The 57,671-nt window shown below is 41.2% G+C and carries 35 protein-coding genes and 1 pseudogene; 23 read left to right on the top strand and 13 right to left on the bottom strand.

Going from position 1 to position 57,671, the window contains the following annotated elements:
* The first annotated feature begins 146 nt into the window (after positions 1-146).
* The 11 genes from NSP_RS06140 to NSP_RS06090 all read left to right on the top strand — a co-directional run bounded on the left by NSP_RS06140 (position 147) and on the right by NSP_RS06090 (position 20,907).
* Positions 147-7,139 (top strand): type I polyketide synthase, encoded by a 6,993-nt coding sequence (locus tag NSP_RS06140; protein ID WP_006195114.1) that lies wholly within the window; start codon positions 147-149, stop codon positions 7,137-7,139.
* Positions 7,140-7,310: 171 nt separating this feature from the next.
* Positions 7,311-10,568: a PfaB family protein gene (locus tag NSP_RS06135; RefSeq protein ID WP_006195112.1), complete on the top strand. Its 3,258-nt coding sequence runs from the start codon at positions 7,311-7,313 to the stop codon at positions 10,566-10,568.
* A 187-nt stretch (positions 10,569-10,755) separates the two neighbouring features.
* Positions 10,756-12,420, top strand: a complete 1,665-nt coding sequence (locus NSP_RS06130) for a PfaD family polyunsaturated fatty acid/polyketide biosynthesis protein (protein ID WP_006195110.1) — start codon at positions 10,756-10,758, stop codon at positions 12,418-12,420.
* Between the two features lie 14 nt (positions 12,421-12,434).
* Positions 12,435-13,733, top strand: coding sequence for a hypothetical protein (locus NSP_RS06125; protein ID WP_006195108.1), 1,299 nt, complete (start codon positions 12,435-12,437; stop codon positions 13,731-13,733).
* Positions 13,734-13,782: 49 nt separating this feature from the next.
* Complete coding sequence (locus tag NSP_RS06120; RefSeq protein WP_006195106.1) at positions 13,783-14,070, top strand: 2Fe-2S iron-sulfur cluster-binding protein; 288 nt, start codon at positions 13,783-13,785, stop codon at positions 14,068-14,070.
* A 179-nt stretch (positions 14,071-14,249) separates the two neighbouring features.
* On the top strand, positions 14,250-15,545 hold the full coding sequence (locus NSP_RS06115) for a phthiocerol/phthiodiolone dimycocerosyl transferase family protein (RefSeq protein ID WP_410175079.1): 1,296 nt from the start codon (positions 14,250-14,252) through the stop codon (positions 15,543-15,545).
* A gap of 232 nt (positions 15,546-15,777) precedes the next feature.
* The gene (locus NSP_RS06110; protein ID WP_006195104.1) at positions 15,778-16,083 is read left to right on the top strand and encodes a phosphopantetheine-binding protein; all 306 of its coding nucleotides are present in this window, start codon (positions 15,778-15,780) and stop codon (positions 16,081-16,083) included.
* A 142-nt stretch (positions 16,084-16,225) separates the two neighbouring features.
* Positions 16,226-18,097 (top strand): TubC N-terminal docking domain-related protein, encoded by a 1,872-nt coding sequence (locus tag NSP_RS06105; protein WP_042201815.1) that lies wholly within the window; start codon positions 16,226-16,228, stop codon positions 18,095-18,097.
* A gap of 632 nt (positions 18,098-18,729) precedes the next feature.
* Positions 18,730-19,098, top strand: coding sequence for an SRPBCC family protein (locus tag NSP_RS06100; RefSeq protein ID WP_006195102.1), 369 nt, complete (start codon positions 18,730-18,732; stop codon positions 19,096-19,098).
* Positions 19,095-20,141, top strand: coding sequence for a type 2 isopentenyl-diphosphate Delta-isomerase (gene fni / locus NSP_RS06095; RefSeq protein WP_006195101.1), 1,047 nt, complete (start codon positions 19,095-19,097; stop codon positions 20,139-20,141). Before NSP_RS06100 ends, fni begins: the two co-directional genes overlap by 4 nt.
* A gap of 4 nt (positions 20,142-20,145) precedes the next feature.
* Complete coding sequence (locus tag NSP_RS06090) at positions 20,146-20,907, top strand: condensation domain-containing protein (protein WP_006195100.1); 762 nt, start codon at positions 20,146-20,148, stop codon at positions 20,905-20,907.
* Between the two features lie 42 nt (positions 20,908-20,949).
* Here the strand turns inward: NSP_RS06090 and NSP_RS06085 are convergent, their stop codons facing one another.
* From NSP_RS06085 to NSP_RS06075, 3 genes are all read right to left on the bottom strand, one after another.
* A complete protein-coding gene (locus tag NSP_RS06085) occupies positions 20,950-21,288 on the bottom strand; it encodes a cupin domain-containing protein (RefSeq protein ID WP_006195099.1) in 339 nt (112 codons plus the stop codon).
* A 178-nt stretch (positions 21,289-21,466) separates the two neighbouring features.
* Entirely contained in the window at positions 21,467-22,564 is a 1,098-nt protein-coding gene (locus NSP_RS06080) for a DJ-1/PfpI/YhbO family deglycase/protease (RefSeq protein ID WP_006195098.1), read from the bottom strand.
* A gap of 108 nt (positions 22,565-22,672) precedes the next feature.
* The gene (locus NSP_RS06075) at positions 22,673-23,077 is read right to left on the bottom strand and encodes a DUF2267 domain-containing protein (protein ID WP_006195097.1); all 405 of its coding nucleotides are present in this window, start codon (positions 23,075-23,077) and stop codon (positions 22,673-22,675) included.
* A gap of 317 nt (positions 23,078-23,394) precedes the next feature.
* On the opposite strand from NSP_RS06075, the gene NSP_RS06070 reads away from it, so the two are divergent.
* Complete coding sequence (locus NSP_RS06070) at positions 23,395-23,793, top strand: DUF6335 family protein (RefSeq protein ID WP_006195096.1); 399 nt, start codon at positions 23,395-23,397, stop codon at positions 23,791-23,793.
* A 330-nt stretch (positions 23,794-24,123) separates the two neighbouring features.
* Here the strand turns inward: NSP_RS06070 and NSP_RS06065 are convergent, their stop codons facing one another.
* Entirely contained in the window at positions 24,124-26,520 is a 2,397-nt protein-coding gene (locus tag NSP_RS06065; protein ID WP_006195095.1) for a WD40 repeat domain-containing protein, read from the bottom strand.
* A 252-nt stretch (positions 26,521-26,772) separates the two neighbouring features.
* A complete protein-coding gene (locus tag NSP_RS06060; RefSeq protein ID WP_006195094.1) occupies positions 26,773-27,162 on the bottom strand; it encodes a hypothetical protein in 390 nt (129 codons plus the stop codon).
* A gap of 205 nt (positions 27,163-27,367) precedes the next feature.
* Here NSP_RS06060 and NSP_RS06055 point away from each other — a divergent pair, with 205 nt between their 5' ends.
* From NSP_RS06055 to NSP_RS06040, 4 genes are all read left to right on the top strand, one after another.
* On the top strand, positions 27,368-27,754 hold the full coding sequence (locus NSP_RS06055; RefSeq protein ID WP_006195092.1) for a nuclear transport factor 2 family protein: 387 nt from the start codon (positions 27,368-27,370) through the stop codon (positions 27,752-27,754).
* A 347-nt stretch (positions 27,755-28,101) separates the two neighbouring features.
* A complete protein-coding gene (locus tag NSP_RS06050) occupies positions 28,102-29,394 on the top strand; it encodes an AAA family ATPase (protein WP_071839276.1) in 1,293 nt (430 codons plus the stop codon).
* Positions 29,395-29,398: 4 nt separating this feature from the next.
* A complete protein-coding gene (locus NSP_RS06045; RefSeq protein ID WP_173403264.1) occupies positions 29,399-30,046 on the top strand; it encodes a hypothetical protein in 648 nt (215 codons plus the stop codon).
* Between the two features lie 81 nt (positions 30,047-30,127).
* Positions 30,128-30,907, top strand: a complete 780-nt coding sequence (locus tag NSP_RS06040; protein WP_006195087.1) for an MBL fold metallo-hydrolase — start codon at positions 30,128-30,130, stop codon at positions 30,905-30,907.
* A gap of 49 nt (positions 30,908-30,956) precedes the next feature.
* On the opposite strand, the gene NSP_RS26225 is transcribed toward NSP_RS06040, so the two are convergent.
* From NSP_RS26225 to glyS, 3 genes are all read right to left on the bottom strand, one after another.
* On the bottom strand, positions 30,957-31,121 hold the full coding sequence (locus NSP_RS26225) for a hypothetical protein (RefSeq protein WP_017803896.1): 165 nt from the start codon (positions 31,119-31,121) through the stop codon (positions 30,957-30,959).
* A 78-nt stretch (positions 31,122-31,199) separates the two neighbouring features.
* Entirely contained in the window at positions 31,200-32,567 is a 1,368-nt protein-coding gene (gene murD, locus NSP_RS06035) for a UDP-N-acetylmuramoyl-L-alanine--D-glutamate ligase (RefSeq protein WP_006195085.1), read from the bottom strand.
* A gap of 83 nt (positions 32,568-32,650) precedes the next feature.
* Entirely contained in the window at positions 32,651-34,801 is a 2,151-nt protein-coding gene (gene glyS, locus NSP_RS06030) for a glycine--tRNA ligase subunit beta (RefSeq protein ID WP_006195084.1), read from the bottom strand.
* A 1,045-nt stretch (positions 34,802-35,846) separates the two neighbouring features.
* On the opposite strand from glyS, the gene NSP_RS06020 reads away from it, so the two are divergent.
* The 3 genes from NSP_RS06020 (at position 35,847) to NSP_RS06010 (ending at position 40,188) form a co-directional block, all read left to right on the top strand.
* The gene (locus tag NSP_RS06020; RefSeq protein WP_006195082.1) at positions 35,847-38,657 is read left to right on the top strand and encodes a HEAT repeat domain-containing protein; all 2,811 of its coding nucleotides are present in this window, start codon (positions 35,847-35,849) and stop codon (positions 38,655-38,657) included.
* Positions 38,658-39,484: 827 nt separating this feature from the next.
* Positions 39,485-39,760 carry a hypothetical protein gene (locus NSP_RS06015; RefSeq protein WP_006195080.1) on the top strand — a complete coding sequence of 92 codons (276 nt, stop codon included), beginning with the start codon at positions 39,485-39,487 and terminating at the stop codon, positions 39,758-39,760.
* Positions 39,748-40,188, top strand: coding sequence for an alpha/beta hydrolase (locus NSP_RS06010; RefSeq protein WP_006195078.1), 441 nt, complete (start codon positions 39,748-39,750; stop codon positions 40,186-40,188). The genes NSP_RS06015 and NSP_RS06010 overlap by 13 nt, the downstream gene beginning before the upstream one ends.
* Before the next feature lie 111 nt (positions 40,189-40,299).
* On the opposite strand, the gene NSP_RS06005 is transcribed toward NSP_RS06010, so the two are convergent.
* Positions 40,300-40,737 (bottom strand): DUF6918 family protein, encoded by a 438-nt coding sequence (locus NSP_RS06005; protein WP_006195076.1) that lies wholly within the window; start codon positions 40,735-40,737, stop codon positions 40,300-40,302.
* Positions 40,738-40,855: 118 nt separating this feature from the next.
* Positions 40,856-42,781 (bottom strand): heavy metal translocating P-type ATPase, encoded by a 1,926-nt coding sequence (locus NSP_RS06000; RefSeq protein ID WP_006195075.1) that lies wholly within the window; start codon positions 42,779-42,781, stop codon positions 40,856-40,858.
* A 303-nt stretch (positions 42,782-43,084) separates the two neighbouring features.
* Between NSP_RS06000 and NSP_RS05995 the strand changes: the two genes are divergently transcribed.
* From NSP_RS05995 to NSP_RS05985, 3 genes are all read left to right on the top strand, one after another.
* The gene (locus tag NSP_RS05995) at positions 43,085-44,629 is read left to right on the top strand and encodes a hypothetical protein (protein ID WP_006195074.1); all 1,545 of its coding nucleotides are present in this window, start codon (positions 43,085-43,087) and stop codon (positions 44,627-44,629) included.
* A gap of 35 nt (positions 44,630-44,664) precedes the next feature.
* Positions 44,665-45,786: a precorrin-8X methylmutase gene (locus NSP_RS05990; RefSeq protein ID WP_006195073.1), complete on the top strand. Its 1,122-nt coding sequence runs from the start codon at positions 44,665-44,667 to the stop codon at positions 45,784-45,786.
* Positions 45,787-46,310: 524 nt separating this feature from the next.
* Complete coding sequence (locus tag NSP_RS05985) at positions 46,311-49,394, top strand: DUF4912 domain-containing protein (RefSeq protein ID WP_231859543.1); 3,084 nt, start codon at positions 46,311-46,313, stop codon at positions 49,392-49,394.
* A gap of 290 nt (positions 49,395-49,684) precedes the next feature.
* On the opposite strand, the gene msrB is transcribed toward NSP_RS05985, so the two are convergent.
* The 3 genes and pseudogenes from msrB to NSP_RS05970 form a co-directional block, all read right to left on the bottom strand.
* Positions 49,685-50,179 (bottom strand): peptide-methionine (R)-S-oxide reductase MsrB, encoded by a 495-nt coding sequence (gene msrB, locus NSP_RS05980; RefSeq protein WP_017803894.1) that lies wholly within the window; start codon positions 50,177-50,179, stop codon positions 49,685-49,687.
* Between the two features lie 25 nt (positions 50,180-50,204).
* Positions 50,205-55,388 carry an nSTAND1 domain-containing NTPase gene (locus NSP_RS05975; RefSeq protein WP_006195070.1) on the bottom strand — a complete coding sequence of 1,728 codons (5,184 nt, stop codon included), beginning with the start codon at positions 55,386-55,388 and terminating at the stop codon, positions 50,205-50,207.
* 671 nt (positions 55,389-56,059) lie between these two features.
* Positions 56,060-56,389 (bottom strand): annotated as a pseudogene (locus NSP_RS05970) (alpha/beta hydrolase-fold protein); the annotation flags it as partial.
* A 205-nt stretch (positions 56,390-56,594) separates the two neighbouring features.
* On the opposite strand from NSP_RS05970, the gene iscB reads away from it, so the two are divergent.
* Positions 56,595-57,671, top strand: a 1,077-nt coding sequence (gene iscB, locus NSP_RS05965) for an RNA-guided endonuclease IscB (RefSeq protein WP_017803893.1), incomplete at its 3' end; no start/stop codon positions are given.

Genomic DNA, 57,671 nt, shown 5'->3' with positions numbered 1-57,671 from the left:
ATAGTCCATGCAACTTTCCATATAAAATCACAATTGATTTGCCAAGAGCTATTTTGTACCTCATAGATTATTTTCAATTCTCTGATTTATAGAGAGAAATTTTCAATGTATCTACATTTCACAAGCAAAATAATGAAATTGAAGTCATGGCTGCTTCTAAAATTGAAGCTGAATTAGAACAATTGCAAGATGAGATCAGCAATTGTGAAAATTCTCTGCTGAAGCTAATACAGGGGAAAAAAATTATGGTGAGAAATGTACCGCTAAAGACTAGCGAAATAAATACACAACTGCAAAAGACCAATATTGCCATAGTCGGCATGGCTTCTATATTTCCGCAAGCCAAAAACTTACAGGAATATTGGGAAAACATAATTCACAAAGTTGATTGCATTACTGATGTTCCGCCTTCGCGTTGGAGCATAGATGATTATTACGACGCTAACCCCAGAACACCTGACAAAACCTACTGTAAACGGGGCGGATTTATCCCAGATGTCGATTTCAATCCGATGGAATTTGGTTTACCACCTAATACCTTAGAAGTTACAGATATTTCTCAGTTGTTGGGTTTGCTGGTTGCCAAATCCGCCATTGAAGATGCTGGCTATGGTGAATCTCGGCAGTTTAACCGCGAACGCACTGGTGTAGTATTGGGTGTGGCTGTGGGTAGGCAATTGGCCTTACCACTCAGTTCCAGAATGCAGTATCCCGTTTGGGAAAAAGTTCTCAAAAGCAGTGGCTTATCTGATGAAGATACGCAAATCATAATTGAGAAAATCAAAAGCGCATATGTGCAGTGGAATGAGAACGCCTTCCCAGGGATGTTAGCTAATGTCATTACCGGACGAATTGCCAACCGCCTAGATTTGGGGGGAATGAACTGTGTAGTCGATGCGGCCTGTGCTAGTTCCTTGGGTGCGCTGAAAATCGCCATTAGTGAGCTTGTTGAGCATCGGTCTGATATGATGCTGACTGGCGGAGTTGACACAGATAACACCATTATGGCTTATATGTGTTTCAGCAAAACCCCGGCTGTTTCTCCCAGCGAGAATGTCAAACCATTTGATGCCGATTCTGATGGGATGATGTTGGGTGAAGGTGTGGGGATATTGGTACTGAAGCGCCTGGAAGATGCCGACCGAGACAATGACCGCATCTATGCAGTTATCAAAGGTATTGGCAGTTCCAGCGATGGTCGCTATAAAAGCATCTATGCACCTCGTTCAGAAGGTCAAATCAAAGCTTTAAATCGTGCTTATGAAGATGCAGAATGTTCGCCTGCAAGTGTGGGTTTAATTGAAGCACACGGTACTGGCACTCTAGCAGGAGATCCCACTGAATTTTCTTCCATCAAAGCAGTTTTTGGCGAAAACAATCCCAAGCAACAACATATTGCTCTAGGAAGTGTAAAATCACAGATTGGACATACAAAAGCGGCTGCGGGTGCGGCGAGTTTAATTAAAACTGCCTTGGCTCTGCATCATAAAGTATTACCACCCACCATTAACATTACTCAACCCCACCCTAAACTGAATATTGAAAGTTCTCCGTTTTATTTAAATACCCAAACCAGACCTTGGATTGCTACCGATGACGAACCCAGACGGGCTGGGGTCAGTGCTTTTGGCTTTGGGGGGACTAACTATCATGTGGTTTTGGAAGAATACAAACACGAACACAACCAGCCTTATCGCATACATAATAGTTTTCAGTCGATATTGATATCAGCTAAAACACCCGCAGAGTTGTTATCACGTTGTGAAGAAATCCAACAGCAACTACAATCTGATGCCAGAGAAAGGCATTATGCAGAATTAATTGCGGCTAGTAACGCTTTAGAAATACCAATTACAGATGCCAGAGTGGGGTTTGTGGCTAATTCTCTGACTCAAGCTGGGGAATTGTGGCAAAAAACCATTGATTTGCTGAAAAACAAGCTAGAAGCAGAATCTTGGGAGCATCCCCAAGGAATTTACTACCGTAAAACTGGCATCAGCACAGAACAGAAGGTTGTGGCTCTGTTTTCCGGTCAAGGCTCACAATACTTAGAAATGGGTCGGGAACTGGTAATTAACTTTCCTTGCCTCAGACAGACTTATGCTGAGATGGACAGGCTTTTATGCCAAGACGGTTTACAGCCTGTTTCCGAGGTTGTATTTCCGAAGCCTGTATTTAATGAGGAGCAAAAAGCAGCCCAGATGTCAGCTTTGCAACTGACAGAATACGCACAGCCAGCCATTGGGGCTTTTAGCGTGGGTTTGTACAAGATTCTACAACAAGCGGGCTTTAAAGCAGATATGGTCGCCGGACATAGTTTCGGAGAGCTTACCGCTTTATGGGCTGCGGGGGTTTTGAGTGAGGAGGATTATTGCTTCTTGGTGAAAGCTAGGGGTCAAGCTATGGCTACACCTCAAGATTCTCAGGTGGATAATGGAACCATGTTGGCGGTGAAAGGGGATGTGAGTCTGGTTAAAAAACTGATTGAAGATTTCCCTCTGGTGAATATTGCTAATTTGAATTCCCCTCAACAAATGGTGCTGGCGGGGACAAAGGCGGAAATTGCCAAAGTTGAAAAACTGCTGACGGCGAAAGGGTTCCATACGGTATTGCTGAAAGTTTCCGCAGCTTTTCATACATCCCTAGTGGCTTATGCTCTGAAACCTTTTGCTAACGCTATTGAAAGGGTGAGTCTGGAACAGCCACAAATCCCGGTTTACACCAATTTTACAGGGACTCCCTACCCCAATCAGGCAAGAGTTATTCAGAATATTCTTAAAGAACATCTGGGAAGTCAGGTGTTGTTTCAAGAGGAAATTGAAAACATTTATGCTGAAGGCGGTTATTGCTTTGTGGAATTTGGGCCGCGAAATACTCTGACTAATTTAGTTAAGGAGATTCTTGGCGATGCCTCCGGCGGGCGTAGCCATCGCTCTCATATAGCTGTAGCATTAAATACTAATCCTCAAAAAGATAGCGATCGCACTCTACGAGAAGCTGTTGTACAATTGCGTGTCGCTGGTTTACCTCTTTTCAACCTAGACCCCTACCAACAGTCCCGTCCAATTCCAGCAGATCCTCAAACTAAAGTCTTGAATGTTCGCTTAAATAGCACCAATTATGTTTCGGACAAGACGAAGCAATTGTTTGAAAACGCTCTACAAAATGGACATCAAGCAAAATTGCCCGTTAGCAACCCTAAGAAATCAGCAACACCAGACGTTTTCACTTCTGAGACTTTGGGTGGCGAAGCCATACCTACAGAAAAGGTAGCAGTCAATGGTGGGACTAAATTACCTACAGAAAAGGTAGCAGTCAATGGTGGGGCTAAATCTATGAAAAACAGGCAATTAGACGAACGGTATACCAAGTCTACACCAAGCAATCCCGAAGCATCTGTTAATTACCAAACAGCGATAGATAACTTAGAGTACACCCTAATCGAATTCAATCGCCATCAACGCCAGATTTTGCAGGTTCATGAACAGTCTTTGAAGCATCAAACAGAATATACCAAAACCTTCTTCGGGCTGATGCAACAACAGCATATCTTGTGGGGAAATGGTAAATTCATTAAGCAACAACCGCAAAGCCAGCAACTTGCTATCTCCAGTTCAGAGCGCAGCATCATGCGGTTTCATGAGCATCAAGCTGACAGCCTCCGCATTCATGAGCAGTATCTGAACTATCAGCAAGAATATACTAATAACTTTTTCCAATTAGTTCAGCAAAATCAACTGCCGACCTCTGATGATACCACTCAAAACAGTTTGATTCCGTCATTCAAATATGAAGATAGTTCTACTATTCCTGTATACCCAGAATATCAGCCTGTTGCAGTAGCCACAGCCGATGCAGTTGCTACTGAATCTGAGCCAGTTTCAACAAATGGTAACGGTAATGGTAACGGCGCACATCATCAACCAATACCAATTTTAGATATCACTGCGCCCCAGGAGAATCAAACTGCAACTCCAACCATAGTAGCTGCACCACCAGTAGAGCCAGTAGAAATTGATGCAGCTACCCTCAGCCAAACCCTGCTCACCATCGTCAGTGATAAGACAGGCTACCCCAGCGAAATGTTAGAGATGTCGATGGACATTGAAGCAGATTTGGGGATTGATTCTATCAAACGTGTCGAGATTTTAGGAGCATTATTAGAAATATACCCCGATTTACCCCAGCCAAATCCAGAGGAACTAGCACAGCTACGCACCCTCGCTGAGATAGCTGAGTATATCAAAACTTTAGCACCAGAAAACTCAGGAGCGCCTGCAACCATCAAGGAGGTATTAGAAGCAGAACATCCAGAAGAAGAGACAGCAATATCTCCTTCAGCCTCCCCAACTGTTTTACCCTCTGCAATTCCAGACAATCTCAGCGAAATACTGCTCACCATCGTGAGTGATAAAACAGGCTATCCCAGCGAAATGTTAGAGATGTCGATGGACATTGAAGCAGATTTGGGGATTGATTCCATCAAACGTGTCGAAATTCTGGGAGCATTATTAGAGCTATACCCCGATTTACCCCAGCCAAATCCTGAAGAAGTGGCTCCACTGCGTACCCTCCAAGAAATAGTTGATTACATAGAACAGACGGTAAAAAAAGCAGGGGAGCAGGGGGAAGAAGCAGGGGAGCAGGGAGCAGGGAGCAGGGGGGAAAGAGTAGGGAATAGTTCCTCTTCTCAGAGCCACTCGCTAATTCGCCGCAGTCCCGCCAAACTCAAATTTCTTCCAGAACCTGATGTTTTAGATTTCACCTTACCTGCACAGCATATTGCTTTGCTCACCGATGATGGTTCTGTCACTACTACGAAATTAGCTGAGGCTTTAAGCCAGCGTGGCTGGAAAACCGTTGTTTTAAGTTTTCCCGAAAGCCTGATTGGTAAACAATCGCCTTTACCTGACAGTATTAATCGGGTGGTGCTGACAGATTTGAGCGAGGAGCATTTGCAACAACAGTTAAATGCGATCGCCTCTGAATATGGTAAAATCGCCGCATTTATTCATCTCAATCCTTCAAGTCTGCAAAATACCAGTAACCATGTCTGCTATCTAGAAACAGAAAAATCTCTCCTGCGTCACGTCTTTCTCACCGCTAAATACCTCAAAGAATCGTTGAATCAAGCAGCCGAGTCAGGACGCAGTTGTTTCTTCACTGTGGCTCGTCTGGATGGCGAATTCGGACTAGGACAAAAAACTAACTTTGGCGCGATTAGTAGTGGATTGTTCGGATTGACCAAAACTGTCAACCAGGAATGGGAACCTGTATTTTGCCGAGCCTTAGATATCAGTCCTGATTTAGATGCTCAAACTGCGGTAGAGCATATCCTCGCTGAACTTCACGACTATAATCGATTGGTTGTGGAAGTGGGATATAGTTCACAAGGACGCACAACGTTAATCTGCGAACCAGAATCAAATGATATTTTTGATTCCCCAATCCCCAATCCCCAATCCCAAGTATTTCTTGTCAGTGGTGGTGCAAAGGGGATAACGGCTAAATGTGTGATTGAACTAGCACAGCGTTATCAATGCAAATTTATTCTCTTGGGTCGTTCTGCTGCTGAACCGGAACCTGTATGGGCGGAAGGCTACGTTGGCGAAGCGGAATTGAAAAAGCGGATTATGGAGGATTTCGTCGCTAAAGGGGATAAACCTACACCTGCAATGGTGCAGAAGAAATTTAAAACTATTGCATCCAGAAGGGAAATAGCCGCTACCTTAGAAGCCATTGAAAAGGCGGGTGGACAAGCAGAATATTTGAGTGTGGATGTTACTGATGCGATCGCCCTTTCTCTGGAAGTTGCTAATGCAGTTGAGCGTTTGGGTGCAGTCACAGGTATTATTCATGCAGCCGGTAATCTCGCTGATAAGCGAATTGAGAAGAAAACACTCCAAGATTTTGAAACAGTATACTCTGCTAAAGTTAAAGGTTTAGAAAACCTGCTGCGGTGTATACCAGCTAGCCAACTGCAATATTTAGTTTTGTTTTCCTCGGTGGTGGGCTTTTATGGCAATGTGGGACAATCTGATTATGCGATCGCTAATGAAATTCTCAACAAATCAGCCCATCTGTTCAAACGCAATCATCCTAATTGTCACGTGGTCGCAATTAATTGGGGTCCTTGGGATAGTGGGATGGTATCTCCAGAACTAAAAAAAGCCTTTGCTGAACGAAATATCGAAGTAATTCCCCTGAAAACTGGGGCGCAGATATTAGTTTCCGAACTGGAACAAAAAAATCACCCAACTACACAAGTCGTAATTGGTAGTCCCCTTGTCTACACCCCAGGCGCATTAAACCCAGAGTTAAAAAGCTTTCGTATCCAGAGGCAATTAACATTAGCAGCAAACCCATTTTTACATGACCACGTAATTGCCGGCAAACCAGTTCTTCCCGCCACTTGCGCCTTTTCCTGGATTGCTAATACCTGTGAACAACTCTATCCCGGATATAAATTCTTTAGTTGCCAAAACTTCAAAGTTTTGAAGGGAATTATCTTTGATGGTCAACAAGCAAATGAATACACTTTAGATTTAGTAGAAACTTCTAAATCTGATGACAATGAAATCGCATTTCAGGCTAAAGTATGGAGTAATCATTCCGGTAAAATCCGTTATAATTTCAGTGCCAATATCAAATTACGGCGGCAAATTCCAGTAGCTCCCACTTATGAGTTATTTAACCAGGAGCGAACCAACCCCGATATCAGCACATCATTCTATCAAAACGGAGCATCAAGTTTATTTCATGGTTCGGCTTTCCAGGGCGTAGAAAGTGTTTTAAATATTAGCCCTGAGACAATAACAATAGATTGCCTAGTGCCGAAAGTAGAAGAAACAAAACAAGGACAGTTTCTAGTCCAAACATTCAACCCTTATATTGTTGATGTTCAGATTCATGCCCTGTGGATTTGGTCTCAATATTATCACCAAGTAGGTTGTTTACCTTCAGAAATACATAACTTTGAGCAGTTCGCAGAACTCCCATTTGGTGAAAAATTGTACATTTCTTGCGAAGTTCAATCAAAGACCAACTCAGCAATAGTTACTAATGTCATAACACACGATGCCCAAGGGAAAATATATACCCGAATGATGGACGCTAGAGGCATTGTTTTACCCCAATAATTAGGAAATATTTAAGCCTAATTCTCTCAGAAAACTTCGGACTCAACACACAGCCGACAATGCGCCGAAATAACAACAAAAGGAATAAATTCGGCGCATTGATTCATCAAATAATCAGATTAAAACACATTTATAAATGCCGTTTTACACTAGAATTTTAGGGATAGGGTAATGGAAGAATTAACAGAAAATCAAATACCTAAAATAGCAATTGTCGGGATGGACTGCTATTTAGGTGGTGGCTGCCAAGGATTAGATACTTTTGAACAGAGCATTTATGAAGGAAGGCAACATTTTATTCCCCTGCCTGACCAACGATGGCAACGAATAGAAAAGCCAGAAGAACAACTGAGAAAATATGGTTTTGACAATGGAAAAGCACCATTAGGAGCATACATTCAAGATTGGCAAATTCCCGCAGAATCAGGGGATAAATTTAATCCTCAAAAACTTTTAATGCTTCAGGTAGCTGATAATGCTTTAAAAGATGCGGGTATTTATCCAGGGTCAAAAGTTGCAGTAGTAATCGTTAGGGCTACAGAGCTTGAACATCCAGAAATCGAGAATACCCTGGCTAATGATGTTTCTCAAAACTGGAATTTTACTGGAGCAGCATTAATATTAACTGCTGAACAAAGCTCTGTTTTTAAAGCCTTAAAAATGGCACAAAAACTACTCACTAAAAAAGAAGTAGATGCTGTTTTAGTCGGTGCGGTGGAGAAATCGGGAGATAGTGCGAGTGTTTTACTCCGCCATCAAACAACCGCAATTAATACAGGCGTAAATACTCTCAGCTACGACGAAAATGTTAATGGCTGGATAGTAGGTGAAGGTGCAGCCGCCATTGTCTTAAAGCTCCACGAAACCGCAAAACAAGATCATAGCCGCATATATGCAGTAATTGACGCGCTCAGTCTTCTAGAAAATGCCAAATCTCAAATTAACTCAATTCCTACTGTCATAGATGCAGAAACCATCACCCAAGCTTGTCAACAGGCTTTTCAGTTAGCAGATATTAAACCCACAGACATTGGCTATTTAGAAGTTATTGGTAGTGGTATTCCATCACAAGATGAGTCAGAAATTCGGGGTTTGCTGCAAGCTTATCGGACTTCTGACGCAAATCTTAGTTGTGCGCTGGGTAGTGCTAAAGCTAATATTGGTCATACCTATGCGGTATCGGGGCTGGTTAGTATACTTAAAACAGCACTTTGTTTATATCGCCGCTATATTCCCGTAGTTCCCCAGTGGTCTAGTCCCAAAATGCCAGAGATTTGGCAAGGTAGCCCCTTTTATGTGGCGGCGGAATCCAAACCCTGGTTTTCCGATACAAGAATAGCTGCTGTTAACGGTATGGAGGGAGATGGGAGTTATGCACATTTAATTTTATCAGAGGCAGTCGGTCAGCAAACGCATAGTAACAGCTATTTAGAGCAAATTCCTGATTATTTGTTTGCGATCGCAGCTGATGATCAAGCCAGTTTATTAGAGCAGATCCATACTCTACAACAAACTATCACTGATTGCTCCTCTCTTAAAGCAGCTGCTGGCGAAACTTTTAGAGCTTTTCAAAAGCATCAAAAACCAACTTACACACTATCTATTCTCGGACGCAATCAAGATGAATTGATGCGGGAAATTCAGCGCTCTTTCCAAGGAGTTAATATTGCCTTTGAAACAGGTAAAGACTGGCAAACTCCTGTAGGCAGCTATTTCACAGCCAAACCACTAGGCAAAGACAATGATATCGCTTTTGTTTACTCTGGTTCTTTCAATGCTTATGTTGGTATCGCCCGGTATCTCTTCCGCTTATTTCCCCAAATTTATGATGACTTGGTAAATAGAGGAATTTACAAGCGGGCTGCTAGTGTAGAGAAATTGTTTTATCCCAGAAGCTTGAAGAAAATCTCCAAAAGGCAATTGGAAACCATTGAACAAAAATGGATGGATGATCCCGTAACATTACTGGAATTTGAAGTATGCTTTACCGGATTCATGACTGCAATTCTCCAAGATTATTTTCAAATTAAGCCCCAAAGTGCATTTGGATATAGTCTGGGCGAAATTAGCATGATGTTTGCTCAGGGTGTCTGGACTAACTTTAACCAAGGTAGTCAAAAATTGACTTCATCATCTTTGTTTAAAACCAGGCTGGCTGGCCCCAAAGATGCCGTGCGTGAGTATTGGAAATTGCCTCAAAAGGATAATATTCCAGACGAAGATATTTGGCATAACTATGTTATTTTATGCCCAGTTTATCGGGTTAGAGAAGCCATAAAATCAGAAAAGCGCGTGTATTTATCTCTGATAAATACACCAGAAGAAGTTATCATTTCTGGGGAACTACAAGCCTGTCAGAGAGTTATTGAAGACCTTAAATGTGTTGCTTTTCCTACTCCTCTCAAGCACGTAATTCATTGTGAGCCAATGCGCTCTGAGTATGAGGAAATCGCCAAAATCAACACTTTGCCTGTTGAAAACGTCAAAAACACTGTTTTTTATTCCGCCGCAGAATACAAACCCATTCCTCTTGATAGTAATTCTATTGGTAACAATATTGCCCAAACTCTATGTCAAGAGCTTGATTTTCCTCGGCTAGTTAACCGTGTCTACGATGATGGTGCTAAAATCTTTATTGAAGTAGGAGTTGGTGGTAACTGTTCACGATGGATTAGTAAAACACTCCACGACAAAGAACACTTCACAGTTTCTCTGAATAGAAGAGGGATAGATGATCATATTTCTATTATCAGAGTATTAGCAAAGCTGTTGAGTCATCGAGTTGAGATGGATTTGTCGCCACTGTATTCTCTCTTACCGACAAGCTTTAATCAAAATCAATTAGCAATGGAAAGTATCACCTTCGATAGTCATCAAACTGATGACATATTTCTGAGGGAGAATAACCGGGAAAAATTCAAAGCAGAATTTTCCACCTCATCAGTTAATTCTTCTGTTCGGCAGTATGAACTATTGCAATTTAGTGAATTTGCACAACCCACATATTCTGAGAATAAAAATTTAATGGTAACTGAGCCAAAAGGTATTATGATTAACTTAATCGCTGAGGATTTTAGTAATAAAGCTTCTACGGTCTTGCTGCAAGATTTACCTCCACGCACACCCGCAGGCGATCGCAGTATTTTACTTGAAGACGAATCATCAGATGAACCTGTTTTCATCACAGAAGAAGAAAATTGCCAAAGCTTATTACCTAATGATTACATAACTGATAGCTTTGTTAGCAAAAACCAGCTACCTAATTTACGTAGTTCTCACTATCAAAAGCTGTTCCAGAACGCTTCCCGGATGACCGAAACCCACTCTATATTACTAGAATTCCGACAAGAATCACTACATCAAATCAGCGCCATAATACAGCAACAACTAGAGTTGTCCCAAAACTTATTTGACGAATCAAGCCATTGAATTTAGCAAAGCATTCCATCAAATTAGAACGAATCAATTTGGCAACCCTCCTCGGATATTTACGTCGCTAGCCTGTGGAAATGTCTAACGGCGAACGGGTTCAAAAACTAGGCAACCTTTTACTTGATAACTATAAATCCCCTGGGACTAAACACCGAAAAACTAAAAATTCAAAAACAAAAAATCGATGATTAATAATAATATTCGCGACCATAAGCGCGGCAATTCACTGTTAAAACTTTCCAATCTCTTTGTCAGCAACAATCAATATTGGCAAGGTTCTTTAAATACCATATCTTTTGATGGAAATGGCATAAAAGCTAAACTACTTAACTTAGATAAACCTTGTTATATTATTAGAGTTGAAGATAAAATTGGTGTCAGTAACGAAGGAGAATCGCTTCATTCCCATAATGGGAAAATAGGGCAAGCAGAACTGTTAATGTCTGTTCCAGCTATGCAGATTCAACAGTTAGGCGATCCAAATTTTCTAGATTTCCACAATGTAAAATATGCCTATACTGCTGGTGCAATGGCTCATGGTATTGCCTCAGAAGAATTAGTAATTGCTCTTGGCAAAGAGAAAATTTTAAGTTCATTTGGTGCTGGAGGTTTATCTCTTGACCGTGTTGAAGCAGCCATCAACCGTATTCAGCAAGCCCTACCCCAAGGCCCTTACGCTTTTAACTTACTCCACAGTCCTAGTGACCCTGTTGTTGAACGCGGTGTCATTGATTTATATCTGAAATATCAAGTCAGAACAATAGAAGCATCTGCCTTCTTAGATTTGACCGAGAACATTGTCTACTACCGGGTTGCGGGACTAGGTTTGAATGCCGCCAATCAAATCGAAATCAAAAATAAAGTCATTGCCAAAATTTCTCGCCGAGAGGTTGCCACAAAATTTTTACAACCTGCTCCTTTCAAAATTCTCAAAAACTTAGTACAGCAAGGTCTCATCAGTGAATTACAGGCAACTCTAGCTGCAAAAATTCCCATGGCTGATGATATTACCGTAGAAGCAGATTCTGGTGGTCACACAGATAATCGTCCTTTGGTTTGTCTATTACCATCCATTCTGGAATTAAGAGATCAAATTCAAGGCCAATATGGTTATGAAAGACCAGTCAGAATTGGAGTAGCCGGAGGAATTGCCACTCCACAATCAGCCTTAGCTGCCTTTATGATGGGCGCTGCTTATGTTGTTACTGGTTCCATTAACCAATCCTGTATTGAAGCTGGAACTTCTCAATATACCAAACAATTACTAGCTCAGGCAGAGATGGCTGACGTGATGATGGCTCCAGCCGCAGATATGTTTGAAATGGGAGTAAAACTGCAAGTTCTCAAAAGAGGAACTCTCTTTCCTCTACGAGCGCAAAAATTGTTTGACTTATACAAAAATTATGATTCAATTGAAGATATACCTTTTGCCGAAAGAGAAAAACTAGAAAAACAAGTTTTTAAAACTAATCTAGATGTGATTTGGCAGGAAACAGTTAATTACTTATCTCAGCGTAATCCTGATAAATTGCACAAAGCAGCCAACAACCCCAAGCTGAAAATGGCTCTGATTTTTCGCTGGTATCTGGGATTATCTTCTCGTTGGTCTAACTCTGGTGAAAAAGGTCGGGAAATTGATTATCAAATCTGGTGTGGCCCTGCTATGGGAAGCTTCAATAACTGGATAAAAGGTTCTTACTTGGCAGATTTAAATAATCGCCGAGTCCTTGATGTTGCTAACCAAATTATGACTGGCGTGGTATTTTTATACCGGATGCAAGTTTTAAAAATTCAGGGATTAGAAATGCCAACTTACTACAGTACATATCACCCAGTTCATTTTAACTAAAGGAGTAAAATTACATGAATATTGTCAAAATTAATGACCGAATTACCAGAATTCAAAATAGGCTTTTTGAGCAGGCACATACTCAATCCTTAGAGTTAAAACCTGTCGCTATAGCGCTGAATAAGCAGGGAATTAAAGAAGGAAAACTTTACTGTAATCCAGGAATGATTCCTTTACCTATGCCATTTTGTGAGTATTTACGTTCTCTAAATACCAGTCAAAAGTCAATTTTATCCGCAGCATTCCTTGCCAACTTCTATAAGTATGTTGCCAATAGCGAATCTCAAGCTATTCCATCTAATATGAGTGTGTCCGAAAAACTTTTTGCCCCATACTCAGACGAATATATGATTCTTCATCAGGAAACAAATGAAGAATTGGATCATATTTGGTCTTTCCGAACTATACATAGTATGGTTTGTCGAGAAATCGGAATTCAAGACTCGTTTGATGAGCCGGGCTTTTTTTATGGTAGTTTCCGCCCTATACCTCAATCTGATTGGGAAAACTTAGATACTAGTTTTAGTTTTGATGTAGACCTGAGCGAAACTTTATCTTATCTAATGAAAGGTAAAAGTTTTCTGAATAAGCTAGTAGAGCAGATGGAGTTACAAAATAAGAATTGGCTATATCGAACTTTACGGTTTATCGTTGGGGACGCTGTGAGGATGCTACCCGATGAAATAGTTCAAGACAATGGATTAGGTAGTTTATGGTTACTGTACCGATATATGGCTAATGTCGAGTTAAAACAAGCCGAAAGCTATTTATTCGACGACCCAGAAAATTTTGCATATGATCCATTAGCTTTTGAATTAAATCATGCTCACATAACAGATGAAGCCCGCCATTACACAACATCTTTTGATTTAGGGTTTGAACTATATCAAAAAGCTCCTCCAGAGGCTCAAAATTTCATTCGGTATGCGATGCAAAAAATTGTCGAAGACTACATTAATGCTTCTTTTACAACTTACCTGGAGAAGTTAGACCTCAATAAGCAAGGAGTCATATTAACTGACACTAGATTGGGGCTTAATTCACTCCGTATGTCTTTACATCATCCTGAATTCATTCATAAGCAGGTAGATATAAATAAACTCATTCATTCTTGGAGAGATATGAGCTTGAGTTGGCGAAAGATCATTGGTTCTTTAGAACAAAAGAGTTGGCGTTACAGAGCGCAGCAGATAGCCCGTCTGGTTCAAGCACTGGAACTTGAATTAAATCAAGAGCTTCTAGGTAATCGCTATGACCGTTACCAGGATGCTTTAGAAGCTAAAGAAATTCAAAGACTTATTGAAGTTGCTTAAAAGTTGTTGCATCTGTTAACCCAATTTAATGATTCCGAGGAGTTGAGAAATGATAGCATCTATTCATTTTGAAGATGACCAAAAAACAGTTCAAGTCGAAGCAAGCCAACCCTTAACGAAGATTTGTGATGAGCATCCGGCTTCAATCTTATTTGGTTGCCGCAGTGTTGCCTGTGGAACCTGCCTGATAGAAGTTATGAGCGGGATGGATAATCTTTCTCCCATTAAAGACGAAGAACGAATTTTACTTGATATTTTGGTTCCAGACAATCCCAATCTTCGTCTAGCTTGTCAATGCGTAGTGCAGGGTGATATTCGTATTCGAGTAGCTGAATAAAGCAGTAGCGAAAGCTAACACTTTATTCTCATCTCCCTGACCTTGTACTTTTTTAAAAGTATTACCAATTGGGAACGCATAAAACTATGAAAACATCGAATATTTTACCAAGTCTCACTCAACAGAGTGTTCAAGAATCAGTCGAAAATGCCAGAAATCTGGGATGCCTTGAGCAGGCTATGGAAAACTTAAATAGCCGTGCTAAAACCTGGAACATAGTCACTATTAGTCGCATCAAAGGGCCTCTCAGTGCTGAAATTCTCAGACAGGCTTTAGATATAATACAGCGTCGCCACCCTCGACTTAATTCTCGGATTATTTCTTCTACAAACAGACTCTGCTTTCAAACTGAAGGAACAACAAAGATTCCTGTGCGTGTTGTGGAGAAATTTGCTCATGAACAGTGGCAACAAGTTGTTGAAGCAGAGATGAACCAGGCAATTGATAGTAGCAAATGTCTGATGCGAGCCGTACTTGTTCATATCCAGAGTCACAGCCATGAAAATTACCTCATTACAACAGGACATCATGCCGTTGGGGATGGTTTATCATCTATTCGGCTGCATTCAGAAATCTTGACTTATTGTCAGCAAATTTTTTCTGGAAACCTAATTAACCCAGTTACTACTTTACTCCCACTACCACCTGTAGAAGAACTATTACCTAGATGGACAAAGAAGTTTAGAGGACAAATAAGCAGCACACTGTTTTTGTTGCAGATGGGGTTACAAAAAATTTGGCATCGACCACAAACATTAGGTTTTGAAAAGTATGTCCCCATTGCCCAACGTCGTTGTAATATTATTCACAGGCAACTTGACCCAGAGTTAACCCAACAGTTAGTTAATACTTGTCGGCAAGAAAATACAACTGTAAACAGTGCTTTCTCTGCGGCAATAATGTTGATAATTGCCAGGAATATCACTAAAAACAAGAGAAAAGCCATCAAATTAAACTGCCTAACTTATCTTGATTTGCGGAGACATATACAGCCCGAAATTAGTGATGATCATATGGCTGTATTAGCTTCATCTATTATGGGATTTTATACCATAAAAAGCAATACATCCTTCTGGGAATTAGCGCGGGAGGTGAAACAAAAGTTTGAAGCTAGTACAAAGCGCGGTGATATCTTTAAGATGATTTTAGTTGCCAAGCATTTGATAGATTTTTCTTTAACCTACCCTAAGCAAGTAGCAGCGACGGTATCTGTATCTAATGCGGGGAGAGTTAATATCCCCAAAGTTTATGGTGAATTTGAACTAGAAGAAATCAGTTTTTTGGGTTCTCATGCTTTATATGCAGGTATGTTTATTACCCATGTTTCAACTTTTCAAGGGAAAATGCTGTTGAATTTTGTGTTTTCCGAGCCTTCAATCAGTCGCAATACGATGGAGGGTATTGTCAATCAATTAATTTCCTATATTTCTCATATCTGCAACTTCAAGGTTCAGCCATCTTCAACTCAAATTTAATCGGGATTTAGCTCGTTTATAACTGCTTATAGATAAAAAAATGATTGCTAACAGAAAGAGTGAACAATTGTATGCTTTATATTTTTCATGTTTGTCAGTTCAAAATTGAACAAAAATTAACAATTGATTGCTGAGATAAATAAGTGATTTCTGCTAACGAAATAAGAGCAGGATCTGTATTTTATTTTCACCGGTATTCCTATCCAGATACTGTTACTTTAAAGGTAAAACAATGAACCAATCTACTCATAATCCAAATGCTATTAAATCTTATAGTGTAGAAGAAATTGAAGCTTGGCTAGTTTCTCAAATTGCTGAACAGTTGAGTGTTCAACCCGATGAAATAGATGTTAAAGAACCTTTAGATAGCTACGGGCTGGATTCAGCCCAGGCGATGATGCTGGCAAATAAAGCAGAGAATTTTTTGGGGTTTAGTCTGTCTCCTATGTTGCTGTGGCATTACCCCACTATTGCATCACTGTCTAAACGTTTAATCGAAGACTTGGAAGGTTCCGAGTCAGAGATATTTCAGATTTAATTACTGATATCTTACACCATTCTCAATAATCATCAGGTAGGAACTGTCCACAACGTATAAATAAGGGTTTGAACGAATGGGAAACAGTGGACACCCTACAACAATTGCTACTATTTTGCAAAAATTGGGAAATTTTGAAACTATGAATGCATCAGAAATTGTAACAAACCTTACTCAAAAAGGTGTTTATCTTTGGGTTGATAATGACAAACTTAAGATTCGTTGTCCCAAGGGTATAATCACACCAGAAATCCAGGCAAACCTCATAGCTTACAAAACAGAGATTCTGGCTTTTATCCGTGAGCGGGATACCACTACAAATGCGGAAGTTATGCCTTTGATGCAGGGGCTAAACTTGCAAACTATTGGACGTTTAATCGGGGGATTTGTGGGGAAAAATACTGTGGAATATAAGCCACCCATTATTGACCCTAAAAAGATGGCTCAACAGTTAAAGGTTACATTCAAACCTTTGCCTAAGAACTATAAAAATTCAGAAATTTTGCAATTCCGCCAAGAATTAGAAAATCATTTCAGAGAATATGGTGTCAAAATTGTGCCTTGGGAGCAAGCAACCACAGAGTTTAACTACGATATAGTATTCCCGATAATTAACAGAAAAAAAAGCTTGAAGATTAGGGGTATTATAGCCGAAATTCATGCTGTTATTGATGTAGAAAACCCTCCATCTTTTATGAGAAAAGTGGGGATTTTAGCCGCCGAAACTTGGTACAAATTTTATTGCGATTGGATATTAAAAAAACGAGAAGTTTCGGTAGTAAATATTGCCAAGTTTAGTAGTTGGGCTGAAGACCATGCGGCCAAATATGTTGAGGACCCTACTAATACTCAGGTAATAGTTTTAAGCAAAATCGATCATGATTTCATTAACCAGTCAATACCATATCAAGAAAAAATTAATATTGGTTTAAACACTCTAGTTAGGACTTTTTCGGAAATTGTCATTGGAGTTGCTATTGATAAAATTTCTATTTTAAATATGAATCTTTCCGACTCTGTTTTCCCAAAACAAGAAATAGAAGAGTTTGTGTTAAAGTCACTAATTCCCAAAGTGTTTGTCCCCATTTCCCCACTGTTATTAAACAGATTTCAAATTGGGGAGTATCAACCAGAAAAATCTAGCTATGCTAAAAACTTAGTAAAGTTGGGTCAAGAATTAGCATTAACAGGTCTGTTTCCTCCTGGTTTTAAACTCAATGAAGTAATTAAAAGGAAGTCTCACAGAGATATTGTCAATGTTATAGTGAACGGAAGAACAGGTGTTTCTTATGGTTTTGTAGCTTATGCTGAACCTCCGCAATATTTTGGTGCTAGGGAAATAAAGATAACTGAATGGGAAAGTTTATCACCTGTGGAGGGATTTAGTAGCAATGAACTTCGTCAAAATGAAAAAGGTAGACGTTATCTCAAAACCAAAATACAAGGAGAAGATGTATTTCAGCAAATTCCTGATATTTGGCTGGTTAGCGCTCGTTCAGGCTCAAATAAAACCAATTTGAATATTGCCAGTGATGTGATTAGAATTGGTTTGAAAGAAAAATTATATCTGGAATTACCTGAAGGCATTCAGACAAATCAGGTAGATATCAAACCTTCTTATGATATTTACGTGATGCTGGCGATTAGTCTGTCTGCGGCTTTATATGCACCAAATTTAATTAAAGATGGTGCGCCAATTGTGCATTTTCACGGCTATCCGGCATTTGATTGGTTTAAACCGCATGAATACTGTGTGGGAGTAGATAACCCTTCTGTACCTTGTGGTACTTATGAATCGGGAATCTTCAATTTTTTGGGTATTTCTAGTTTAGCAAATCAAGGGAAAACAAATATGTCTTTGGTCAGCCTAGTAGAGCCAGATCATGGGACAAATTTTATCGCAGATGATTTGGAGTACCTTGTGGAAAGATTGAAAACTGGATGTGCAGAGGGGCAAATCGAGTTAGGTGGTAAGCATTTTGCTTCTCTGAAGGCTAAGGTAGAAAAATGTTGAGTTAATTTAAGGATTTATCAGAAATAAATTCAGCGAATAAACTAACCACTCCAGGCACAGATAACGCTGATAAATAAGCAAGGGAGATGTTTTAGAGAAGGTCTCTACGAAGGTTTTAGAAAAAGCATATTGAATTTTCACCTGATGTCTAATCGGCGTTCAGTTAGGTCGAGGGGGAGGTTTATCGAGTTCAATCCGTTCCTTAACCGAAGAACCAAAAAAACTTTGCGATTTACTGACATTAGAGTAAAAAAGCTGTATGGGGTAAGGATAATTTTCGTACTCCTTTAATCTGGGTTCAATTTGAACCTATGGCGATCGCATTTTCTAATCTAAAGTCCAGTATTGATACTTGATGAAGGCAGGAAGGCAGAAAAATACTTATCGGATTGGGCTGAGAAGGAATTGCCATAGCGAAGCTAACGGCTAAAGCCGTATCGCTCTTCAAAGTAAAACTTTCTGCTTTACTGTATATGTGTGTCGAATGTTGCCAAATGTGTTATATTAAGAATTGTTGAAAAAACATCATTACTAGTATAATAGTAGCGATCGCTCGTCATTCTTGGGAACCGGAACAGGAATTACCAGATTTTGCTGCGGAAAATGATGCTCTCCCGGAAACTTTCTGTTCGATGTCGGCACACGAAGAAATTCCCATGCCTTTTTCTTTGAGTGTATTTCCAGAACACGTCCAAGCTTTTTCTTTAGTTCCCGCCGGCCCTAGAGAGTGTCGTTTTTATATTCGCAGTTACGGTCATGCTTTCAACCCAGAGGACATGAATACTCCAGCCATTGAGGCGGCACGGATAGCTAATATCCAATTGCTGTGGGAATCTTTACATGAGGACATTCGCGTTAATTACATTTGTCAAGATAGCGTTTCATCCCGGCTATTTGATCAAACCGGAGTCTTCAGTATTGCTGAGTTTGATGTTGCTAAGTTTCAAGAGGCTATTCGCCTGAAGCTACCAATTACCAGTTGCCAAAGGAAGCCATTATGACTATTTCTGTATCATCGGTTACTGACATAGAAGCGCGCAAAGCGGAACACTTACGTGTTTGTTTAGAGGAAGATGTTTCTTGTCAGCAAGTTACGAGCGGATTTGAGCGCTATCGCTTTACTCATAATTGTCTCCCGGAAATTAATCGCAGTGATATCAATCTGCAAACAAGTTTTTTGGGGAAAACTGTCGGCGCTCCTGTGCTGATTTCTTCGATGACAGGGGGAACGGAATTAGCGAAGTTAGTTAACACTCGTTTAGCGACTATCGCCCAACGCTACCGATTAGCGATGGGGGTGGGTTCACAACGAATTGTGATTGAACAGCCGCATTTAGCTTCTACTTTTGCTGTGCGTTCCTTTGCTCCTGATATTCTGTTGTTAGCGAATTTGGGCGCTGTACAACTCAATTATGGTTGTGGGTTGAATGATTGCTTACACCTTGTCAATTCTTTGCAAGCGGATGCGCTGATTTTGCATCTCAACCCGTTGCAAGAGTGTGTGCAATCACGGGGAGATACTAATTTTGCGGGGCTGTTGGCGAAAATTGCCCAACTTTGTGAGCAACTACCGGTTCCTATCGTGGTGAAAGAAGTGGGAAATGGTATTTCTGCACCAATGGCACAAAAGTTAATGGATGCGGGGGTTGCAGCCATAGATGTGGCGGGGGCTGGTGGTACTTCATGGGCTAAGGTGGAAAGCCAACGCGCCGAAGATGATCAGCAGCGCCGTTTGGGGCAAACTTTTGGTGATTGGGGTTTACCAACTGCCGATTGTCTTAATTCTATCCGGGCGATCGCACCGACGTTTCCTTTAATTGCTTCTGGGGGTTTACTCAATGGCTTGGATGTGGCTAAAGCGATCGCTTTAGGTGCAGATTTAGCCGGTTTAGCTCGACCTTTTTTAGCAGCAGCTGTGCAATCAGAAGCCGCAGTAGATCAATTAGCACAGGTGTTGATTGCGGAATTGGAAACTGCTTTATTTTGTACTGGCAATGCCACTTTAGCACAACTGAGAAGTTCTGGGGCTTTGCAACCTGTGTAAATGAGTGACTACTATTCACTCACTCCAACGTCCCTGGATTTTCACGGCTTCATTGCGATCGCTTTGTCTGGAGAATTTTAATTTTACAGCAAATTGCCGATCATACAGAATTAATGTCCTACGTTTACTAGCCCCCACAGAACAACAAGCCAAAATTGCTGCTTATTTAACAACAGATAAAGAAACTAATTTTGCTCTTGACAAATCGCCGTTAATGCGCTGCGTTTTATTTCGGTTAGCGGATGAAACTGATAATTTTGTCTGGAGCTTTCATCATATATTGCTGGATGGTTGGAGTTGGCCGATTATATTTAAAGAAATCTTTGCTGTTTACGAGTCCATCACCCACAATCAAGAATTATATTTACCTCCATCTCGCCCTTACCGTGATTATATTAATTGGTTGAATCAGCAAGATTTTACTCAGGCTGAAGATTTTTGGCGGCGCACTCTTGCCGATTTTACGACTCCCACACCTTTGGTGGTGGAAAAGTCAGGTGGACAAATTTCTCAACCACAGCAAACTAGTTATATTCGACTGAAGCTGTGGGGAAAGTTGAAGCAGCTTTATCACGCATTATTGATGTCAGTCAAAAAAATCAAGTGCAGTTGTTTGTATTTCTTGTCCCTTCTAAAGAATCAGCTTACATTCAAGATTATATTTTGCACGTCTATTAGTTTAGGACTTACGCACAAATTACGGAATAACGTTCGCGGAGCGTGCCGGAGGCATACCACACCAGACGCAGAGGACACAGAGGAATAAGGGTTTGAGAGGGTTTTTGCGTAAGTCCTGTAGTTAACTGATTTAATCATCTCGTCCATGAATTTGTGCTGGTGGACTGGTGGCTTCAACTGCGGTAAATGGTTCGAGGATTTTGTAAGTATGGCTTGCACCTTTTGGGACTACCCAGGAACTTCCAGGTTCTAATAAAATCATTTGTCCTTCGATGTGCAGTTCTGCCCGGCCTTTGATTGCATAGCCAACTGTTTCATAGTCGCGGGAGGTAGGTTGTTTATCTGCGCTTGGTTGTTCGTCTTCCCAAAGACGCATAGAAACAGATTTGCCAGAGGCGAGATATTTCTGACCGAGTTGACCTTTGGGGGAATGGCTAGAGTCGATTTTTTTTACACTTGTGTCAGTCATATTTAATTACCTTATGGTTTGAGTACAACTTTGTGCTGGAAAATTTCGGAGGCGTGGGTTGCTTGTTCTAGAGGTTGGCTGTGGATGAAGTGATCATATTTTTTCAACCACAGAGGACGCAGAGGACGCAGAGGACACAGACAGAGAAGATTTTTTTTATCTTTTGTTCGCTTCTGGTCTAGGGCTTGGGAGGCTGAATTTCACTGCCTATGCGTCCCCGATATAGCTCTGCTAAACGCTGCTCGTATTTGAGCAAATCGTGGTAAATTTCTTTAAAAATTGCCGTTGCTACGGGGTCGGTGTACATAGCACATAAATTACTAATATCGCCTAAACCTGTTTGCACATCTCCCAAGGCGCAACGTAACTGATAGATGTCATCGCTACCAGTGAAAGCGCTTTTGACTTTGGCGTATTGATTGGCGATATTTGCTAGTATGGAAGGCTTTTCACCGAGTCTGTCGAGATAAGTTTCTAATTTCTGAATGTGGCGCTGTCTATTACCTATCATCTCTTGAAAGAGCGATAGCGAAGCGCTGCTGCAAGCAGCGCGCACTTGATTATCTGATTCTTTTTCGGCATACTTTTCCAAGGCTTCCATTGAATAACGCTCACCACTCAACGCTGTATTCAAGCCTCTAGTGATTTCACCTTTGGTAGAACCACCCCAAGCATCAGCCAGTTTCCACCATTCAGCGCTGGTGTCTTTCTCGTCGGGAAGTGCCGCATCTTTACCACCGTAACCCAAACGACTGAGGAGTGCTGTGGTAAAAATCGCTAAATCTCCTGGTTCGCGAGAGGTAATTAAATTCCTGTCTACCACTAACGGCTCATCGAGATAATTTGCACCTGCATTAATCATGTCTTTGCGGATAGCACTAAAGCCTGTGGCTTTTCTACCTTTGAGCAAATCACCCTCAATTAAAAGTTGTGGTCCGTGACATACCGCAGCTACCCATTTTCCTTGTTGCATAGCCTCTTGTACGAAGCGGACTGTGTTGGGGTTCCGCCGCATTTTGTCGGGAGCCATACCACCGGGAATTACCACGGCATCAAATTTTCCAGCGATCGCTTCTGTGGTGGTAGCATCAGGTTGAACGGAAAGTTTACCTCGTTTACCCTTATATCTTTCATTCATGCGTGAACCGAGGACAACTACCTCCATTCCAGCTTGTTTTAAGCTATGACAAGGGATTGTAAATTCTATATCCTCAACGCCATTTTCAATGAGGATAGCCACTTTTTTCTTACCGGAATGATTGTGAGAATTTGTCATGAATTTTCCCTAGAAATACAGTTATCAGTTATCAGTTATCAGTTATCAAACATAATTGGTTCTATATTGGCATGATAACTGTTCACTGTTCACTGATTTAATTGCGGCTTACATTGCTGGAACTTCACCCGTTGGGGATGTGGCGAAGAGTTCTTCGTAATCATGAGAAAAATGATGATGAAACTTGGCAAATTTCTCAGGATTAATGGCATTTTGTAAGACTGCAAATACAGCCCGGACATGAATGGCGGTGGTTGTGGGTTCTATATTTTCTCTTTGACTAACACGTTTAATAAATTCTTGCAGGTTGAAAGATTCACTACCTTCTCCCTCTCGTCCTTGCAAACATTGTCCTAGTTCTTGTGGTAATTCTCCTGCTATTTCCTTGGCTTCATCGCCAGGGACACGCTCTTTGAGAGTTTCTAAAGTAGCACTGGTAGCACGTTCTGCTTCTTCACGCGAATTTGATTGGGCTAGGCTTTGTACGTGTGTAATAAATTCGTTATAGTCCATTTTCGACCTCCGCTAATCTAACAATTGCCAAAAAGCAGTAATTAAATTTTGAGTTTAAAAAATAGTTATGATCAGAAGTTACTAATTGAAGATTTCTGTGGCTTGATGACTCCTAACTCATAACTATAATAGATTCAACTACTACAAGTGGCTTGACTTTGAATTTATACTCACTTACTAGGTTATGAGCTAACAATTATTTTATCTTCGTTCTCAGGGGATATATTTTTTTATCACTAAAGTAATACATCTTTGGTGAGACAGAGTTTTGATGTGGCAACATTATGATGAATAGGTAGATAAAATTAATATTTTTTATGGTAAAAAATCATCATAGTGAAGAAATTAATCCTGATGATTTAGCGCCAGAAATTACCGAATCCTACGGTACTGGTGTTAAGGATATGCCGGGGTACAATATTGGTGGGCGTACTCTCAGACAAAGAAGACGGGAATATACCCATACCAGTCCCGAAATTACTGGTGGTGATGTTGATGCTTATTGGCAACAAGAGGACACTGTAGGAGATGAAGCTGTGGGTGGTACTGCTCCGACTCCTGATCAAAATGTGACTGACGAAATAGGAGAGGCTGTAGGTTTACCCATGAATGACAAGGCTTTTCTTCACACCAACGATATTTTAGAACGGCGTGATGATTCTCGCTGGGAATTAGATCCCATGTCTTCTGATGATTATTCAGAACGGAAAGATTGACTGAACCTCACCCTGGTTCTGCTACGCAAAACCTGTCCCTCTCCTTGGTAAGGAGAGGGAAAAATTTACCCACAGGGTAAAGCAAGAGTGAGGTTCCGCCTTTAATTATCAATCATTGAACCTCACCCTGGTTCTGCTACGCAAAACCTGTCCCTCTCCTTAGTAAGGAGAGGGAAAGATTTACCCACAGGGTAAAGCAAGGGTGAGGTTCCGCCTTTAATATCAATCATTGAACCTCACCCTGGTTCTGCTACGCAAAACCTGTCCCTCTCCTTAGTAAGGAGAGGGAAAGATTTACCCACAGGGTAAAGCAAGGGTGAGGTTCCGCCTTTAATCATCAGCTATTTGCCAAATTTTGATAGTTTTATCAGCGCTACCACTAGCGAGTAATTTACCATCTGGACTTAAAGAAATAGCATTTACAGTTCCTGAATGTCCTGTCAGGGTTTGCAATACTTCACCTGTAGAAAGTTGCCAAATTTTGATAGTTTTGTCCGCACTACTACTGAAGAGGGTTTTGCCATCAGGACTAATTGCTAATGATTTCACTTCATCTGCATGACTACTTAATGTGTGCAGAAGTTCACCTGTAGAAAGTTGCCAAATTTTGATAGTTTTGTCTGCACTAGCACTAAAAATAAGTTGTCCATCAGGACTCATGGCTAATGATTTTACCTCATCTGAGTGACCGATGAGGGTGCGTAAAGGATCACCTGTGCGTGGGTTCCATAGTCTGATTTTACTATCAGCACTACCACTGGCGAGGATTTTACCATCGCGGCTAATAGCTACAGCGTGAACAGCAAAGGAATGCCAAAGTGTACAAATGCGTTCGCCTCCGGCGCGGCTTTGCCCATCGCCTGTATGCAGATTCCAAATTTTAATTTTATGGCTCCCACTGGCGAGAATTTGCCCATCATGGCTCATTGCAACTACATTGACTGGTTTTTGATGTCCGAGGAGTGTATGCAGTAGTCTACCCGTTTTTAAGTTCCAGACTTTGACATTACTTTTGGGATGTTCACAACTACCAACAGCTAGGAATTTACTATCGCGACTAATTGCGACAGATGAAACTTCTCCTTCATTACCCGTGAGGGTGCGAATTTGTTTCCCAGTCTGAAGGTTCCAGATATTGATAGTTTTTTCTGCACACCCACTAACTAAAACTTCGCCATCGGAACTAATAGCCACAGATGTCACTTTACCCGAATGTGCCGTTAGGGTATAATTGGCAGAGGGAGATGCTAAAGTAAGTTGGTGTTGGAGTTGTGCGATTTCGGCAGAACGTTGTGCAGCGATCGCATCTAAAAGCTGATCTACATCCGCAATCCTTTCACTATCGCCTACTGCTGTAAAATACTCCTTTAACTTTTCCAGATATGCTTTATCTTCTACCTTAATAGCTGATTGCATCGCCTCGAAAGGATTCATAAAATCCTGTCGGGATACTTGACGTAATTCCAACCATGTGTTAATAGAGTAATCAACTTGAGACTGCGCCCAAGAAGGGTCAGGTAAATGAGATAAACTTTGAGCTAATTGCAAAGCCAATTCAGGAACCCAGTAACGGCGCTCATTTTCTAAAGCTTCGTAAACTTCTTGATAACCCGTAGCGTATACCCGCAAAAGTTCCTGTACAGATTGTAAGTTAAAAGTATCTTGAAGTAAACTAGGCAGCACCTCTGGTAATAAGGGCGGCACATCATAGTCAACCAAGTGATAAGCATCCGCAACCCAAGCAGCAACTAAACAATGACAGTTAATTAACACTTGACAAAGTTTCTGCAAATCCTGATAATTAACTCGATATTTTAAAGATAATTGACTAATATCAATACCTTTATCTTGCCATTTTTCCGCCTTTTCTAAAATTTCTAAATTAAAAACATTATCTTTGCCTAAATCATTTATTTCTGCGATATCTTCCCCCATTAATATTAGTTTATCTCTAACTTTCTTCCATTCTAAAGCTCGATTTTTAGCAGATTCGTAGAGAATCTCACGATAAGGTAAACGAAAAATTGTTTTATAATAATAGGTTTCCTGACCTAAACCCCAATAACCAATTCTGAAATTTAAATAATCCCCATCATGCTCTGATTCTAAAATCAAAATCGGCTCTGTTTTTAACATTCCAAACAAAGCTTTAATACTAGATTCACTATGAAACCGTTTACTATCCCAAGCTCCGGCTAAAAGTTCTGTGGAGCGAATGGGACTGTGGAGAGAGTAATGCTTATGAAGAAACTCTCGTAAACCTTCCGCCAAACTTAGCTCAATATCCGAATTTTCCTGATTTTTATCGTCAAATTGGTCAAACTTAATTTGAGGAGGAGCCAGAAAAATTTTCAGAGGTTTACGTTGAGAATTAGTCCCAGAATCTAAAATTTGTGAAGGATACAGTCTTAAAGGCCAATTATCAAAAATTTGGCAAATTTCTGGCAATTTTAGCGAAGTTTCCCGTGATTGCGTTGCTATTTTTAACTGTGTCGCACGTTGGTAAATAGCCAATTCTTGTTGCAGAGTTTTTTGTTGCTCAAATTCTGTAATCGCACCATCTCTTTCTAGAGGTAAATTTACAGTTTGGATGAATTCTTTAATTACTTGAGGAAATTGAGAATTACTGGTATTGAGACTTTCTAGAGTTCGCTTTTGGATGAGGGTGACAATCACAGGTGTGAACTCTATCACCAATTGAGTTAGTAACCTTAATCCTGGCTCCATAAGGAGATTCCTGTTAAATAAAATTTTCAGTGTACTGCAAAGATGCGTAGTAGCTGGTTATGAGACACTATCTATATAGTAATCTCATGTTTGTTCATTAATAAAGTTAGTATCCACTGCCTATACTACTATCTTAAGAAACATTTTTGTTGAAAAAATAAAATTCCCTGTTATCGGAAAGCAAAATACCTCACTTAGCCTAAAAAGACGAAGTGAGGTATTGCGTAATTGTTAAATTAGTAACTCAAGAAATTAAAATTTTATTCCTAGTTGACCGTTCACACCGCGCACGGAATTGTAACCAGCACCGATAAAAACGTTATCGGTAGCAGCAGCTTGAACACCACCAGAAAAAGCCACACCCTGATCTTCTGAATACCAGCCAACTCCTACATAAGGTGAAATCACTGGTAAACTCAGAAATTTCAAAACATCTGCGCCAGTCGCACCGTCAGGGCCTCTTCCTAGCTCCACCCCAAAATCTAAAGCTCTAACTCCTACAGCATAGGTAGCTTCACCATCTTTTTCACCAATAGAAACCCAAGGTTGTGGTAAAAACTGAGCAGAAGCTTGACTGGGGACAAATAGAGTTAAGCAACTGAGTGATGAAATAAGTATTTTGGCAAGAACCGCTTTTTTCACGTTTTTCTCCTACACTACCTCTCACATTTTAACTGTGAGGTAAAGCTTTCGTCTGTAGGTAGTTTTCATGATCATAAATAGACATCTGGTGATAGATAACGCCTAATTATTTTATGGAAATATCTAATATACAAAATTCATGTAAGTGTGTTAATTAATTGTATAATTAAAAACTGTTTGTGATCTATACCAAGAGAATCCGATCATGGCACAGGAACCCATTGAAACAATTGTATGCGCTTATTTTGCTAACATTGCAGCCATGAATCCAGAAGGCTGGGTAGATAATTTTGCGGAAGATGCTATTAGTCATGACCCGGTTGGTGAACCACCAACAAAAGTACATGAGGGATATCGCGAGTTTATTGGGCAGTTACAAGCATTTTTTGCTAAACTAGAACCAACAACTGAGCATATCTTCGTTGCTGGTAATGAGGCTGCGGTAAAGTGGACAATGCACGGTTTGACGAAGAGGGGTAAATCAGTTGTTTTTGAAGGAATTACGATTTTTGAAATTAACGCAGCTGGTAAAATTCAAACAACGCGCGCTTACTGGAATCCAGCAAGTATGGTAGCACAACTGCGGTCTTAAATTTCCAGACGTGTGGAGTGCTAAAATTATCCCACAATTCAAGAAGAACTTGTAACTACTTGGGAAAAGCTAGTACAGCATGGCGTAAATATGGATACCCTTTCAAAAGGTTCAAAAGCCCAACGTAAAAGCTTTTTGACTTTTGACTTTTGACTTTTGACTTCCGCCTTGCGGTACTAGTGTATTGGATTCCTGTGATGATTGTGACAACTTTAAAAATCTGTTTGCAAAAAGAGCGATCGCGCTGGAAAGGCATAAAGAGAATAAAGTATAATATGAACTCGGTCTAATTGTCAGATCATGGGAGTAATTGCTAGGATTACTCTTAGTTGAGCAGAGGGGCTTAAATGTCTAAAGTAGAAGGCTTTAGGGTAAGGAATTACAGAGTTCTTCGCGATATCACTTTGGGAAAGTTGTGGAACACGCAGAATGCCAAGCCATTAACGGCAATGACAGCAGTTATCGGTAAGAATGGTGTGGGAAAAAGTACCATTTTCGATACTTTTGGTTTTCTTGCAGACTGCTTGAAAAATGGAGTAGAGGAAGCGTGCGATTCTCGTGGTCGTGGGGGCTTTGAGAGAATTCGTTCCCAAGGACAAGAGGGAAGTATTGAGTTTGATATCTATTATAAAGAGGATCATAATGCCCGACCAATTACCTATGAGTTGGCAATAGATATTGACTCCTCTGGAAGACCTTATGTAAAGAGGGAGAGACTCAGACAACGAAGATATAAACAAACTAGGGGACAACCTTTTTCCTTTCTAATTCTCAATGAAGGTAGAGGAATCGCATGGAAAGATCAACAAGAAGGCAAACAAGTTGATGAAGAAAAAGGCGATTTTGATTTGTCACAATTAATAGAAAAAATACAGAGAGGTGAAGCAGAAGAGGAGAGTAAAGAAACCGAGGTAGTGGAACTTGAAGACCAGCGAAAACTGGGAATTGCCACTTTAGGCTCACTCAAACAACACCCAAGGATTTCTGGATTTCGGAGATTTATTGAAGGATGGTATTTAAGCTATTTTACTCCAGATGCTGCACGAAGTTTGCCTCTGGCTGGTCCACAAAAGCATTTAAATATTCATGGCGATAATCTGGGCAATGTAGTTCAGTTCATGGAGAGAGAACATCCTAAAAAGTTTAAATCCATACTTGAAAAGATATCTAGCAAAATTCCTGGTGTCAACAAAATTAGCACCGAAAAAAGTCCAGATGGAAGACTCCTACTCCGTTTCAATGACAAGGGTTTTGAAGATCCATTTTATGCTCAACAAATGTCAGACGGAACACTGAAGGTATTCGCCTATCTCCTCCTATTAGAAGATCCTTCACCACCACCATTTTTGTGCATTGAAGAACCAGAAAATGGACTTTACCATAAACTTTTAGAAACCCTAGCGATGGAATTTCGCGAACACGCTACAGGTCAACAAGGGGGGTCACAAATATTTGTTACCACACATCAACCATATTTTGTAAATGCCCTGGAACCGGACGAGGTTTGGGTCTTGGAAAAGGGTGATGATGGATTTGCTAAAATTAAGAGATCGAGTGAAGATCCTCTGATCAATAACCTTGTTTCTGAAGGTTTACCCCTGGGCGGACTTTGGTATAGTGACTATTTGGATGCCAGGTGAGTATATGCACTTTGAAATACTCATTGAGGATAAATCTGGCAAAACTGCTCTTGAAATTCTTGTTCCAAAAATTATTAATACTGAAGAACACACATTTAAGATCCATTTTTACAAAGGAATAGGTCATATTCCTAAAAATCTTACATCTACTTCTGATCCCAAAAAACGAATTCTGCTTGACCAGTTGCCGCGACTTATTCAAGGCTACGGGAATACATTATCTCATTTTCCTGCTGTCCTCATAATCGTTTGCGATCTTGATGACCGATGTCTGAGTGCTTTTCGCAATGAACTACTTGAACTCGTCAATTCTTGTCATCCTCAGCCAAAGACACAATTTTGCATCGCTATTGAGGAAGGAGAAGCATGGTACTTAGGTGATTTAGCAGCAGTGAAGGCAGCTTATCCGAGTGCGAAACAAGCAGTTCTAAATTCATACACCAACGATGAGATTTGTGGCACATGGGAGAAGTTAGCCGACGCAGTATATTCTGGTGGTTCCCAGAAGTTGTCTAAACTTGCTTATGAGGTAATTGGTAAAGAGAAAGCAACTTGGGCTGCAAAGATATCTCCCCTTATGGACATTGACAATAATCAATCACCAAGCTTCTGCTATTTTCGAGATCAGCTTCGACGTTTAAGTGGGCAGTAGAGTCAACAAAGCCTGATCATAAACTGGAAATGAGAGGTGAACCCATCCATAATAAAGGTAGGTGTTATTTTTAATTTAGTTATGTACTTAACTTGGTTAGACAGCAATAGTTGGCTACTGGAAATCGGAAACCAACGCATATTACTTGACCCTTGGCTGGTGGGTTCCTTAACTTTTGGTAATTTGGATTGGTTTTTCAAAGGTTCTCGACCACAAGAACGCCCCATACCAGAGAATATTGATCTAATTCTGCTGTCTCAAGGTTTGGAAGATCATGCTCATCCAGAAACTCTCAAGCAGCTTGACCACAAAATTCAAGTTGTGGCTTCTCCCAATGCGGCAAAATTATTACCGGGTTTGGGTTATACTTCCGTAACATCTCTAGCTCATGGGGCAACTTTCAACTTAAATCAGCAAGTAGAAATTACTGCTGTTCCTGGGTCTACAGTGGGTTATAACCTGGTAGAAAATGGTTATTTGCTCAAAGAAGTCAGCACTGGTTTAACACTGTACTATGAGCCTCATGGGTCGCATTCCCCAGAAGTTAAAAAGTTTGCACCAGTTGATGTGGTCATTACGCCAATTGTGGATGTTACACTACCTTTAGGTTTGCCAATTATTAAAGGTAGAAAGAGCGCATTAGAAGTTGCACAGTGGTTACAACCACAAATCATGCTTCCCACAGCTGCGGGTGGAGACGTAATTTTTGAAGGTTTGCTGACAAAATTCTTAAAAGCGGAAGGAAGCAAAGAAGAATTTAATTCCTTACTAAATCAAAACAATTTGACGACAAGAGTTATAGAACCAAAACCAGGCGATCGCCTAGAACTACAATTACAAAAGCGGGCATTAAAAGTATAATCAAAAGGGGGTATACTAACTCTGGTGCGCCTGGTGCGTCAGAGAAAAATTAATAATCATTGTCAGCCACACAAATGCCCTTACATTTAATACCATTAGTAGCAGTGCGCCGACAATGATCACATAAAACCCTTTCAGACTCAGAATCTTGATTTATCTTAATATTAGAGACTTCCTGTAACTTATCCTTATCGGCATCAAATTTTACACTCATAAAAACAGATAAATTTCTTGCTGCTTACATTTTACTCTGAATTTCTTCCTCTGCGCCTCTGCGCCTCTGCGTGAACCTTCACCCCACCCAAGCCAGACACAAATGGCGAAAATCATCACCCCGCGCCTCAAAATTAGGATACTGATCAAAACTCGCACAAGCCGGAGACAACAACACCACAGACGCGTGATATTCTTGAGCTAATGCTGCTGACCGAGGAACAGCCTTCGCCATCGTTTCCACAATTTCATAATTAGTATAACCCACCGAGTGCAGACGTTGAGCAAAAGCGGGTGCAGCACTACCAATTAATAAAACCGCAGCAGCTTTAGCTTGAATTTTACTTAACCAGCCATTATCATCACCCGGTTTAGCTTCACCACCAGCAATCAAAATTGCGGGACTATTCACAGAGACTAACCCAACTTCAGCCGCATCATAATTAGTGGCTTTGCTATCATTAATAAAATCAATACCTTCCCAACTGCAAATATGTTCTAAACGATGGGGAACACCAGAGAATTTGCGAATTGCAATATCAATAGCATCGTGTGAAATTTCTGCTAACCGCGCCGCAGCAACAGCCATTAAAAGATTTTGCAGGTTATGTTCTCCTACCATTCGCAAAGCTGAGGCTGAGATTACTCTTTCTGGTTTCGAGGTTGGTTTTAACTTTTCCACAACCCAACCATCTTCGATATAAAAGCCTTGTTCACTAACTAAAAAATCTTCACCTTTAACACTTGTCCAATAAGCATCCGGCCAATGACTAATACCCATTTTATTTAAATAGGAGTCATCACCATTAAATACTTGAAAATGGGACTGCTTTAATAAGTTAGCTTTGATATTGTAGTAATTTTCTAAAGTCTTATGACGGGCGAGATGGTCTGGTGTAAAAGTCGTCCAAATGCCGATGCGGGGAGCGAGAGTAACTGAAGATTCTATTTGATAACTGCTAATTTCTGCTATTACCCAATCTGGCAGTTTTTCAGATAACGCAACTTCACAGGCAGCATAACCAATATTACCACAGGCAGGGGCATTTAATCCGGCGGCTTGAAATATGGCGGCAATTAAAGCGGTAGTCGTGGTTTTACCATTCGTGCCAGTAATACCCACCCAGGGGGAAGCTTGTAAATATCGCCAAGCGAGTTCCATTTCGCCGATAGTTTCAATGCCTAATTCTCGCGCCTTGACTAACACGGGAATATCCCAAGGTACGCCAGGACTAACAACAATTAAATCAGATAAATCAGTGCCATTTAAATCAAGAGAATGCCCCAATTTTGCAGTGATTTGTTCAGTGGCGAGTTCTTGTTGTTGTTTTAGGAGGCTGGGGGAGGTGTTACTATCACTTAGCACTACCTCCCAACCTTCCCGTTTCAACAATCTCGCCGTAGCAACACCGGACTTTCCTAATCCAATTACTGAAGCTCTAGGCATAGACTGTAGCAGAGTTCCCTGGTTAAGCACTCATTATATTAACGCTTATTGGCAACAATTACACAATTTTTTGTTGCATGAGGCTACAAATTTTTGACAATAGCACCAAAGTCAGCCAACACACGGGCATGATTCCGCAGTAATCCGAGTAAGTGTAGCCGATTGCGTTTAATATCTGGATTGGGGTCCATGACTAAAACGCTGTCTTCGCCATCAAAGAAACTAGCCACGGTGGGCGCAATTTTTTCTAGTGTTGCTATCAATAGTTGATAATTGCGGGTTTCTTTCGCTGCTTGAGTTTGTGGGACTAATTCTAGCAGGGCGTTGTAAAATGCTTGCTCAGAGGACTTTTGGAATAGTTCGGGTTGAATTAAACTTGTCGGTTCTAGCTGCTGGAAGTCCAAATCACCTTGGGCGGCTAGTCTAGTGGAACGGTTGACAGTTTCGTAGATTTTATCTAGAGTACCATCTTTGCGGATTTGTTGCAGATATAAGGCGCGATCGCGTACATCTAGCAAATCCTGTAACGCCCGTTCTGTATATTCTCGGTCATTTTCTCCCAAAACGGCGTTTACTAGGTCATAGTCAATTTGCTTTTCATCTTGTAGTAAGGTGCGAATACGTTGTAAGAAAAACTCTTGCAAAGCTGCAATTAATTTATCTTGTTCTTTATTGTATTTCGCAGCAAAATCTGTGGCTATTTGCGTTAATAACTTTTCTAAATTAATCGGCAAATTCGCAAACCAAGTAATATTAACTACCGCATTTGCCGCCCGACGCAACGCAAAGGGATCTGAGGAACCTGTGGGAATTAAACCCAAGCCAAAGATGCTGACTAAAGTATCTAATCTATCGGCTAAACCGACAATTTGACCTGTGAGAGTTTCCGGTAAAATATCACCTGCACCTGTGGGTAAATAATGTTGAACAATGGCGCTGGCTACTTCGGCATCTTCCCCACTAGCTAAAGCATATTTTTCGCCCATAATGCCTTGCAATTCTGGGAATTCATACACCATTTGCGAAACCAAATCAGCTTTACATAATAAAGCCGCCCGTTCGGTTTTTTCGCGTTTGTTTGGCTCTAATTCTAATTGCCGGCTAATGTAATCGGCAATGGTGACTATTCTATCTACTTTATCACGAACTGAACCTAATTCTTCTTGGAATGTGACTGTTTCTAACTGCGGTAAATAGCTGACTAAAGGTTTTGCTAAATCAGCTTTATAGAAGAATTTACCATCAGCTAATCTGGCACGAATTACCCTTTCATTTCCGATAGCGATAATATCTGCTTTGGTGGGATCGCCGTTAGAAACTGTGATAAAATTAGGTAATAATTCTTTAGTTTCAGCCGCTTTAAATACGGGAAAATAACGCTGGTGTGTGACCATCACTTCTGTAATTACCTCCGTAGGTAACTCTAAAAATTCTGGTTCAAATTTACCGACGACGGCAGAAGGATATTCTACTAAATTGGTGACTTCTTTTAACAAATCGGGGTAAAATATTGTCGAACCGCCGGCTTTTTCGGCTGCTGCTTCTACTTCCCTTTGAATAATATTAGCCCGTGCTTCTGGTTCAACGATCACAAAAGCATTGCGTAGGGTGTTGACGTAATCTGTCGCTTCAGAAATGGTTACAGTTGCGGGATGTAAGACACGATGACCGTAGGTAATGCGATCGCTTGTAATTGTCTTTGATCCATTCACCAATTCAATGGGTAAAACTGTATCATCTAACAAAGCCACCAGCCAGCGAATAGGGCGAGAAAACTTCATCTCCCCATTACCCCAGCGCATTAACCGCTTTCCTTCCAAACCAGAAATCCACTGCGGAATTAATTCTGTGAGAATTTCCGCCACAGGACGACCGGGAATGCTTTTTTTTACAAAGACAAAATCCCCCTTCTCAGTGGGGCGAATTTCCAAAGTAGTGATATCCACACCTTGCTTTTTCGCAAACCCTGTGGCTGCTGGTGTGGGCTGACCATTCTTAAAAGCAGCTTGGGCGGGAGGTCCCTTAATTTCCTCTTCCCGGTCTGGTTGCTGGGATGGTAGACCTGTGATGAGAACCGCCAACCGTCTGGGAGTACCGTAAACTTCCACAGCAGCGCTGCTGAGGCTATTAGCTGCTAAACTTTGGGGAATGCGCGATCGCCATTGTAATATGGCATCACTGAGGAAACTTGCGGGTAGTTCTTCTGTACCAACTTCTAATAAAAATGCAGTCATAGGACAATGTTTTAACTTGGCGTTCCCACAGTTTACTAACATTTGGCACGAGGCGGGAGACATCCTCACCCAAATTCAGCCACCATCGCCAGATATGTGACAAGTTTTCAACTAGTACAGTACGGCGTAAATAGGACAACCATTTAAAATCAATCAAAAGCCTATAAAGTCAGACTTTTGACTTTTGACTTTTGACTTTTGACTTCCGCCTTGCGGTACTAGTGGCATCCTGTATCAAATAATCCTTACAATTAAAACACATCTAAGTAACAAAAAAAAGATTTTTACTTATATACAATTATTTAGTAAATATAACTGCTATAATTAAAGCTTACGATTAAATAAAATATCTATTATTGCTGAATAGAAAACTTGAAGATTCTTGATTTTGAAAACAAAGACTTTTTGTAAAAGAATCTTTTTTGAAAAAGAGTTTACTGGCGCTGTAGCTACTTTATTTATCACTACCTTGGAGAGTCATTATGTCTAAAGAAAAAAAGAGCAATAAAGAAGTGAAAAAACCCAAAAAAGATGCTGACAAAAAAAAGGACAAGAAAAATACCAATATATCTAACAATCCTGGCTGATTAGCTCTTTACCGAGAAACTCAGATCCCCGATTTGTTGAAATATACATTTGGTGAATAAAGGGAAAGCCCCTCATCCTAACGATAAAAAAAGGTTTTGCGTAGGCTTACATGATGAAGATTGCGCCGTAAACCCGATAAAATCCTTGGGGTGAGGGTTCATTTATGAATAAAAACCCAGGCATAACTTGGCGTAGCTCAACATTATACTCCGCGCCCCTTTGCGTTTACCTCCGCGAACCTTTGCGTTAAAAAAAATATTATTTCACTCAACTGAAAACCGCTATAATTCTTTAATTTTTTAACCTTTAGAATTTTGGGTAAGGCTGATATGATACCGATAACCGCGTGTAATCTGCCATATCGCCCAAAATTATGCTCACTACGCCCAGACACACCAACAAGCTATCCCTCTTTTTCCTTTTCTGTTTTACCCTACTCCTAACTCTCTTCCTCTCCTTGCCTTGGGTTAGTGCTACAGAAAAACCTAAGCCCAAACCAGAAGCATGGCAGATTAACGGTATCGTAGCAGCCCTAACAGACCCAATACCAGAAGTCAGGGCTAAAGCAGCAGAACACTTACAGGAATATCAGCTAGATAACCCTAAATCCCAGATAAAAAATTATGATGAGCTTGTAAAAAAGCTTGCCGAACAGTTGCAAGATAAAGATTCCGCAGTTTCCCGTAGTGCAGCAGCAGAGGCACTAGGGCAGATGCAAGCCAAGGAAGTAGTTCCACAACTTGCCCTCCTGCTCAAAGATTCTGAAACGTATGTCCGTAGAGCAGCAGCACAGGCACTAGGGCAGATGCAAGCCAAGGAACAAGCTCCACAAGTTGCCCTCCTGCTCAAAGATTCTGACCCTGATGTCCGTTATGCAGCAGCACAGGCACTAGGGCAGATGCAAGCCAAGGAAGTAGTTCCACAAGTTGCCCTCCTGCTCAAAGATTCTGACTGGAATGTCCGTAATGCAGCAGCACAGGCACTAGGGCAGATGCAAGCCAAGGAAGTAGTTCCACAAGTTGCCCTCCTGCTCAAAGATTCTGACCCGAATGTCCGTAGAGCAGCAGCATACGCACTAGGGCAGATGCAAGCCAAGGAAGTAGTTCCACAAGTTGCCCTCCTGCTCAAAGATTCTGACTGGAATGTCCGTAATGCAGCAGCACAGGCACTAGGGCAGATGCAAGCCAAGGAAGTAGTTCCACAAGTTGCCCTCCTGCTCAAAGATTCTGACTGGAATGTCCGTAATGCAGCAGCACAGGCACTAGGGCAGATGCAAGCCAAGGAAGTAGTTCCACAAGTTGCCCTCCTGCTCAAAGATTCTGACTGGAATGTCCGTAATGCAGCAGCACAGGCACTAGGGCAGATGCAAGCCAAGGAACAAGCTCCACAAGTTGCCCTCCTGCTCAAAGATTCTGACTCTGATGTCCGTAGTGTAGCAGCACAGGCACTCATAAAAATAGGGCAGCAAGATTTGCCTGTTGTTGTGCCAGTTCTAGATTCAGTTCACTATTATCCCTCTGAGATTGGTCAAATTAGGTTTTTAGCTCATTTTTTGGGAGGTGGTAAAGCACAAGTAGAAACCCTCATGCAATGGGTTGGTAAGCCTAAAATGCCACCAAATAAACTAAATCATAATGAGGGAGTGGAAGCAATGACAGTTTTCCAGACAGCTTGGAAACATCGTGATTCTCTGCCAGAATTGCAAAGAGAGCTGGAACGACAAATTTCCGAAGTTGCTGCCAACAAAACAATTATCTGGAAAGCTCAGAATATTAAATTATTGCAAAATCATTACAGCAATCTCAAAAAAGTTAACTCCACTCACGCTAATACACTACAGTCAGTAATTAATAATGTGGAATATCGGCAATGGTTTTTCAACACCAGAATCACCATCATCACTCACGCAGCCTTTTGGTTAGCCCTCATCTTTGCCTACCCCAAATTTCCCCAAGTCCAAGCCATCTTCTTCTGGAACCCTTGGGTAAGACGCATTGGTGGTATTGGCTATGTGGGCTTTCTCCTCACCTGGTTTCCACCCTTCCGCCGCAAATTATTTGAACCCTTCAAACCTTCCCTATTAGCCGATGCCCGTTTAGATAATTTTAATACCCAATCATACTTCCCAGAGTCCAGAGTCAAAATTCCCGGTTCAGACGACATTATCCCCATTACCGAGGCTTTACCCAGTATTCAAGGACAAATCATTTTAGAAGGTGAATCTGGTTTAGGTAAGTCGATGTTTCTCCGCCATTTGCTGCAAAACTCCCAGCGCATTGTGGTTTTCCTCCCCGCCCAGAAATGTGCGAAAGGCGTAATTGAAGCAATTCAAGACAAACTACACGGTCAAGCCCAAGATGCCGATTTCCTAAAAAACCTGATTTACAGTGGCGCGATAGATATCTGCATTGACGGACTCAACGAAGTCACCGCCGAAACACGAGCAAAAATCACCCACTTTGTGGAAAGCTATTTCCGGGGCAATATTATCATGACTACCCAGCCCCTAGAGTGGACACCACCCTCAACCGCGAAAATATATAAATTGCAGTCTTTAGAAAAACAACAAATAGAAGAGTTTCTGATTTCCCGTCAACCGCAACTACCCCAAGATGCCAAAGTTCAAGGCGAAGATTACAAAACAGCTTGTATTGATTACCTGAAATCAGCCCTCAATTCTCAGCAAGCCCCAGAAGAATTAGACGCAGCTTACCGGATTCTTTCTAATCCAATGGATTTAACTATGGTTGCCCTAATGATATCACAAGGCAAATATCCTAACTTATTTCACCTGCAAGAAGAACAATATAATTTGATGGCGGCAGAATACCTTAAAGAATGGAATCAAGAATTTCCATTAAAGAAATTCTCAGCCGCCGTCTATGAAATGCGACTGCAAGATAAACAAGCTTTACCTGCGGATGAATTTCACCAAGTTGTCATGTCTTTAGCAGATGAAAAATACAAAATGGTAGTCAGCCGTCAGTGGAAGGAAAAAGAAGAAGCCAAGCAAGAATGGTACTTCCGCCACGATAAAATTATGGATTTCTTCTTGGTGCAGAACTTTATCGGTGAAAATGATGCCGCCGAAAGATTATTAGTTGATAGAATGAGTGACCCCCGATTTCGTGGGGTTTATTTTTTGTTAGCGACTTTATTACCCTTAGATGCAGCCAAAGAACTGCGGGAAGCATTGATTCAATACGCTGCTGATACTAAGGATAATACGGTAAGTAATACCTTTGTGCAGTTATTACGCTCTAGGTGAGATAATATTGAAAAAGCTGTTATGGATAGAAATTAAATAGAAAGCATCTCATTTTTTGTGTAGCTGGCGTGGCGACTTAGGTATAAACTCTATGAAACCTCACCCCAGCCCTCTCCTTATGAAGGAGAGGGAGCAGGAATATTGAGTTTTCTGCTGAAAAGTTGTTCTCACATACCTTTTACTTACATCCAATACTCCCCTCTCCTTACTAAGGAGAGGGGTTGGGGGTGAGGTTCTTTATTTCATTAAATAACCATGCACAACATACCCCACAAACCTGAATATGAAACCTCACCCCAGCCCTCTCCTTATGAAGGAGAGGGAGCAGGAATATTGAGTTTTCTGCTGAAAATTGTTCTCACATACCTTTTACTTACATCCAATACTCCCCTCTCCTTACTAAGGAGAGGGGTTGGGGGTGAGGTTCTTTATTTCATTAAAAGCCATGCACAACATACCCCACAAACCTGAATATGAAACCTCACCCCAGCCCTCTCCTTATGAAGGAGAGGGAGCAGGAATATTGAGTTTTCTGCTAAAAAGTTGTTCTCACATACCTTTTACTTACATCCAATACTCCCCTCTCCTTACTAAGGAGAGGGGTTGGGGGTGAGGTTCTTTATTTCATTAAAAGCCATGCACAACATACCCCACAAACCTGAATATGAAACCTCACCCCAGCCCTCTCCTTATGAAGGAGAGGGAGCAGGAATATTGAGTTTTCTGCTAAAAAGTTGTTCTCACATACCTTTTACTTACATCCAATACTCCCCTCTCCTTACTAAGGAGAGGGGTTGGGGGTGAGGTTCTTTATTTCATTAAAAGCCATGCACAACATACCCTATAACCTTAACATTAAATCTCCGCCCAAACCTGATTATAGTAATATTTATACATCACCAAATTATCAAATTAAAACTTATGGTGAATGTAATCAGGGAACTTATGTAAAAATCTATATTCCCGAAAACCCATATTACAAAAATGAGAGTATTCCCCAGGCGGTGATTTATCTACATGGTTTTGCTTTGGGTGCATCGGAAATTTATAGCACTCATTTCCCGCCTCAGATTCTAATATTCCGGCTTTTGTGCGTAGTGTAATTAATAAATTGGGAGGCTTTAAAGATCAAGTTAATATTAAAGAAACTGGTATTAATTTAAATGTACCTCTGGCCATTCTCCACGGTAATGAGGATACAGTAATTCCTAAACAAGATTGGGTGACACCATTTAACCAATTTATCGCCACTAATCACAAGAAAATGTTTCTTTCTTTTACTGATAAGCATGGCTATGAACCAATGTATGCTAATCATGAACAGGCGACTATAGACACCAGCTTTTTTCCTAATTTTTTGGCGAAATCGGTTTTAGATGGTGTGGGTAGAGAAAATAATTTGAACTGGCGTTATATCTGGTATGCACTTGATCAAGTTATCCGCTTTGGTGCTAGGGCTGATGAGTTACAATTCAATTTGGGCGAATGGTCGGATGGTCAGCCGGTTAACCCGATTGAGGTTTATCTGTGAAGTCTAGACATGGTTTTTGTGAAAGTCACATTTTAGAATGGTGCGTTGCGCTGTGCGACAACACACCCTACAAAACATAATTTTGACGAATTAAATACCGTGATTGTGCGATTAGACCTTAGTATATTTATCGACTATCTTGGCTAAGTCTGGTACTGCTTCTTCTACGTGTTTCTTGGCGGAACCACGGAATTTTTCATAGGTTCCTTTGATAATTTGACGCTGTGTGTTCTTGACTCTAGCATCGGTAATGCCTAGCATAGCATCTGCTGTTTGAGAACGACTGGCGATGAGGTGAGCGGCGGGATCACCCTTTTCTATACCCTCACTCCAGAGAGGATCAAGGGCTGTCAAGAACTGCGGTAGCAGCTGCTCGACAACGTAGGGGATGTATCCGGGTTTTACTCCTTTTAAGGCTGAGAAGGCAGTTTTTAAGGCTATACCACTCATTCCTGATTTGGCAGCTAGTTGCTGGTCAATCATTTTGCAGCAATCATCTACAACCATAGCCTTTTTGTTTGGACTTAATAGCTGCTCACTCAATCTCATTTTATTCCTCCTGAATATCCATGCAATTAATTACTCTAGAAAAGGGAAATTTTAGCTAATTTCATTAGCTTATATCATGTCCGCGTGATTGCTGATCAAACCCGGAATTCTACTAAATTTAATTTTTCAGTAATCTCAGTCCACTGAGTGTAACTAAAACTGTGGAACCTTCGTGACCAATTACGCCGATGGGGAGGTTAATGTTACCTAAAAAGTTACCGATTAACAGCAACAAAATAAACCCTAGAGCTACAACTATATTCTGTTTGACCACAGAGTGCGATCGCCTGCCCAATTCTATAGCTGTGGCGAGTTTCTCTAACTTATCTGCCATTAATACTATATCTGCTGTTTCCAAGGCGACATCACTGCCGGCGATGCCCATAGCAATACCTACAGAAGCCTGTGCGAGGGCGGGAGCATCATTAATGCCATCCCCCACCATCGCCACGGTTTGATACTCTTCCTGAAGCTTACGGATGACATCCAGCTTATCTTCTGGGAGGAGTTCGGCATAAACTCGGTCAATACCGACAGTTTGCGCCACACTGTCAGCTGTACGTTGATTATCGCCGGTAATCATGACAATTTGCTCAACTCCCAATTTTCGCAATCGGGTAATCATGGCTGCTGCTTCTATTCTGAGCATATCGGAAATGGCGATCGCACCCATAACAACTATTCCCCTCTTCGCTTGCGGGTTCTTTACTACCCAAACCACCGTTTTACCTTCATTTTCCAGAGATTGCGCTGATTTTTGTAACTCCTCTGGGAATTGGGTAACATATTGCTTGATAAAAGCTGTATTCCCCACAAACACCTGTTCGTTATTGACAAAGCCGACAATTCCCTGTCCGGGTATAGCTTGGACATCAACCCCACGCACCCAGTCTGTACCAGAGGCCTGGACAATAGCTTTACCGATGGGATGTTCTGAACAAGATTCCAAAGCGGCTGCGGCTTTTAATACCTCAGCTTCCGAATATTCACTATTAGTAATTACTTGAGATACTTGGACATTGCCTGTAGTTAGAGTACCAGTTTTATCAAAGGCGATCGCCCGAACTTTACCAATTTTTTCCAACTGCGCCCCATTCTTAAACAAAATCCCCTGTCGCGCCCCATTCGCAATTCCTGATAACAGTGTAGGCATAATTGCCGCCATCAGCGCACAGGGAGAAGCCACCACCAAAAAAGTCAAAGCCCGATAAATCGTAGTTTCCCAACTCCAACCCCAAATAAACGGCGGTAAAAATACTAAGAATATTCCAGCTACCACAATTACCCGCGCATATATCCGTTCAAATCGTTCAATAAACTCTTGAGAAGGGGGTGCTTCCGTCTGTGCTTGTTCCACCAACCGAATCACGCGCTGAATTAAACTACTAGAAGCTGGTTTATGTAACTGAAGCTTCAAAGCCCCAAAACCGTTCAGCGTTCCCGCAAAAACTTCATCTCCTACCGACTTCTCTATGGGTAAAGACTCCCCTGTAATTGCGGCTTGATTTAGGGTACTATAACCAGAGATAATCAACCCATCAGTGGGAATCAACTCACCGGGTTTCACAATAATTTCATCACCCACCTTCAGCTGAGTAATGGGAAGCATTTCTTCCTCTCCCTGAAGTAAAACCCTAGCTGTATCTGGAGTCAGACTCATTAAACCCCGGATACTCTTCTCAGTGCGGCGCATAGCGTAACCTTCCAAAGCGCCACTAATCGCAAAAATGAGAATCAAAATCGCCCCATCAATAATTAGATAATATTCCCTGCGCCATAAACCCAGACTAGCAGCACCCAGCGCCGCCACAATCATCAGTAAATCAACATCCAACTCCCTTTCCTTAAACAGAGTCGTCAAACCCTCACGGGCGCTGTCATAACCACCAATCACATAAGCAGCAGGTAAAAACAGCAAAGCCCAACCCAACCAACCGATATGTAAAGCCAACCAACCCAGAAACAACAGCATTCCACAAACCAAAGCTGCTAAAGTATCAGAATGTTCCTGAGTAAATTCTCGAAAACGCTGAGGGTAAAGCATAAAAATTCCTCAAATAATTACCCCCTCACCCTAAACCTTAACATTACTGTCAATGTCAACCCTCAAAGAAAAACCGGCGTTGCTGAATTAAGATATGAATTTATTTCACGCAGAGGCGCAGAGTCGCAGAAAAGAAGAGTGGAGGAGATGTATTTTTGGAATTTCATATTCAAATTCAGCAACGCCGAAAAACCTCTCCGCGCACCTCTGCGTTAACCTCAGCGTACCTTTGCGTTGAAAAAATATTTACCAAAAAAGTATTTTTACCAGATAATTAACTTTATTCAATACTCTGAAATAACAATGCTACTAAAAAAAGCAATCACACGGATTCCGAGATTATCTTTGCAATCACCTTGGTTGATTATAATTATTTTTTCCACTCTCAGTTTCATAGGTATTCTCAACCATTCAATGTGGCGAGATGAACTAAATCCTTGGCTAATTGTCAGAGATAGCGAATCCTTTGGAGATTTAATTGCCAATATTCATTATGAAGGACATCCAGTGCTGTGGTATTTTTGTCTAGCAGTTCTCAGACAAATTGCTGAAAATCCCGTGATTATGCAACTTTTTCATTTAGCAATTGCAATTAGTTCAGTTACTATCTTTTGCTTATATAGCCCCTTTAACTATCAACAGAAATTTCTCTTTTCCTTTGGTTTCTTTCCTTTTTATGAATATCTTGTCATTTCGCGAAATTATGCGTTTAGTATGCTGTTTCTGTTTGCGGCTTGTACAGTTTATTCATCGAGAAAAAAAACTTATGTTTACTTAGCAATTTTATTAGGTTTACTGGCAAATAGTAGTGCTTACGCCTTATTTGTCTCATTCTCTTTGTTGTTGACTTTGCTAGTGGAATTTTGTTTTGATATTGATCATCGAAATCAATATTTTAGTCAAAGCCACAAATACGACTTATTTTTAAGTTTAGGAATTATCATATTTTCTTTGATTTTATCCGTTTATATTATTAGTCCTCCAGCAGACAGTTATCTTCATGGTGGGTTAAATGATGGATGGGTGAATCAATTCGATTTGCGTCATTTATTAAGAAGTCTCGGCAGATTATTTGGTGGTTATTTATTAATAATTCCCACACATAAAAGATGGCTAGATTTAATTGTGTGTGGTTTGATTATTTTATTTATTGTAGCTTTAACTGTAATTAAGTTATCTAAAAATCCCTTGGCGTTGTTTTTCTATATCATAGGTAATTCGGTAATATTGGCGTTTACCTACTTGAGATTTTTAGGACAGCCTCGACATTTTGGGCATTTTTATTTAATTTTTCTCGCAGGGTTATGGCTGGGAAGTTACTATCAAGAGTCTACATTTTTCATCAATAAATTTTCTCTAAAAGCACAAACAATTAAATTTGCTGAGAAATGGCATTATATAGCCTTTATGCTGATTTTGTATGTGCAGTTTATCGGCGGAATTGGCAGTTTTACGAAAGATTTAATTATCCCATTTTCAGCCAGTCGGGAAACTGCTAATTATATTAAAAAAAATCAGTTAAATGATCAATTTATTGTAGCCAGTCGAGATGCGAATATGGCGGCTATATCTGGTTATCTGGGACGAAAATTATATTATCCTGAACGGGAAGAAATGGGAAGTTTCACACTTTTTAAAGCAGGTCGAAAAGATGTAGAACAACCTGAAATTTTAAAACAAATTACTTCTCTGTTAACAAATCAACCGGACACCAGGAAAATTTTGTTGATTTTAAATAAAAAACTCAATGAAAGTCGCCAGGATTTAAAGATTGTGCCGATCCAAAATTTCGAGAAAGCTTGGGTGGATGATGAACGATATTATCTTTACTGGGTAAATAAAGTTTAAAGTAAAGAAGCACTAACACAGGTGATATACTGCCAATGAATGCTGGTTTATTCACTATCAAAGAGTTTACAGAAGCTGTAGGGGGTGGAATTACTCCGCGCATGGTGAGACATTACCATCAATTAGGACTATTGCCACAACCAGAGCGATCGCCTAGCAACTACCGACTGTACACAGATAGAGATATAATCAGATTGCAGCGTATCGTCGCCTTAAAAAACCAAGGCTTTCAACTCAACCATATTCGCCACATTTTAGAAGTTGAACCACAGACAGACAACCTCATAGAACAACTCCAGCAACAATATCGGGCTGTGATGCAGCAAATAACCCAACTGCGACAAACAGCTTCAGCATTAGAGAATTTACTCGGACGCGATCGCCATTGTCAAATCATGCAAGCCGAGGTGTTATCCCAACTCAAACATTTAGAAGTAGAAACCCAAGTTGGCATAGGAGAACTCAATCAATTGTGGAGTGGCTTAGATGCAGAAGTACATCATCATCCAGAATCATTCACCGAATCATTGCAGAGAATTTTACCCGACTTATCCCAGCGTTCCGAAATTGAACAAGATTTAATTGCCCAATTAGTTCTAGCTTGCGGTGACGTTAGTTTAGTATCCTTCGTGAAAATCAGTCAAGGTGCGATCGCCGCCAGTCGAGAAAGCCTCAAATCCGGCTGTAAAATCGTCGTAGATATCCCCACAGTCGCCGCAGCCTTAGATCAAACCAGACTCACCCATCTAGGCTGTCAAACCATCACCTTAATAGACAACCCTCATATTACCAGCGCCCCAGAAGCCGAAGCCGAATTTTGGGAACAGCAGAAATGGCGAAAAAAACTCACCCAAATCAGCGAAAACAGTATATTAGTCATAGGATACGCCCCCTCAGTCCTGTTAGAAATCTGCCAAGCCATAAACCAGCAAAAAATCCAACCCGCCCTGATTATAGGCTTACCCATAGGCTTCAGCCACGCCCCCGCAGCCAAACGGCGACTCATGCAACAACCAATACCATACATCACCATAGAAGGAACCCTTGGAGGAGGACTCCTAGCCGCCACAACCCTCAACGCCCTAGTAGAAACCCTAATCAACAAACCAGACTGCCACTGCCATCTTACCTGCTATATAAAACCTAGACAAAACTAGACTTTACTTTCTACTTCAACGGGAGCATGGGAGCAGTTATCCCTCAGTAGACTTTCACGCCTTAGCCAGACGCGATTGTGTTCCAATTAAGTTTCTGAAAAAGACTACCACCATCATTGCTTGGTTTTCGCGTCGGCAATAGTCTCAATTCAATACTTGATATCACCGTATTATATATCAAGTAGTTGATTTTTTCCTAAAATATATATTGATTTTTGTCAATATAAGTATAGTTTTGTCTATGAAATTGTCAACTTAGGACTTGCTCCTAACCTCTCCCCTGGTGCGCCTGGTGCGCCTCTGCGTGAAACATCCTACCTCCTTTACAAAATCAACCAACTGAGTTAGGAATTGAAGTTTTAATTTAACGAACCGCCAAGTACGCCAAGTACGCCAAGTGAAGAAAGAGAGAATTTCACGCATTGTTTCAAATTCGTAGTATAGATGTATAATTAGCGCTGTCTCCTCCGGCATTAAAAGATAAAATTTAAGACTGTCCAGCTTTCTGTACCTAGATAAAGAGCATGATGTGGCAACAAGAAAAAAAAGATAGTGCAATAGTCAGTCTGGCATTATTACTGTCCTTAGCTACTACCCCTATGGCAGTACATTTGTTCGTGCCGACACCAGTGCTGGCACAATCTGCCACTGAGGCTGAGTCTTTTCCACTACCGGAAACCTTGGAAAATGGGACTAAGGTGCGGATTGATGGTTCTATGAGCTTGACTGCAATCAACCAAAGTTTCAAACAAAGTTTTGAGCAAAAGTATTCTGGTACGAATGTAGAAGTTACAGCCAATGGCACTAATGCGGCTATATCAGCTTTAATAGATGGAAAAGTTGATCTAATAGCGATCTCGCGGGCTTTAACTCCAGAAGAACAAGCACAAGGTTTGGCACAAGTCAAGTTTTACGAAGAAAAAATTGCCATCATCGTGAATACAGATAATCCTTTTCTGGGGATTTTGACAGATCAGCAATTCGCCGACATCTTCCGGGGAAAAATTACAAAATGGTCGGAACTGGGAGGAAATGAAGGTACAATTAGATTCATTGATCGTCCGGAAAGCAGCGAAACCCGCCAGAGATTTCGCACTTATCCTTCCTTCCAAGGTGCTGAACTGACCACAGGCTCTAATGCTACCCAAATAGAAACGGATAACACTGCCGAAATTGTCCAACAATTAGGCAAGGACGGTATTAGCTATGCAATGGTTCATCATCTATCACAACTGCCAAATCAGCGCGCGATTCCCATTAATCAAACTTTGCCAGATAATCCTAACTATGTCTATTCCCAGCCTTTATATTATGCTTACAGGCAAAATCCTAGCCCCAATGTCGCCAGTTTTCTCGGCTTTGTTCTAGGTTCAGAACAGCAAACTATACAAGCCGCCATAAACGCCGCCTCCGGGTTGCTGGCGACACCTCCAGCCCCCCAAGAGGAACCAGAAACGGTCACGAATCCTACTGTCGATCCTCAGACTATAGCAGATGGACAACAGCCTCCCGAAACTACTTTTATTCCTGATGAAATACCTTTGTGGTGGCTTTTGTTACCTACGGCTGTGATCGTTGGCTTACTAACGTGGGTTTTCCGATCGCGCCTATGGACAAATCAAGCTGAAAATAAAGCTCCCAAGGGGGAAGATGAGGCATCAACGGTCATAGATGATATCAGTATTACGCCTTTAGTTGGTGAACCTTTAGCTGAAACAGCCTCAAATGATGCCGGCGAAGAAGTCGATGAGCAAAAATCATTTCGGACAAGTGATTATAGTAATTTTACGGAATTGGAGTTTGTGGATGATGAACAATCCCCTTGGGATATAGAAGCACCGGCATCTGTGGTCAATATTCCTTACCCTCAATTAGCAGATGTATCTAAAGTCACCGCAGAACAGCCGCAGGTTCCAGAAGTGGGATCTGATGCCCAAATTTGGGAGATGAAAGACTCTAGTGACGAAACAGCAGAACAGCCCCAGGTAGAATCAGATTTAATTGAGGAAATTATCTCCCATGAAACTACAGATTTACCTGAAGATATGGACACAGAAGCCAATGTCTGGGATGAAACACCAGATAATCAGGTAGAAACTTCACATCCCACACTCCCAGAGATTCCCGAAGATATATTGAATTCAGTAGCGGATGCGGCTGAACCCATCAACGATGAGACAGTCTTTGAGCAGCCAGATGAAAGAAATATTTTTGCAGATGGTGACACCTTTGATTCTGAATCTGAAGGTGAAGTGGTTAATATTACTACGGAAGAGCCAGTATTTAATCTCAATGGGGAGCAAAGTATTGTCCTCCAGCCCCGAAATGCAGAATGGGTTTATGCAACTTGGTATATTGAGCCAAGTTCTCAACAAGCATTGCAAAATAATGGTATCTCTCAATTAGGGCTACGGCTATATGATGTCACGGATTTAGACTTGAGTGATCAGAGTCCTCAACTGGTGCAGCATTATGAACTAGAGTCGGAAATAGAACGTTATATGCCCATTCCCCAATGCGATCGCGATTATATGGCCGAAATCGGTTATATTACCCAAGGCGATCGCTGGGTAAAAATTGCCCGTTCCCCCAAGGTTCGCGTCTTGGCTACACCCCCCGAAGATACCACAGCCGACCCAGGATTCAACCTAGATGGGGAGCAAAGTATTGTCCTTAAGCCCCGCAATGCAGAATGGGCTTATGCAACTTGGTATATTGAGCCAAGTTGTCAACAAGCATTGCAAAATCACGGGATCTCTCAATTAGGGCTGCGGCTGTATGATGTCACAGATTTAGACTTGAGTGATCAGACTCCCCAACTGGTGCTGCACTATGAACTAGAGTCCAAAATAGAAGAGAAATATATCGCCATTCCCCAAAGCGATCGCGATTATATGGCCGAAATCGGTTATATTACCGAAGGCGATCGCTGGGTAAAAATTGGCCGTTCTAAAGGAATTCGAGTCTTTGGTCTACCCTTAACAGATAGTACAGCAGAAAATCTGCCCACAGCAGACACAACATTTGTGGATTTGCCCCAGACAAACCATGAAAGTACTATTATCCTGGAATCCCGCACCATCAAGTGGGCTTATGCGAGTTGGTATATTTCCCCAACTGACCAGCAAATCCTGCAAAATCACCGCAGTTCGCAATTATATCTGCGGTTGTATAATGTTACAGATGTAGACTTGAGTTCTCAGACTCCCCAAGTGGTGCAGCAGTATGAATGCGATGACATCACACGCGATCGCTATGTCTCCATTCCAGCAACAGATCATGAATACATTGCCGAAATCGGTTATATTACTCAAGCCAATCGCTGGGAGATGATTGTGCGTTCAGAAAGGATTCGAGTCTTCAGTCGTCCCCAAGCAGATTTTTGGTTTCTCGCAGATACCGAATTGATTATCCACGGTGCAACAGAACCCGGTGCAACAGTCAATATTGCTGGTAAACCCATCAAAATCAAACCAGATGGGACTTTCCACTTACGGATTCCGTTCTCAAATAACTCCATGAACTATATCATGACCGCAATTGCAGCCAATGGGGAACACAGTCAAACCATCCAAAAGACATTTTCCCAGGAAAATTCCCAACCCTAGAAATTCAAGTCTCCCCTCTGGTTACTTTCGTGTAGCGTCTCCCTTTCTCCCAAAGGGCTACCGTGTACACAGAAATGATTAAATTCTCAAAATCCTTTTTTTGTAGGGTGTGTTGTCGCGCAGCGCAACGCACCATCCCAAATTGGCGGTGGTGCGTTAGGACTAACTTCCATAACACACCCTACCTAAATGAAAGGTTTTTGGACTTGTGTGTACACTAGAAATTCAAGTCTCCCCTCTCCTTAGTAAGGAGAGGGGTTGGGGGTGAGGTTCCCCCCTCATCTCAAACATTAAGCAGGTTCAAAGTTCATCGCCACACCATTCATACAGTAGCGCTTACCAGTGGGCGCAGGGCCATCATTAAACACATGACCTAAATGTCCACCACAGTTGCTACAATGTACTTCTGTTCTCGTCATAAAAAATGACCGATCTACAGTAGTAGCGATCGCTCCTTCAATGGGTTGATAAAAGCTCGGCCAGCCAGTACCACTGTTAAACTTCGTCTCAGACGTAAACAATGGTTGTCCACAGCCAGCACAGACAAAAGTCCCCTGTTCATATTCCTTATCCAGTGGGCTAGTGAAAGCGGGTTCAGTACCATGTTTTCTTAAGACGCGAAACTGTTCCGGCGTTAAAATTGTCCGCCACTCTTCTTCAGGTTTAGTAATTGCAAACTGGCTTTTAGAAGTCGTCATGTTTTCTGAACCCCGGTTGATATTGCGTGATAAAATAGCCGTGCCAATAATTGCGGCACTAGCCTCTAAAAAATAGCGTTTGTTCATCATCTATATTTTAACTTAAGCAACTTTAGTCACCAAAACACAATTCATACTCTTCTGTGGTAATATTAGAGTTGGTTTGGAAATAATCACCCAGGCGATCGCAAGCATGATTGAGCAGCTGATTGAGGTTTAATGTTTGCAATTCTATCTCCTCAAGATTCCATAGTTTAATTGTGGCATCCTGACCCCCAGAAACCAGCATTTTACCATCAGGACTGAAATTAACGCTTTTGACATCGCCATTATGCCCAAAGAAAGTTTTCAGCAAAATCCCACTGTTAATATTCCAGAGTTTGATGGTATCATCATCACTAGCGGAAGCCAGCATTTTGCCGTCGGCTGAGAAGCTCACGTGAGTCACCAAACCACTATGTCCCTGGAAAGTTTGCAGCAGTGAACCGTCTAAATTCCACAGTTTAACAGTTGTGTCATCACTAGCGGAAGCAATCGTTTTGCCATCAGGAGCAAAATTAATACTCCATATACTAGCGCTATGTCCTGGGAAAGTTTTCAGCAGACGACCGTCTAAGCTCCAGAGTTTGATCGTTTTGTCCGCACTTGCAGAGGCGATAATTTTACCATCCGGGCTGAATTGGATATTAGTCACCCAACCATTATGACCGTCAAGAGTGTGCAACAAGCGACCATCACGACTCCAGAGTTTAATAGTTTTGTCCGCGCTAGCAGAAGCCAGAATTTGATCATCAGGGCTGAAACTCATACTCCTAACCCAATGCTTATGTCCCTTCAGGGTATGCAGCAAAGTCCCATCTCGTTGGCGAATTTGGATACTTTGGTCTGCACTTGCCAAAGCCACTGTCTTGCCATCCCTAGTAAAGCTAATGCTGGTAACATCTTCAATAGGAGAAGGCAGAGTTTGGAGTAATTCACCATTTAAATTCCAGATTTTCATGGTGTTGTCCGAACTGAAGGAAGTAATATTACTGCCATCAACAGTGAATTTGACATCATTAACACTACCTTTATGACCGTAAAAAGTTTGTGGTAAATTTCTTTCTAATTTCCATAATCTGATAGTATTATCATCACTAGCCGAAGCCAGTCTCTGGCTATCTGGGCTAAAACTCAGACTATTCACCTCATGGCTATGTCCTTGCAAAGTACCTAATAAATTACCAGCACGAGTCCAAAGTTTGATCGTTTTATCAGCGCTGGCAGAAGCCATTATTTTACCATCAGGAGAAAACTTGACTTGCCAGACCCCACCACTATGTCCTTCTATAGTTCTGAGCAAATTACCGTCACGACTCCACAGTTTAATCGTATGGTCAGCACTAGCTGAAGCAATTGTCTGACCATCGGGGCTAAAACTGACATCCAAAACTTCTCTGGTACTAGCTGGCAAAGTTGACAACAAACGACCGTCCAAACTCCAAAGTTTAACCGTGCCATCATCACTAGCTGAAGCCATAGTATCACCTTCTGGTGAGAAACTGACGCTCTTTACACTGCCGTTATGCCCGATAAAATTGACGAGTAACTTACCATTGCGACTCCAGAGTTTAGCGGTGTTGTCATTGCTCCCAGAAGCTAAAACTTCACCATTCGGTGAGAAACTGACGCTATTCACACTATGAATATGTCCGATGAGAGTTGTGAGTAATTTACCGTCACGACTCCAGAGTTTAATGCTATTGTCATTACTAGCAGAAGCCAACATTTTACCATTTGGGGAAAAACTCAGACTATTTACACCATCTTGATGTTCTGTGAGAGTTGCTAGTAAACTGCCATTACTACCCCAAAGTTTAATACTGTTATCAGCATAACCAGAAGCCAATATTTGACCATCCGGGGAAAAACTGACGCTGCTTACCCAAGAATTATGAGTCAATCGGTTGCGTTCTTGAGTTCCATAAACTGCCTGTTGGAGAATATTTGCAGTTTCAGCTTGGATATTTTTCGGGATTCCCGGAGTGATTTTTTGTACTTCCCTCCCGGCTTTGAGGCTAGTTACTAATGCTTCTAACTGCTGATGGGAGAGGAGAAAGTTTTCTGAGAGGGAATTTAAAGCCTGTATTTCTCGTAACTGGGCTTTTTGAGTTTGTTGGTAAGCTAAAACAGCTAAACTAAAAGCAGTCAGTCCCAGAATACTCATAATTCCCACAGTTCTTTGAGCTTTTCTGAGTCGATTTTTTTCTTTTTGTTGTTGGCGTTGTCTTTCGATTAAACAAGCTTGAATAAAACGTTGGACATCAACAGATACTTCGTCAGTGTAATTGACATAAATTTCTTCAGCTTCAGCCAGGCGAACACCTTGTAAGAGAAAGTCCGGTTGTTCACCGCTATTGCTCCACAAAGTTGCAGCTTGGGCAATTTGACGATGCGATCGCAATATCGCCCGATTTTCCTCCAACCACCAGCGCAAAGTTGACCAATAGCGAATCAGAACCTCGTGAGCTACTTCTATAGTTACAGGCGAAAATGAAGGGGATAGGAGAGAAGATTGTGATCCCAGCCCAACCTCTTCCGCTCTGCTCCCTGCTCCCTGCCCCCCTGCCTTTTTTCTGTCCCCAAACGCCCCTGCATCTTCTTCTAAATTCACCACTACCAACTTAGCAGCAATTAACACTTGTAACGTTCTTTCTACCAAAGCCACCGGATATTTTTTGACAATTAACTCAGACTTAAATACCCGTCGCCGAGTATCTTCCGTACCCTCACCCAACTGAGTCAACGACAGAAAAATCCACCGGGCGCACCCTTGAGCTTCTGAGTCTAAACTGTGATAAACACTTTGAGCTTTACTTTCCAGCGCACCTTTAATTCCCCCCAAATGCTGTTGGTAAGCTTGTAAAGTAATTGCGCCATTTGCGCGATATTCCCACAACTGTTCCAGAACAAATTCTAATAGAGGTAAATCCCCAGGAGAGTGCTGTAACTCCTGTAGCAGAACTTCTACCAATTCCGCCTCTACAGTTAAACCAACTTGTTCCGCAGGGTTAATGATAATCCGGCGATATTCTTCCTCAGTCAAACAGGGAGGTAACAGCAAACTCGACTGCTGTAACAACTTCACCAATTTTGGTACTTCTAAACAAGGGGCGATAAAATCAGCCCGCAAGGTGATAATTAATTTAAACTTTTCTGGTATGGATTCCAGCGCCCCTAAGACAACTTCTAAAAAACGCTGTCTATCTTCACTGGGTGCGATCGCAAATAATTCTTCAAACTGGTCTACTACTAAAACTACCATAGGTTCTGGGCGATGACGCACCCAATGAGCCAACCCTTCTACCCCCTGGAACAACATCCCTTCCAGTTGCAATTGTTGGTAAGCTTTTTCCTTTTCCGTACCGCTATCTACCAAACGGCGTGATAAAGCTTGCAGAGGATTTACACCAGGGCGAAAACTTCTCATCCACCAATCTTCGCTACCTGGTAATAGTTTTCCCCGTCGCAGTTGGGCGATTAATCCCCCCTGTACCACAGAAGATTTACCACTACCAGAAGCTCCCACCACAGCCATAAATGACCTTTGCTCCAAGTCACGAATTAGTTGCTGAACAACAACTTCTCTACCGTAGAAATACTGAGCATCTTCTTCCCCAAAAGCCCGTAATCCCCTGTAAGGACAAAGCCCCAAATCCACAGATCCTGTTGACTGAATGCCGCGATTTCCCGAATTAGAAGGTATAACTTCAATTACGCCTTGTGTACCAGATAGCCAGATATGCAGAGGTAAATCATGGTGACAGGATAATTGCAATTGGGTAATCCAAGCGGCGGCGGATAGGCTACGTTGGGGCGGGGCTGCTTCTAAGGTAGAATGTAAAGCTTGGGCAAATTGTTCGGGATGATTTTTCGGTGAAGCCGCCGCAATTATACATTGTCCTTGCTCAAATCCTAGTTGCAAATCTTCTACCCAATCTTGTAGAGGGTGCTTGTCATTTGCCACCGGACAATCTAAAATAATTATTTGTTGGGCATAAGTTGAACGCCTGAGTTGTTGTCTTAACCAAGAACGACTCAGCCGGATATTTTCTGCTAAAACTAAAGCAGGTTCACCAGCTTGAGTTTCCTCAATTCGTCCCCGTAAATATAACAGAACCGTAGCGAAAATTCTGGGGTGGTTTTGGGGTGCTGATTCTGTAGTTTGTAAACAAGCTTGAATAGTCGAGTGTAAATCCTGAGTGGTAACTTCTAAAGAGCGAGGCCAATACTCTAACTCAAAATTACCCATACCCCGTAATAGTTTACTCACAGCCAGGGTAGTCTGATTTGTCGCTAGTCCCTCTAATATTAATGCTTTTCGGCGAGAAGAGGATTCCACAAGGGCGGGTTTTAACCCCAGAATAACTTCCCCGACTCCTTCCACAATCCGCTTGGGTGTTTGCTGCGGATATTCTGAATATATATTGGTATCGCCTCTACTTTTATTTTGCTGATTAATCAGTCGTAATTGCTGATTAGTTTGCTCAATGTATTGGCGCGTTTGATGATAAACATATCGATAAAGTCCATCAGCATCAATCAAACCTTGGGGATCAGCCGCTTCACCACGCAACCCACGCATTAAATAATATGTAAATACGCCATGTCCCAATTCGGGAAATTCCCAGGATTGTTGATTAGTATCACAGGAAAGTAAAGCATAGAATCCTTTACTTTGTTTTGCTCGTTGGCGTAATAATTCCACCATCCCAGATGTAGGATTGGGTAAAGATGGTGTATTTATCTCACTTCTAGCACCTCGGAATGTTAAGCTACCACTATGACAAGCATCCAGCCAGACTAACTGAGTCTGCGCCTGACTATTTCCCAACACCTGCAAAATTTCCTGTAAACCTAAACCTGTGTGGAATAAGTCGTCTGTTTGAGTATCTGCTAGACACAAAAATGCTTGTTGGGAATTTGACTCTAGCATCCCATGTCCAGAGAAATAAAATAAAATTGTGTCCTGTGGTTGAGCAGCCGCAGTAATGTGGTTTAAACTAGCACGCACAGTGGAGATAGTCGGCAACCTAGAAGTTAAATCGTGGTGAACTCTCTGTTCAGTTTGGGGAAATCCTTGGGTTGCGTCGGCTAAAGCTGCTGCTAAACCCTGACAATCAACAGCTGAGTAGCGTAGTGAGGGTAGTCTCTTATCTTGGTATTTGTTGACTCCTACCAACAACAGCCAAAGTTGTGCTTCTCCCATTTCGAGGATATGCGTTGAGTGACTGGTAGCGACACCGAGTGGAGACATTTTAAATTTGCTGGGTAATTAGTAGGTTGTGCCACGCACCTATAGTAATATTACAACAAACTGACTATTATTCTTGTTCATTTGCCTTGTAGGTTAGTTGACGTGATTTTATGCAGTTTTGTGGCGATATAGCCTTTAGTAAGCTGCTGAAGTCCAGATTTATCTGTGTTTATCTGTGTCCATCTGTGGTCGAATAATTATGGATAGATTCTTTACCAGAACCTAAAAAACAAAACGTCACTGAGTCCTAAAGGACTTAAGGCGGCTTTCATCCCTTGCCTAAAGTACGAAATACGGCGCTGTGCGCCTGTTTCTCAAGGGTTTTCAGCCTGCCTTCCTTATAAAAAACGCCAAATTGGCGAGATTTATAGGATGAACTTTGTTAAAGTATTGATTGTAAAAGACTTGTGGGCTTAGTAGTCCAAGGTTTACTACACTTCAAGAGCATTGACTGCGGTGCTAATTCCATTAGTTCTGTTAATTATGCTCTGAATAGAAGATTGCTGCTAGATTTTCTGTAGTGATCTCAACCAATCCCTTCTTCTCGTAAAAGGGACAAATAGAATCATAAGTCCTTGTTGATTTACTCCTATCCATACCTCGTTCAACCATGATATGAACGGGGTATTTTTCATGTGACTTTCTGCAAGGCGATAGCTGGCGCTGACTTGTCAGTTCGCATGATGGCGGATATGCTCTTCCATAAAACTAGAGATGAAATAATAACTGTGATCGTAGCCTGTTTGGTAACGTAAGTTAAGCGGCTGATTCACAGAATTACAAGCTTGCTCAAATACCTCTGGGAATAATTGTGTAGCCAAATATTGATCAACAGTTCCTTGATCAATCAGAATGGGACTGTGATATCCTAGTTGCTGGATTAATTCACTCGCATCATAATTCCGCCAGGTTTCTTGATTGCTGCCTAGATAACGATTGAAGGTTTTTTGACCCCAAGGAGAACGCATCGGTGCAGTAAGCGGTGCAAAAGCTGAGAGAGCATAAATAAACGGAGTAATCTGTAGTTTATGTGAACCAAACCACTCAAAACATGAGTAAACGTTATCTAGGTCATAACACCTTGGGATTCGCTAGTCCCCTGCCATGTTGCTACTTATTAAACAATCCGCAAGGATAGTGTATTTAGCATAACAAGCTCAGATAACAAGGTTGAAGCAAACATTACCCTGAAAAGGTGAAATTTAAATGTCTAATTTTGTTCTAGTTCTTGATACCAACAAAAAACCACTTACTCCAATTCATCCAGGAGATGCACGTTTTTTATTAAATCAACAAAAAGCTGCTGTATTTAGAAGATTTCCATTTACCATAATTTTGAAAGAACCTAAATCTGAAGTTCCAACTCAACCGATTGAATTAAAAATAGATCCAGGGAGTAAAACTACAGGTTTTGCGTTAGTTCAAAATAATAAAGTCATCTGGGGTATGGAATTACAACACAGAGGTTTAGCTATTAAAGAAAGCCTAGAAACTCGAAAAGGAGTAAGGCGAGGAAGACGTTCTAGACATACTCGTTATCGTCAAGCTAGATTTCTTAACCGCACTAAACCTCAAGGTTGGTTAGCACCTTCTTTAAGCCATAGAGTTTTAACTATTAACACTTGGGTTAAAAGATTATGTAATTTTGCCCCAATAACTGACATAGTTCAAGAGCTTGCTAGGTTTGACCTACAGCAGCTAGAAAACCCGGAGATATCAGGCTTTGAGTATCAACAGGGAGAGTTACAAGGGTATGAAGTCCGTGAATATCTTTTGAATAAATGGAATAGAAAATGTGCATACTGTACTGCGGAAAATGTCCCTTTACAAGTTGAGCATATTAAACCAAAAGCCAAAGGAGGAACTAATAGAATTTCTAATTTGTGTCTAGCTTGTGAGAAATGCAATATCAAAAAAGGTACTCAAGATATTGAGAAGTTTTTAGCAAAAAAGCCTGAGTTGTTGAAGCAAATTTTATCCCAAGCCAAGCGTCCACTAAAAGATGCGTCTGCTGTAAATTCAACGAGATGGGCTTTATTTAATAAGTTAAAAGAAACTGGATTACCTATAACAACAGGTTCAGGAGGTTTAACTAAGTTTAATAGAACTCGTTTAGGATTGCCTAAAACTCATTGGATTGATGCTGCTTGTGTAGGAAAAGTTGAAACTCTCAAAATACTGACAACAAAAATTTTAACAGTAAAAAGCACGGGGCATAGTTGCAGAAGATTCTGTAGGATCAATAAATTTGGTTTTCCTTGCACTGAGCCTAAAAAAATATTC

The organism is Nodularia spumigena CCY9414 (genome assembly GCF_000340565.2).
GTDB lineage: Bacteria > Cyanobacteriota > Cyanobacteriia > Cyanobacteriales > Nostocaceae > Nodularia > Nodularia spumigena.
This window is presented reverse-complemented; position numbering and strand designations above follow the sequence as displayed.

What these genes read in the sequence shown, in the direction of transcription:
- NSP_RS05985 (WP_231859543.1), top strand. Translation starts at nt 46,311, where the DNA reads ATGATGTGGCAACAAGAAAAAAAAGATAGTGCAATAGTCAGTCTGGCA.
- NSP_RS06085 (WP_006195099.1), bottom strand. Translation starts at nt 21,288, where the DNA reads ATGACTGACACAAGTGTAAAAAAAATCGACTCTAGCCATTCCCCCAAA.
- NSP_RS06120 (WP_006195106.1), top strand. Translation starts at nt 13,783, where the DNA reads ATGATAGCATCTATTCATTTTGAAGATGACCAAAAAACAGTTCAAGTC.
- NSP_RS06130 (WP_006195110.1), top strand. Translation starts at nt 10,756, where the DNA reads ATGATTAATAATAATATTCGCGACCATAAGCGCGGCAATTCACTGTTA.
- NSP_RS06045 (WP_173403264.1), top strand. Translation starts at nt 29,399, where the DNA reads ATGCACTTTGAAATACTCATTGAGGATAAATCTGGCAAAACTGCTCTT.
- NSP_RS06110 (WP_006195104.1), top strand. Translation starts at nt 15,778, where the DNA reads ATGAACCAATCTACTCATAATCCAAATGCTATTAAATCTTATAGTGTA.
- glyS (WP_006195084.1), bottom strand. Translation starts at nt 34,801, where the DNA reads ATGACTGCATTTTTATTAGAAGTTGGTACAGAAGAACTACCCGCAAGT.
- NSP_RS06075 (WP_006195097.1), bottom strand. Translation starts at nt 23,077, where the DNA reads ATGGACTATAACGAATTTATTACACACGTACAAAGCCTAGCCCAATCA.
- NSP_RS06140 (WP_006195114.1), top strand. Translation starts at nt 147, where the DNA reads ATGGCTGCTTCTAAAATTGAAGCTGAATTAGAACAATTGCAAGATGAG.
- NSP_RS06050 (WP_071839276.1), top strand. Translation starts at nt 28,102, where the DNA reads ATGTCTAAAGTAGAAGGCTTTAGGGTAAGGAATTACAGAGTTCTTCGC.
- NSP_RS05995 (WP_006195074.1), top strand. Translation starts at nt 43,085, where the DNA reads ATGCTACTAAAAAAAGCAATCACACGGATTCCGAGATTATCTTTGCAA.
- NSP_RS06055 (WP_006195092.1), top strand. Translation starts at nt 27,368, where the DNA reads ATGGCACAGGAACCCATTGAAACAATTGTATGCGCTTATTTTGCTAAC.
- NSP_RS06000 (WP_006195075.1), bottom strand. Translation starts at nt 42,781, where the DNA reads ATGCTTTACCCTCAGCGTTTTCGAGAATTTACTCAGGAACATTCTGAT.
- NSP_RS06100 (WP_006195102.1), top strand. Translation starts at nt 18,730, where the DNA reads ATGTCGGCACACGAAGAAATTCCCATGCCTTTTTCTTTGAGTGTATTT.
- NSP_RS06040 (WP_006195087.1), top strand. Translation starts at nt 30,128, where the DNA reads ATGTACTTAACTTGGTTAGACAGCAATAGTTGGCTACTGGAAATCGGA.
- NSP_RS05990 (WP_006195073.1), top strand. Translation starts at nt 44,665, where the DNA reads ATGAATGCTGGTTTATTCACTATCAAAGAGTTTACAGAAGCTGTAGGG.
- fni (WP_006195101.1), top strand. Translation starts at nt 19,095, where the DNA reads ATGACTATTTCTGTATCATCGGTTACTGACATAGAAGCGCGCAAAGCG.
- NSP_RS06005 (WP_006195076.1), bottom strand. Translation starts at nt 40,737, where the DNA reads ATGAGATTGAGTGAGCAGCTATTAAGTCCAAACAAAAAGGCTATGGTT.
- murD (WP_006195085.1), bottom strand. Translation starts at nt 32,567, where the DNA reads ATGCCTAGAGCTTCAGTAATTGGATTAGGAAAGTCCGGTGTTGCTACG.
- NSP_RS06065 (WP_006195095.1), bottom strand. Translation starts at nt 26,520, where the DNA reads ATGGAGCCAGGATTAAGGTTACTAACTCAATTGGTGATAGAGTTCACA.
- NSP_RS26225 (WP_017803896.1), bottom strand. Translation starts at nt 31,121, where the DNA reads ATGAGTGTAAAATTTGATGCCGATAAGGATAAGTTACAGGAAGTCTCT.
- NSP_RS05975 (WP_006195070.1), bottom strand. Translation starts at nt 55,388, where the DNA reads ATGTCTCCACTCGGTGTCGCTACCAGTCACTCAACGCATATCCTCGAA.
- NSP_RS06115 (WP_410175079.1), top strand. Translation starts at nt 14,250, where the DNA reads ATGGAAAACTTAAATAGCCGTGCTAAAACCTGGAACATAGTCACTATT.
- msrB (WP_017803894.1), bottom strand. Translation starts at nt 50,179, where the DNA reads ATGAACAAACGCTATTTTTTAGAGGCTAGTGCCGCAATTATTGGCACG.
- NSP_RS06135 (WP_006195112.1), top strand. Translation starts at nt 7,311, where the DNA reads ATGGAAGAATTAACAGAAAATCAAATACCTAAAATAGCAATTGTCGGG.
- NSP_RS06015 (WP_006195080.1), top strand. Translation starts at nt 39,485, where the DNA reads ATGCACAACATACCCTATAACCTTAACATTAAATCTCCGCCCAAACCT.
- NSP_RS06125 (WP_006195108.1), top strand. Translation starts at nt 12,435, where the DNA reads ATGAATATTGTCAAAATTAATGACCGAATTACCAGAATTCAAAATAGG.
- NSP_RS06080 (WP_006195098.1), bottom strand. Translation starts at nt 22,564, where the DNA reads ATGACAAATTCTCACAATCATTCCGGTAAGAAAAAAGTGGCTATCCTC.
- NSP_RS06070 (WP_006195096.1), top strand. Translation starts at nt 23,395, where the DNA reads ATGGTAAAAAATCATCATAGTGAAGAAATTAATCCTGATGATTTAGCG.
- NSP_RS06105 (WP_042201815.1), top strand. Translation starts at nt 16,226, where the DNA reads ATGAATGCATCAGAAATTGTAACAAACCTTACTCAAAAAGGTGTTTAT.